The sequence below is a fragment of the Plesiocystis pacifica SIR-1 genome, assembly GCF_000170895.1.
Classification (GTDB): Bacteria; Myxococcota_A; Polyangia; order Nannocystales; family Nannocystaceae; genus Plesiocystis; species Plesiocystis pacifica.
Genome location: NZ_ABCS01000048.1, coordinates 1 through 57,671, shown reverse-complemented (window position 1 = coordinate 57,671; position 57,671 = coordinate 1). Strand labels below are relative to the sequence as shown.

General features: G+C 70.6%; 44 protein-coding genes and 1 pseudogene (1 of these 45 running past the window's edge). 24 read left to right on the top strand and 21 right to left on the bottom strand.

Annotated elements, in window-relative coordinates; genetic code table 11:
• The 6 genes in view from PPSIR1_RS22935 to PPSIR1_RS22910 are tightly spaced (at most 28 nt apart) and all read left to right on the top strand, a layout consistent with a single transcriptional unit that may run on beyond the window.
• Positions 1–79, top strand: the 3' portion of a protein-coding gene (locus PPSIR1_RS22935) for a type VI secretion system Vgr family protein (RefSeq protein WP_006973546.1). The gene continues 2,216 nt to the left of window position 1, outside the view; only the last 79 of its 2,295 coding nucleotides appear in the window; its start codon lies beyond the left edge, outside the window; it ends in the stop codon at positions 77–79.
• A 20-nt stretch (positions 80–99) separates the two neighbouring features.
• On the top strand, positions 100–672 hold the full coding sequence (locus tag PPSIR1_RS22930; RefSeq protein WP_157595865.1) for a DUF3592 domain-containing protein: 573 nt from the start codon (positions 100–102) through the stop codon (positions 670–672).
• Positions 669–3,350 carry a DUF2169 family type VI secretion system accessory protein gene (locus PPSIR1_RS22925; RefSeq protein ID WP_006973544.1) on the top strand — a complete coding sequence of 894 codons (2,682 nt, stop codon included), beginning with the start codon at positions 669–671 and terminating at the stop codon, positions 3,348–3,350. The genes PPSIR1_RS22930 and PPSIR1_RS22925 overlap by 4 nt, the downstream gene beginning before the upstream one ends.
• The gene (locus PPSIR1_RS22920; protein ID WP_006973543.1) at positions 3,347–4,432 is read left to right on the top strand and encodes a pentapeptide repeat-containing protein; all 1,086 of its coding nucleotides are present in this window, start codon (positions 3,347–3,349) and stop codon (positions 4,430–4,432) included. Before PPSIR1_RS22925 ends, PPSIR1_RS22920 begins: the two co-directional genes overlap by 4 nt.
• 3 nt (positions 4,433–4,435) lie before the next feature.
• Positions 4,436–5,143: a DUF3540 domain-containing protein gene (locus PPSIR1_RS22915; RefSeq protein ID WP_006973542.1), complete on the top strand. Its 708-nt coding sequence runs from the start codon at positions 4,436–4,438 to the stop codon at positions 5,141–5,143.
• A gap of 28 nt (positions 5,144–5,171) precedes the next feature.
• Entirely contained in the window at positions 5,172–5,567 is a 396-nt protein-coding gene (locus tag PPSIR1_RS22910; protein ID WP_006973541.1) for a DUF4150 domain-containing protein, read from the top strand.
• Between the two features lie 40 nt (positions 5,568–5,607).
• On the opposite strand, the gene PPSIR1_RS22905 is transcribed toward PPSIR1_RS22910, so the two are convergent.
• Positions 5,608–6,759: an alpha/beta hydrolase family protein gene (locus PPSIR1_RS22905; protein WP_157595864.1), complete on the bottom strand. Its 1,152-nt coding sequence runs from the start codon at positions 6,757–6,759 to the stop codon at positions 5,608–5,610.
• An 82-nt stretch (positions 6,760–6,841) separates the two neighbouring features.
• Here PPSIR1_RS22905 and PPSIR1_RS22900 point away from each other — a divergent pair, with 82 nt between their 5' ends.
• The 3 genes from PPSIR1_RS22900 to PPSIR1_RS22890 are packed head-to-tail and all read left to right on the top strand — an operon-like array spanning position 6,842 to position 9,638.
• Positions 6,842–7,828, top strand: a complete 987-nt coding sequence (locus PPSIR1_RS22900; protein WP_157595863.1) for an ABC transporter substrate-binding protein — start codon at positions 6,842–6,844, stop codon at positions 7,826–7,828.
• Positions 7,825–8,859, top strand: coding sequence for a FecCD family ABC transporter permease (locus tag PPSIR1_RS22895; protein WP_006973538.1), 1,035 nt, complete (start codon positions 7,825–7,827; stop codon positions 8,857–8,859). The genes PPSIR1_RS22900 and PPSIR1_RS22895 overlap by 4 nt, the downstream gene beginning before the upstream one ends.
• Complete coding sequence (locus PPSIR1_RS22890; protein WP_006973537.1) at positions 8,856–9,638, top strand: ABC transporter ATP-binding protein; 783 nt, start codon at positions 8,856–8,858, stop codon at positions 9,636–9,638. Before PPSIR1_RS22895 ends, PPSIR1_RS22890 begins: the two co-directional genes overlap by 4 nt.
• A gap of 193 nt (positions 9,639–9,831) precedes the next feature.
• On the opposite strand, the gene PPSIR1_RS22885 is transcribed toward PPSIR1_RS22890, so the two are convergent.
• The 10 genes from PPSIR1_RS22885 to PPSIR1_RS43560 form a co-directional block, all read right to left on the bottom strand.
• Positions 9,832–10,515 (bottom strand): hypothetical protein, encoded by a 684-nt coding sequence (locus PPSIR1_RS22885; RefSeq protein WP_157595862.1) that lies wholly within the window; start codon positions 10,513–10,515, stop codon positions 9,832–9,834.
• A gap of 443 nt (positions 10,516–10,958) precedes the next feature.
• On the bottom strand, positions 10,959–14,081 hold the full coding sequence (locus PPSIR1_RS22880) for an LGFP repeat-containing protein (RefSeq protein WP_006973535.1): 3,123 nt from the start codon (positions 14,079–14,081) through the stop codon (positions 10,959–10,961).
• 214 nt (positions 14,082–14,295) lie between these two features.
• Positions 14,296–16,170: a hypothetical protein gene (locus tag PPSIR1_RS22875; protein ID WP_157595861.1), complete on the bottom strand. Its 1,875-nt coding sequence runs from the start codon at positions 16,168–16,170 to the stop codon at positions 14,296–14,298.
• 58 nt (positions 16,171–16,228) lie between these two features.
• The gene (locus PPSIR1_RS48175; protein WP_006973533.1) at positions 16,229–19,519 is read right to left on the bottom strand and encodes a hypothetical protein; all 3,291 of its coding nucleotides are present in this window, start codon (positions 19,517–19,519) and stop codon (positions 16,229–16,231) included.
• A 117-nt stretch (positions 19,520–19,636) separates the two neighbouring features.
• Positions 19,637–19,780, bottom strand: coding sequence for a hypothetical protein (locus tag PPSIR1_RS48170; RefSeq protein WP_006973532.1), 144 nt, complete (start codon positions 19,778–19,780; stop codon positions 19,637–19,639).
• A 39-nt stretch (positions 19,781–19,819) separates the two neighbouring features.
• Positions 19,820–20,911 carry an L-tyrosine/L-tryptophan isonitrile synthase family protein gene (locus PPSIR1_RS22865; RefSeq protein WP_006973531.1) on the bottom strand — a complete coding sequence of 364 codons (1,092 nt, stop codon included), beginning with the start codon at positions 20,909–20,911 and terminating at the stop codon, positions 19,820–19,822.
• Positions 20,912–20,914: 3 nt separating this feature from the next.
• Positions 20,915–21,910 carry a methyltransferase gene (locus tag PPSIR1_RS22860; RefSeq protein WP_045116579.1) on the bottom strand — a complete coding sequence of 332 codons (996 nt, stop codon included), beginning with the start codon at positions 21,908–21,910 and terminating at the stop codon, positions 20,915–20,917.
• 11 nt (positions 21,911–21,921) lie between these two features.
• On the bottom strand, positions 21,922–22,581 hold the full coding sequence (locus PPSIR1_RS22855) for a DUF924 family protein (RefSeq protein ID WP_006973529.1): 660 nt from the start codon (positions 22,579–22,581) through the stop codon (positions 21,922–21,924).
• On the bottom strand, positions 22,571–24,607 hold the full coding sequence (locus PPSIR1_RS46465) for an L-tyrosine/L-tryptophan isonitrile synthase family protein (protein ID WP_006973528.1): 2,037 nt from the start codon (positions 24,605–24,607) through the stop codon (positions 22,571–22,573). Before PPSIR1_RS46465 ends, PPSIR1_RS22855 begins: the two co-directional genes overlap by 11 nt.
• 34 nt (positions 24,608–24,641) lie before the next feature.
• Entirely contained in the window at positions 24,642–26,642 is a 2,001-nt protein-coding gene (locus PPSIR1_RS43560; RefSeq protein WP_006973527.1) for a cytochrome P450, read from the bottom strand.
• Between the two features lie 481 nt (positions 26,643–27,123).
• Between PPSIR1_RS43560 and argH the strand changes: the two genes are divergently transcribed.
• Complete coding sequence (argH, locus tag PPSIR1_RS22835; RefSeq protein ID WP_006973526.1) at positions 27,124–28,449, top strand: argininosuccinate lyase; 1,326 nt, start codon at positions 27,124–27,126, stop codon at positions 28,447–28,449.
• Positions 28,450–28,707: 258 nt separating this feature from the next.
• On the opposite strand, the gene PPSIR1_RS22830 is transcribed toward argH, so the two are convergent.
• A complete protein-coding gene (locus tag PPSIR1_RS22830) occupies positions 28,708–29,439 on the bottom strand; it encodes a response regulator transcription factor (protein WP_006973525.1) in 732 nt (243 codons plus the stop codon).
• A gap of 61 nt (positions 29,440–29,500) precedes the next feature.
• Between PPSIR1_RS22830 and PPSIR1_RS22825 the strand changes: the two genes are divergently transcribed.
• The 3 genes from PPSIR1_RS22825 to PPSIR1_RS43555 all read left to right on the top strand — a co-directional run bounded on the left by PPSIR1_RS22825 (position 29,501) and on the right by PPSIR1_RS43555 (position 32,809).
• Complete coding sequence (locus tag PPSIR1_RS22825; RefSeq protein WP_006973524.1) at positions 29,501–29,842, top strand: DUF5684 domain-containing protein; 342 nt, start codon at positions 29,501–29,503, stop codon at positions 29,840–29,842.
• A gap of 56 nt (positions 29,843–29,898) precedes the next feature.
• On the top strand, positions 29,899–31,551 hold the full coding sequence (locus PPSIR1_RS22820; RefSeq protein ID WP_006973523.1) for a DUF2330 domain-containing protein: 1,653 nt from the start codon (positions 29,899–29,901) through the stop codon (positions 31,549–31,551).
• A 70-nt stretch (positions 31,552–31,621) separates the two neighbouring features.
• Positions 31,622–32,809 (top strand): trypsin-like serine protease, encoded by a 1,188-nt coding sequence (locus PPSIR1_RS43555; RefSeq protein WP_157595860.1) that lies wholly within the window; start codon positions 31,622–31,624, stop codon positions 32,807–32,809.
• On the opposite strand, the gene PPSIR1_RS22810 is transcribed toward PPSIR1_RS43555, so the two are convergent.
• Positions 32,781–33,329, bottom strand: a complete 549-nt coding sequence (locus PPSIR1_RS22810) for a DUF1697 domain-containing protein (protein ID WP_006973521.1) — start codon at positions 33,327–33,329, stop codon at positions 32,781–32,783. The two genes, PPSIR1_RS43555 and PPSIR1_RS22810, sit on opposite strands and share 29 nt — an antisense overlap.
• A gap of 627 nt (positions 33,330–33,956) precedes the next feature.
• Here PPSIR1_RS22810 and PPSIR1_RS22805 point away from each other — a divergent pair.
• Positions 33,957–34,886 carry a hypothetical protein gene (locus PPSIR1_RS22805; RefSeq protein ID WP_006973520.1) on the top strand — a complete coding sequence of 310 codons (930 nt, stop codon included), beginning with the start codon at positions 33,957–33,959 and terminating at the stop codon, positions 34,884–34,886.
• A 159-nt stretch (positions 34,887–35,045) separates the two neighbouring features.
• Complete coding sequence (locus PPSIR1_RS22800; RefSeq protein WP_006973519.1) at positions 35,046–35,354, top strand: hypothetical protein; 309 nt, start codon at positions 35,046–35,048, stop codon at positions 35,352–35,354.
• Here the strand turns inward: PPSIR1_RS22800 and PPSIR1_RS22795 are convergent.
• Positions 35,349–38,216 carry a serine/threonine-protein kinase gene (locus PPSIR1_RS22795; RefSeq protein WP_006973518.1) on the bottom strand — a complete coding sequence of 956 codons (2,868 nt, stop codon included), beginning with the start codon at positions 38,214–38,216 and terminating at the stop codon, positions 35,349–35,351. The two genes, PPSIR1_RS22800 and PPSIR1_RS22795, sit on opposite strands and share 6 nt — an antisense overlap.
• Positions 38,217–38,236: 20 nt before the next feature.
• Entirely contained in the window at positions 38,237–40,408 is a 2,172-nt protein-coding gene (locus PPSIR1_RS22790) for a molybdopterin-containing oxidoreductase family protein (RefSeq protein ID WP_006973517.1), read from the bottom strand.
• Positions 40,409–40,548: 140 nt separating this feature from the next.
• On the opposite strand from PPSIR1_RS22790, the gene PPSIR1_RS22785 reads away from it, so the two are divergent.
• The 4 genes from PPSIR1_RS22785 to PPSIR1_RS22770 all read left to right on the top strand — a co-directional run bounded on the left by PPSIR1_RS22785 (position 40,549) and on the right by PPSIR1_RS22770 (position 44,819).
• The gene (locus PPSIR1_RS22785; protein WP_006973516.1) at positions 40,549–41,664 is read left to right on the top strand and encodes a hypothetical protein; all 1,116 of its coding nucleotides are present in this window, start codon (positions 40,549–40,551) and stop codon (positions 41,662–41,664) included.
• A 160-nt stretch (positions 41,665–41,824) separates the two neighbouring features.
• Positions 41,825–43,936, top strand: a complete 2,112-nt coding sequence (locus tag PPSIR1_RS22780) for a S9 family peptidase (RefSeq protein WP_006973515.1) — start codon at positions 41,825–41,827, stop codon at positions 43,934–43,936.
• Positions 43,937–43,986: 50 nt separating this feature from the next.
• Positions 43,987–44,502 (top strand): AAA family ATPase, encoded by a 516-nt coding sequence (locus tag PPSIR1_RS22775; protein ID WP_157595859.1) that lies wholly within the window; start codon positions 43,987–43,989, stop codon positions 44,500–44,502.
• Complete coding sequence (locus tag PPSIR1_RS22770) at positions 44,502–44,819, top strand: hypothetical protein (protein WP_006973513.1); 318 nt, start codon at positions 44,502–44,504, stop codon at positions 44,817–44,819. The genes PPSIR1_RS22775 and PPSIR1_RS22770 overlap by 1 nt, the downstream gene beginning before the upstream one ends.
• Here the strand turns inward: PPSIR1_RS22770 and PPSIR1_RS22765 are convergent.
• Together PPSIR1_RS22765 and PPSIR1_RS43550 are read right to left on the bottom strand one after the other, a co-directional pair.
• Complete coding sequence (locus PPSIR1_RS22765) at positions 44,816–45,841, bottom strand: alpha/beta hydrolase (RefSeq protein ID WP_006973512.1); 1,026 nt, start codon at positions 45,839–45,841, stop codon at positions 44,816–44,818. The genes PPSIR1_RS22770 and PPSIR1_RS22765 overlap by 4 nt on opposite strands.
• An 86-nt stretch (positions 45,842–45,927) precedes the next feature.
• Positions 45,928–46,614: a hypothetical protein gene (locus tag PPSIR1_RS43550; RefSeq protein ID WP_006973511.1), complete on the bottom strand. Its 687-nt coding sequence runs from the start codon at positions 46,612–46,614 to the stop codon at positions 45,928–45,930.
• Between the two features lie 57 nt (positions 46,615–46,671).
• Between PPSIR1_RS43550 and PPSIR1_RS22755 the strand changes: the two genes are divergently transcribed.
• Positions 46,672–47,436 carry a MotA/TolQ/ExbB proton channel family protein gene (locus tag PPSIR1_RS22755; protein WP_157595858.1) on the top strand — a complete coding sequence of 255 codons (765 nt, stop codon included), beginning with the start codon at positions 46,672–46,674 and terminating at the stop codon, positions 47,434–47,436.
• Positions 47,433–47,858 carry an ExbD/TolR family protein gene (locus tag PPSIR1_RS22750; protein WP_006973509.1) on the top strand — a complete coding sequence of 142 codons (426 nt, stop codon included), beginning with the start codon at positions 47,433–47,435 and terminating at the stop codon, positions 47,856–47,858. Before PPSIR1_RS22755 ends, PPSIR1_RS22750 begins: the two co-directional genes overlap by 4 nt.
• Before the next feature lie 51 nt (positions 47,859–47,909).
• Here the strand turns inward: PPSIR1_RS22750 and PPSIR1_RS22745 are convergent, their stop codons facing one another.
• The gene (locus PPSIR1_RS22745; RefSeq protein WP_006973508.1) at positions 47,910–48,923 is read right to left on the bottom strand and encodes a M66 family metalloprotease; all 1,014 of its coding nucleotides are present in this window, start codon (positions 48,921–48,923) and stop codon (positions 47,910–47,912) included.
• A 348-nt stretch (positions 48,924–49,271) separates the two neighbouring features.
• On the opposite strand from PPSIR1_RS22745, the gene PPSIR1_RS22740 reads away from it, so the two are divergent.
• Positions 49,272–50,183, top strand: a complete 912-nt coding sequence (locus tag PPSIR1_RS22740; RefSeq protein WP_045116570.1) for a LysR substrate-binding domain-containing protein — start codon at positions 49,272–49,274, stop codon at positions 50,181–50,183.
• Between the two features lie 249 nt (positions 50,184–50,432).
• On the opposite strand, the gene PPSIR1_RS22735 is transcribed toward PPSIR1_RS22740, so the two are convergent.
• Positions 50,433–52,088, bottom strand: coding sequence for a hypothetical protein (locus PPSIR1_RS22735; RefSeq protein ID WP_198154590.1), 1,656 nt, complete (start codon positions 52,086–52,088; stop codon positions 50,433–50,435).
• Between the two features lie 297 nt (positions 52,089–52,385).
• Here PPSIR1_RS22735 and PPSIR1_RS51305 point away from each other — a divergent pair.
• Both PPSIR1_RS51305 and PPSIR1_RS51300 read left to right on the top strand, forming a co-directional pair.
• Positions 52,386–53,501, top strand: a pseudogene (locus PPSIR1_RS51305) (alkaline phosphatase PhoX); the annotation flags it as partial.
• A 57-nt stretch (positions 53,502–53,558) separates the two neighbouring features.
• Entirely contained in the window at positions 53,559–54,335 is a 777-nt protein-coding gene (locus PPSIR1_RS51300) for an RICIN domain-containing protein (protein WP_420813373.1), read from the top strand.
• Positions 54,336–54,633: 298 nt separating this feature from the next.
• Here the strand turns inward: PPSIR1_RS51300 and PPSIR1_RS22725 are convergent, their stop codons facing one another.
• Entirely contained in the window at positions 54,634–56,232 is a 1,599-nt protein-coding gene (locus PPSIR1_RS22725) for an oligosaccharide flippase family protein (RefSeq protein WP_006973504.1), read from the bottom strand.
• 9 nt (positions 56,233–56,241) lie between these two features.
• Entirely contained in the window at positions 56,242–57,621 is a 1,380-nt protein-coding gene (locus tag PPSIR1_RS22720; protein ID WP_006973503.1) for a glycosyltransferase, read from the bottom strand.
• Positions 57,622–57,671: the final 50 nt, after the last annotated feature.

Here is a 57,671-nt window from a genome sequence, read left to right as displayed (position 1 = left end):
GGGCATCGAGGACCTGCCGATGAAGTACAAGGTCGGGGCCATCGCCGCGTACATGTACGCGCAGTCCCTGTTCATCTAGTCTCGCCCGAGCTCCGCCCGATGACCACTCCACCTTCCTCTGGACAGCCAGGGCAGCCCGAGATCCCCGAGGCGCCTCCGGGGCTCAAGCGGGTCGCTCGCTTTTTGCTCTTCGCCTTCGTGTTCGGCATGTTCGCGCTGATCGGCGGGCCCTTCATCCTCGAGGGTTGGCGCGAGCATCAGCTGCTGCAAAACGGGGAGCAGGCCATCGCCACGGTGATCGTGCTCGAGGACACGGGCGACCGCGCGAACGAGAACCCGATCGTCCAGATGACCGTCGAGGTCGCGCCCGAGGGGCGCTCGCCCTACCGCGCCCAGCTCCGCACGCCGATCTCCGTGGTCGCGCTGCAAAACTACAGGGCGGGGGGCAAGGTCTACGTGCGCTACGACCCCGAAGACCCCAAGCAGGTCGCGCTGGTCGGTCCGGTGCTCGAGCCGCCGGCGCCCGCGGCCCCTCCGGCCGCAGCTCCGGCTCCGGGGGGGAGCGCGGAGGCGAGCGCGGCGGCTCCAGGCGCGCCCGCTGCTGCCCCGGCAGCGCCCGCGGAGGCGAGCGCGGCGGCTCCTCCCGCCGCCGCTGGAGACCAGGCGCCTTGAAGGTCCTCAAGCCCAGCAAGCTCAGCGTGCTGACCCGGTGCTTCGAGAACCGGCGGCGCTATTACATGGGCGTCTCGGTGCTCGCCTTCGTCCCGCTCGGGGACGAGGCCCACCTGCTGCCCGAGGCCGCGCTGTGGACCTTCGCGGCCGAGCGCCTCGGGTCCGAGGGGGTCCTCGACGTGGGCATCCCCAAGGCTCGGGCCGAGTTCCTGGTCCACGGCAGCGCCTACGCCCCCAAGGGCGTCGCGGTGCCCCAGGTGGTCGTCGCGGCCCGGGTGGGCACGCTCGAAAAGAAGCTGCGGGTCTCGGGCGACCGCTACTGGCTCGGCCGGGCCCGGGCGACGGATCCCCACCCGTTTACGGAGATGTCGCTGGGCTGGGACCGGGCCTACGGCGGCGAGGACTACCCGCGCAACCCCCTGGGCCGGGGCCGCGCCGAGGTCGAGGTCATGGGCCAGCGGGTCATCCCCCTGCCCAACATCGAGGACGCCCACGGAATGGTCTCGAGCCTCGGCCAGGCCGTCGAGCCCGCGAGCTTCGGGCCCATCGACATCAGCTGGCCGCAGCGCAACAGCCTCGCCGGCACCCACGACCAGCGCTGGCTCGAGGAGCTGTTCCCGGGCTTCGCCGCCGACGTCGACTGGGGCGTGCACAACATGAGCGCGCGGGACCAGCAGCGCGACGGCTGGTGGCAAGGCGGCGAGGCCTACGAGCTGTGGAACATGCACCCCGACAAAGAGCGCGTCGCCGGGGTGCTCCCGCGCTGGCACGGCCGCGCGTTCATCACCCGGCGCATCGGGGACCCGCGCAAGGCCACGGAGGACAACCCGACCCGCGAGGTGTTCGAGGAGGTCCCGCTGCGCCTGCAGACCCTGTGGTTCTTCCCCGACGCCGAGCACGGGGTGTTGATCTGGCAGGGCTCCGTCGAGATCGCGACCGACGACGGCAGCGACCTGGTCCACCTGCTGCTCGGGGCCGACGGCCTCGACGATCTGCGCCCGGCCAGCCACTACGCCGAGGTCCTCGCCCGGCGCCTCGACGAAAAAGAGGGCGTGTTCGCGGCCCTCGACGACGCGCCCTTGCTCCCGCCCGGCGAGGCCGAGGCCGTCGAGCCCACGGTCGCCGAGGCCATGGAGGGGCGCGAGGGCCTTTTGCAAGACAACTTGCACAAGTGGAAGGTCAAGCAGTTCGAGGAGGCCCGGGCCTTCGTCGCCGCCCAGGGCCTCGACCCGGACATCCACGGCCCGTCCATGCCGCCGCCCCCGTCGCCCCCGCCCAAGCCCTCGGACCTGCCCAAGCTCATCGAGCAGGCCAAGGCCGAGGCCGAGGCGATGAAGGCCGAGCAGGCCGAGCGCCAGGCCCAGGTCGAGGCCGAGCTCGACGCCAACCCCGTCGACGGCTTCGACGCCCAGGCCCTGCGCGACGAGCAGGCCACGCCCTCGGGGCCGCCGCAGTTCTCCGCCGAGACCCAGCGCGGGGCGCTGGTCGTGATCGCCCAGGAGTGCCGGGCCCAGGGCTGGATCAACGACGAGATCGAGGGGATGATCGCCGACGAGGCCCTCTACGCCTCGTGGAAGGAGGCCGAGCAGAACCTGCGCGCGGCCTACCGCATCAGCGCCCACACCCAGCCTCCGGCGCCGCCCATGGCCGAGGAGGACCTCGAGGACGCGCGGACGGTGCTGCGCAAGTCCCTCGAAGCCGGGCGCCCGGTGAGCGCGCTGAACCTGACCGGCGGGGACTTTCGCGGCCTGGACCTGCGCGGGGCCGACCTGTCCGACTGCTGGTTCGAGGCGGCGCGCTTCGACGACGCCGACCTGCGCGGGGCCAAGCTCGACCAGACCGTGCTCGCCCACGCCTCGCTGCGCGGGGCCAAGCTCGACGGCGCGAGCTTGACGGAGGCGAACCTCGGCAAGGCCGACCTGGGCGGGGCGAGCCTGCGCCAGTGCGACCTGAGCAAGGCGATCTTCGTGGGCACCAAGCTCGCGCGCACGGTGATCGCCGGCTCGACCCTGACCGGGGCCAACTTCAACGAGGCGAGCTTCGAGGGCGTCGACGCCAGCGAGGTCCAGGCCGAGGGCTTCATCCTGTCCGACGCCAAGTTCGTCGGGGGGAGCTTCCGCGGGGCCCGCTTCGAGCGCGTGCTGTTCGCCCAGGTCGACCTCGAGGGGGCGGATCTCTCGGGCATCGGCATCCACCGCGGGGCCTTCATCAACTGTCCCGCCAAGGGGGCGAAGTTCGAGGGCGCGAGCCTCGACAGCGTGGCCTTCGTCCAGGACTGCCCCCTCGACGGGGCCAGCTTCGTCCACGCCAAGGCGGCCCGCTGCAACTTCCGCGAGATGTCCCTGGACGGGGCCGACTTCAGCCACGCGACCCTGGACGGGGCGGACTTCTCGAAGGCCTCGCTGGTCGGGGCCAAGTTCTACCGCGCGGTCGCCAAGGAGGCGCGCTTTGACCGGGCCGACCTGCGCGAGGCCTCGCTGCTCGCCGCCAACTTGATGCAGGCCTCCTTCGCCCACGCGCTGATCTTCGGCGTGGACCTGCGCGGGGCCAACCTCTACGGGGCCGACATGGCGCGGGTCCAGAGCGACGAGCGGGTCCGCCTCGACGACGCGCTGCTGACCAAGGTCCGCATCAACCCTCGCTACCACGAGCCCGTGGTGGAGCGTGACCAGCAATGAGCGAGACCAAAGTCGACCTCCCGCGAGAGATCCTCGACGCCGAGCAGCTCCAGGCTCGGGTCGCCAACGGCCAGATGGTCGGGGGGGTCCGCGTCGCGGGCCTGGACCTGCGCGAGGCCAAGCTGTGCGGCGGGCAGTTTCAGCGCGTGGACTTCTCCGGCTGCAAGCTCGACGGCGCCGACCTGCGCGAGTCTTTGTTCGCCGAGTGCGAGTTCGACGGGGCCTCGATGGTCGGCGTGGACCTGCGCCACGGCCTGCTCGGCTCGTGCCAGCTCGCCGACGTGGACATGCGCGAGGCGAAGCTGTGCTCGCTGATCATGGACAGCGCCAAGGCGCCGCGGCTGAACCTGCGCGGGGCCGACCTGCGCCGCTCGACGGTGTCCCGCGGCGCCCTCGAGGGCCTGGTGCTGTCGGGGGCCAAGCTCGAGGCCTTCTCGCTCCTCGACTGCGAGGTCGCGGGCCTGGACCTGCGCGAGACGGCCCTGGTCGGCAGCCTGCTCATGGGCGCGGACATGCGCGCGGCCAAGCTCGAGGGCGCCCGCTTCGAGCGGGTGGTGTTCTCCAACGCCGACTTCTCCGAGGCCGCGTTCCCCAAGCTCGACGCCAAGGTCTGCCAGTTCACGGGCGCCAAGCTCGACGGGGCCTCCTTCGTGGGCGCCAACTTCGAGCGCGCGAACTTCCAGGGCGCGTCGCTGGTCCGCGCCGACCTGTCCGAGATCCACGGGGTCGGGGCGATGTTCGCCGAGGCCGACCTGAGCGGGGCGAGCCTGCGCTCGGCCAGGCTCTACCAGGCCCTGTTCCTCGACGCCGTGCTCGAGGGCAGCGACTGCTCCGGGGCCGACATGCGCCAGTGCATCTTCCACCGCGCGCGCTGCCACCAGGCGCGCTTTCTCGGCGCGCGCCTGGCCGAGGCGGACCTGTCCGAGGCGGACATCCGCGAGGTCGACATGAGCGGCGCCCAGATGTTTCGGGCCCGGCTCCACAACGTCCAGGACCAGGGCGCGCACATCCCCAACCGCGCCGTCACGCTGGGCACGGACCCCGAGCTCGCGGCGGCGCAGAACTGGCAACCGAAGTACTGAGCCATGACCCAGCCCAGCCCCAGCTCCAGCTCCAGCTCCAGCTCCCTCGACGCGCCCGCCCGCCCCGCGGCCGCGGAGTTCGGCGGCGCCCTGGCCCAGCGGGCTGCCCGCGTCCGCGCCGTCGCCGAGGGCGAGGTCTTCGTCGACGACGGCGGCCAGTCGCGCCTGGTCCGGGTCGCGGCGAGCTGCCTGCTCGAGCCCCTGGTCGACGACCTCGTGCTCATCGTCGCGCCCGCGGACGATCCCGGCGGCTACATCCTGGCCGTGCTCGAGCGCCGCGCCGACGCGCCCGCGACCCTGGCGGCCCCCGGCACGGACCTGACGATCCGCGCGGACGAGGGGCGCGTGCGCGTGACCGGGCAGACCGGCGTCGAGCTGGCGACCCCCGGGACCCTCGAGCTGCGCGCCGACGAGACCCGGATGCAGTCGCGCTCGGTCAAGCTGTTCATCGACGAGTGCGCCGCGATCGTCCGCTCGGCCTTCGCCTCGCTGACCAAGCTCACCCACGTCGGCGAGGCCGTCGAGCTGCTCGTCTCGCGCTTCGTCCAGCGCAGCGAGCACAGCACGCGGGTCGTCGCCGGGGTCGACTACACCGAGGCCCAAGAGGTCGACCTGCGCGCAGAGAACAACGTCCACGTCCGCTCGGAGCGGACCGTGGTCAACGGCCGCGAGGTCGTCAAGCTCGACGGCGGGCAGATTCACCTCGGCTGACGCCACCTGATAAACTGGAGCCTCCACGATGTACGGCAACTCGCAGATGATGGGCCTCGACACCGGCTTCCCGGACGTGTGCCTCACCCCCAGCCCCGCCGGGCCCGTGCCCATCCCTTACCCGAACATCGCCACCGGGCCCATGGGCGTCCCCCCGGCGGCCACGGTGATGTGGATGTGCACCCCGGCCCACAACATGGGCACGACCGTCCCGCTGACCAACGGGGACAACGCTGGCGTGGCCACGGGGGTGGCCTCGGGCATGGTCATGGGGCCCTCGCGGCACTTGACCGCCTCGTTCACGACCCTGGTGAGCTGCATGCCGGCGACGCGGCTGACGAGCATGTCGCTGCAAAACTCGACCAACTGCCCCGGGGCGCGGGTGGTGCCGAGCCAGGTCAAGGTGCTGATCCTCGCGCCTTGAGTGGGGTTGGGACCGCGCTTCGCGGACGCGGGCTTACCCGTCAGCGGATCACGCCGATCTCCGTCAAGAAGCGCCCGATCTCCCGGTGGTAGAGCTGCCGCCGCAGCTGCCACGCGTGCCCGCCGGGAAAGCGAAAGCTCCGCGGCCGATCCCAGTGCTCCCACAGCTCGCGGGTGTGGTCGGCGGTGACCAGCGTGTCGCCGAGGCCCGTGACGATCAGCCGGCGGTTCCAGGGCACCTTGGGCGCGTAGCTCAGCGGCGAGTGCAGGGCCCACGCCTCGTGGAATCGAGCCCGGCTCATGCCGGCGGCGATGGCCAGCTCGCGCAGCTCGAGGCCGTCGCCGTGGTCCCATAAAAGGTGCGCGAAGGAGGCCGGCGGGAGCACGGGGATGACGAAGTCGAGGCGCTCGTCGACGGAGGCGAGCAGGGCCGAGGTGTAGCCGCCCAGGGACGAGCCCATCATGCCCACGGGCGCGCCGGGGTTGCGCTCGAGGATCAGCGAGAGCACGCCGCGCAGCTCCTGGATGGTCTGGATGAAGGCCTCGTTGGTGCGGACGAGATCCGGGGAGGGGTGGAGCTCGCCGCCGGCCCGGGCCTGGCTGGGGACGCGGCGGCCGTGGAAGGGGGCCTGGTAGAAGTAGACGTCGAGGCCGAGGCGGTGGAAGAGGAAGGGGACGTCGTACTCGTGGCGGTGCAGCACCCACGGGCCGACGCCCCAGCCGTGGGTCAGCAGCAAGGTCGCCGGGGCGGGCTCGCGGTGGCGCCAGGCGTAGAGGTGGACGGTGTCGAGGGCCGCGTAGCTGGCGTACTCCTCGTCGTAGTCCCGGGCGAAGGGGCGGTAGGGCGTGGGGTAGCGCTGGTACTCGTCGACGCCGACTTCTACGCGACCACGACCTTGGTTGCGGGGGGCGTAGAGCGGTCGACGACGCACGCGGCTCGGTCGCGGCGGGGCCTCGGGCAGGAGGAACAGGCGCTCGGGATCGTCGATCAGCGCCGGGTCGATGTAGGGCTCGAGGCGGGCGAGGATCGCGTCGGCGTTGTCGAGGTCGATGAACTGGGCCGTGCTCAGGAACAGGCGCTTGAGCCCCATGAGCAGCAGGCGGTCGGCGCCCCGGGTCATCGCGGCCAGGAGGCGATCGGGCGTCGCGGGCGGGGGGTACATGCTCGCTACCGGGAGCTGAGACGCCATCATCACGAGGATAGCAGCCGCGCGTCGGCGTGCCGGGGCGGGCGCCTCGCTTGACGCGACCTGGCAGCCCAGCTAGCAGTGCTCGGTGTCCTCTCGCGCGCACCGGCGACACTCGACCTCCGTCCTCGGCTGGGGCGTCGCGGCGCCTTCATTGAGCGCGGCGCTCGTGGTCGCGATCGGCTGCGGTGGGGGCTCGAACTCCCCCTCGAAGGCCGAATCTGCCGGGGGAGGGAAGTCCTCGACGACGGTCGCGGCGAGCGAGCGCCGCGTGGCCTCGCGCGTGGTGTTGGCCGACGAGCTGCTGTGGGCCCTCGGCCCCGAGGTCCACGGGCGGGTCGTGGGCCTGAGCCCCATGGCCGACGACGCGCGCTACTCCGCGGTCGCCGAGCAGTGGCCCGAGGCCACGCCGCGCCTCGGCCGCAACCCCGAGGAGCTCCTCGCCATCGCCCCGGACCTGGTCATCGTCGCCAGCTTCAGCGACGCGGAGTACCGCGCGGCCATCGACGGCAAGGTCGAGGTCCTCGTGCTCGACGGCTTCGACGGCTTCGACGACTTTCGGGCCAACCTGCAGACGATCGGCGAGGCCGTGGGCGCCGTCGAGGCGGCCGGTGAGGTCCGCGAGGCCTTCGACGCGCGCGTCGCCAAGATCGAGGCGCGCCGGCCCTCGCTCGCCGAGGGAGAGGCCCGGCCGACCATCGCCAGCTGGCAGTCGGGGTACCTCGCCGGCCTCGACACCACCTTCGACGACGCGGCCGAGGCCGCCGGCTTTCGCAACGTCGCGACCAAGGCGGGGCACCTGCGCGTCGACGCCGAGCAGCTGCTCAGCTGGGCGCCCGAATGGCTGGTGATCGGCTGCGGCGAGCGGGCCTGCGACGAGGCCGTGGCCGCCCTCGACGAGGCGCCGGGGATCCGCACCCTCGAGGCCGTCCGCGAGGGCCGGGTGATCGCCATCGAGGCGCCCTACCTGGGCTCCGTGGGCGAGGGCATGCTCGAGCTCGCCGAGCGCCTGCAAGCGCCGCTGCGCGCGTCGGCGCAGCAGGGCGCGAAGGCGGACGAGGCGAGCCCGCGGTGAAGCCCGAGTCGCCCCTTCGCCGCCTGGCGATCGCGGGCGGCCTGGCGCTGGCCCTGCTCGTCGCGGCCGCCCTGGCGATGACCGTCGGCCCCGGCGAGTTCAGCCTGGGCGAGGTGTTGCGCACGCTGGCGACGGAGCTCGGGGGCGGCGAGGTCGATCGCCGCGCCCACGGGATCTTGTGGGAGCTCCGCCTGCCCCGGGTGCTCCTCGCCGTCCTCGTGGGCGCGAGCCTGGGCGCGGCCGGAGCCGTGACCCAGGGCCTGTTCCGCAACCCCCTCGCCAGCCCCGGCGTGCTCGGCATCTCCACCGGGGCGGCCGCGGCCGTCGTCGCCGGGTTCAGCTTTGGCCTCGACGAGCGCGCGCTGTGGGCCACGCCGGTGCTCGCGGCCCTGGGCGCCGTCGCCATGCTCGGGGCGCTCTTTGGCCTGACGGCCCGGCGCCAGGACCTGGCCTACCTGCTGCTCACCGGCGTCGCCCTCAACGCCCTCGCCGGCGCCCTCTCGACGGTGCTGCTGGCGATCTTCCTCGACCGCTACGACCTCGCCCAAAAGGCGATGGCGTGGATGATGGGCAGCTTCGACGGCCGGGGCTTTCGCCACCTGAGCTGGGCGAGCCTGCCCCTGCTCGCCGGCCTGGCGGGGGCGTGGAGCCTGCACCGACCCCTCGACGTGCTCGTGCTCGGGGAGGAGACCGCCGCGACCTTGGGGGTCGAGCGCGGGCGCCTGCGCTTGGGCGCGGCGGTGGTCGTGGGCCTGCTCGTGGGCACGAGCACGGCCATCGTCGGGGTCATCGGCTTCGTCGGGCTGATCGTCCCGCACCTGGCCCGGGCCGCGGCGACCCGCGCGGGCAGGGGCCTGGCCCACGCCCGCCTGATCCCGCTGAGCATGGTCGTGGGCGCGGCCTTGATGCTCGCCGTCGACACCCTCGGGCGGGCCATGAGCCCGACCTTTTTGGCCCCCGGCGCGCTGACCAGCCTGCTCGGCGGGTTGTTCTTCCTGTGGCTGCTGCGGCGAGAGACGGAGGTCGGGTGAGCGAGCTGCGGGGCGAGGGCCTGGGCCTGCGGGCGCCCAAGAGCGAGCGCTGGCTCGTGCGCGGCCTCGACCTGCGCATCGCCACCGGCGCGGTCACGGTGCTCGTCGGGCCCAACGGCAGCGGCAAGACCACGCTGATGCGCGCGCTCTTGGGCCTGACCGCGCCGGCGCAAGGGCGGGTGCTGCTCGACGGCGCACCCTTGACCGCGCACCCCCGGCGCCACCGCGCCAGGACCCTGGCCTGGCTGCCCCAGCGGACGGCGCTGCCCTGGGGCATGGCCGTCGAGTCCCTCGTGGCCCTGGGCCGCACGCCGCACCTGTCGGCGCTCTCGGGTCCGGGCGATGGCGATCGACGGGCCGTCGAGTCGGCCCTCGAGCGCGTCGGCGTGGCCCACCTGCGCCGCCGGGACGCGCGGACCCTCAGCGGCGGCGAGCTCCAGCGCGTGCTCCTGGCCCGGCTGCTGGCGACCGAGGCCCCCGTGCTGATCCTCGACGAGCCGACCACGGCCCTCGACGTCGGCCACGCCCTCGACCTGCTCGAGCTCGTCCGCAGCCTGGCCCACGAGTCGGGCCGCGCGGTGTTCATGTCGCTGCACGAGCTCGACTGGGCCCGACGCTACGGCGACCAGGCCGTGCTGTTGCGGGGGGACGCCGAGGGCGGACACGCGAGCGGGGCTGCGGACACCGTCCTCGACCCCGAGAGCCTCGCGCAGGTGTTCGACGTGGACGTCGAGCTGCGCGAGGACAGGCTGCGCTTTAGTCCGCGAGCGCGAAGTTAGCTCAGATTGGCCGTCACCGAAGTCGAGGCTTCGGTGACGGCTGTGGGGGGAGAGTAAGGAATCACGCCCCCGCGAGCGGGGGCGACCCCGAGCCTTCTCGAAGGCACGAACTTCATTGCCCACCAAGCCAAAGCGGAGGAGCGGAGCGACGAAGCGTCCCCGGTCCCAGACGGCTGTGGGGGCAAAGTAGCATTCAGTAGTCGGTGCAGACCTTGTTGGCCGCCTTGAACTCCTGGAGGCTCTCGTAGGTGTTGTTGTTGTCGACCACGCTCTTCTCGGGGCTCTTGCCCTTGACCTTGATGACCTTGTTGTCGTCGGTCAGCACGAAGGCGACGTAGGTGTTGTAGACCTTGCCCTTGGTCCCGTAGCAGGTGTTCATCAGGTAGTCGGCGACGTTGTTGGCCTGGAACACGGCGTGGGTGTTGTCCCAGGCCACGAACAGGCCGTTTTGCTGGGTCGACATCGCGGCGTTGACGATCGTGGTCTTGATCGTGTTGACCAGGGTGTAGCGCATCTTGCTGTAGGCCTTGGCGATGTCCGGGAGGATCATCTTCTTGGAGGCCTTGGGGCACTGGCCGTGGCCGGGGATCTCGGCGTTGTGCAGCACCCACAGATCGCCGCCCTTCATGAAGTAGACCATCGCGCTGTCGTTGGGGTGGCGGGAGATCTTGAACTCCTCGACGCCCGTGGTGATCTGGCAGGTGTGGACCCCGACCTTGCGGTAGAAGTCGCCGTCGTCCTCGAGCACGTACTCGCTGGCGACGTCGTTGGAGCGGGCCTGCTTGACGACGTCCTCAGCCTGGGCCGTGGACGAGAAGCCGGCGAAGACGGTGAGGGCGAGGGCAGCGGTGGCGAGGGCCTTGGTCAATTTGAACATCGAAATATCCTGTTGTCTCGGTGGTGATAGTCCGCCAAAGCTCGGCGGCGTGGTGCAGACGAAGTGGGCACTTCCGGATTCATGGGTGTGCACTTTAAATTGTGGTGAGTGCGCGCACTGCCACATGGCCTTGGAGCCATCCGAGGGGCGTAGATCCACCAAATTGTGTCCTTTTGACCAGCTCTGAGGTGTGCTCTGGGAGTGGGCAATGAATGAGTCTAGCGATGTTTGGTGAAAGTGTCGCCAAACCTTTGTGGCTAATGGTGCGATTGGGCTTGGCGTATTGGATGTCTCCAGGCTGATCTTTCGGCGAAAAGATGACACTCTGAGAAGCGTTTGAAGCACGGGAAATACGATCGAATCGAGGCCGGGGAGGGCCTCCAGCTCGACGTGAGCCTCGGCCGCTTCCCCGACTCGATGTCTGCGACGGGGCCGAGGTCAGGTCAGTCGTCGTAGACGACCTTCCAGCGGAAGCCGATGTCGTAGATGCCCCCGTGGCCCGAGAAGGTCAGCTCCTCGATCGGGGACATGTAGCCGTTGGCGCCGTCGAGCAGGCTGAAGGTGATCATCTGCGGCCTGAAGGCGTCGTCGTTGATGCCCTCGACGATGGCCTCGAAGATGGACCCGACGATGGACTCGAACAGCAGGTCGAGGCCCTCGTCGACGAGCCAGCGGACGATCGGGACGCCGCCGCTGACGGCCTCGGCGAAGCTGCCGAAGGCGTCGCCGAGGTAGTCGGTGAGGACCTCCTCGGCGGCGTCGAAGAGCTCCTGGCCGATGGCGTTGAGGCCCCCGTGGTCGCGCTCGACGGGGGCGACGAGGGCGGCGTAGGACTTGGGCCAGCCGACGCCGCGGTGCATCATGTAGGCGAACAGCAGGCGATCGGTGCCGTCGTACTCGTTGTGGCGGTAGCGGCCCAGATCGATCGAGTTCTTGCCCTTGTGGCCCCCGGCCCCGATCGCCGTGACGACCATGGCCATCTCGTCGCTCTTGCCCGGGTCCGAGGTGCGATCGCGGGCGTGGACGTTGGCGACGATGAGCTGGACCTTGGCCGTGAGCCCGAAGGTGAGCACCCTGCCGTCGGGGTAGTGGGCGATGCGGCCGCCCTGGAAGCGCTGGGTCCGGATCACGTCGGCCTCGCGGCGATCGAGGAGCGTGGCGTCCTCGGCCGGGAGGCCGAGCTTGTCGCGGCCGCCCTCGGCCTGCCAGCGCTCGTAGATGGTATCGGGCATGGCAAACACGCCGAACAGGCCGGGGATGATCCAGCCGTGCTGGCAGTGGACCCGGTCCGTGGTCCCGCCGCTCCCGCGCAGCTCGCCGAGGATGCCGTCGGCCTCGTCGGCGCGGCGGTAGCAGTCCTCGGCGGCGCCCCACAGCGCGTGGCTGGGGCCGCCCTGCCACGCGTAGACCGTGCCAGAGTAGCAGCGGAGCTTGCGGCCGACCTCGACGGAGTTGGCCGCGGGGGTGGGTCGGCGGCGCAGGTCGAGGGAGCTGCCGGTGATCGGCCCGAGCGGCCCCGAGATGCCGCCGTGGCGGATCCACTCGTCGAACAGCGCGCGCTCGACGAAGTGGATCTGCGTCGGCGTCAGCGGGTTTTGCCACAAGACCCCGTCGACGCAGGGCAGGTGCAGGCCGGGGGTCCAGCCGCCGGTGGCCTGGTAGGGGCTGTTGGCGACCGGCCCCGTCGGCAGGCCGAGCTCGTGGTCGTGGGCGCGCCAGGCAGCGAGCCACGGCCCCTCGAGCCAGACGAGGCCGTGGTCCGAGGACAGCAGGGCCTCGTCGTCGCCGAGGCGGACCTCGAGGGCGCGCTCGCCCTTGACCGTGAGCTCCCGGGCGAGCTTCGGCCAGGGGTGGTGCCCGCCGGCGGTCCACATCGCGTACATGGCCTGGGGCATCCACACCGCGTCCTGGTCCCGGCGCAGGATCACGCCGTGGGTGCAGCGGGCGATGGAGTAGCCCTCGGAGGGGTTTTGGACCTCGCTGTGGGTGGGGTGGCCGATCTCGTTTTGGAGCGAGCTGCCGACCAGATGCTGCCAGCGATCGAAGCTCCGCCGGTGCATGACCAGGGTCTGGTCGTCGCGGTGGAGCAGCGCGAGCTCCCAGGTCTTGGTGGTGTCCCAGCCGACGACGCGCTCGACGGGCGTGGGCGCGTACTTCATGGGGCCGACCGCGGGGCTCAGGTCGAGGTTCCGCCACGCCGCGTAGAGCGGGCCGTAGAGCGAGCGGAACTCTCGTCCGCCGACCCCGGTCACGAACACGGCCCCGGTCTCGAAGTGGGTCACCTGCCAGATGCGTAGGTGCATCCACTGCATGTCCGTGGTCGGGAAGCCGAACTTGGAGCGCTGGCGGATGTACTCCCGGGCGATGAGGTCCTCGACGATGTGGGTGCCGGTCTGCTCCGAGGTGAAGATGCGCCCGTGCTCGAACTTGGCGTAGTAGCCGGGGGTGCCGGCGGCGGTGGTCGTCTCGCGTACGGAGTAGCCGGGGAAGCCGAGGCGCCCGGCCTCGCGGCCCTCGGCGATCCACCGCCCGGCGATGTCCCAGTTGTCGAGGATCTTGGTGTCGCCCCGGGGCACGCGGCAAGCGATGCCGTTGTCGAAGGCGCAGATCTCCCCGTCGCCGACGGTGGTCGGCCTGACGCTGGCCCAGGGCAGCCCGAGGGGGCCCTCGTGGCCGCCGCCTTCCATGTAGGCCTTGGCCACGGAGCGGAGGTAGTCGTTGCCGACGGTGTAGAGGGCGGGGGTCCGGCGCGGGGCGTGGTGGTAGATGAGGCCGCGTGTGTAGCGTTGCAGGAACCAGCGCCCGCCCAGATTCTCGAGGCTGCCCTGGGGGTCGCCCATCATCTTCTGGTCGTTGCCGAGGGACTCGTACTTGGCCGCGATCGCGAGGGCGGCGCTTTGGTGCTCTTGCAGCACCTCCTGCACGTCCTCGAGCCACTGCTGCGAGGTGATCGGGGGCGGCAGGGGCTGGATCGAGCTGGACTCCAAGGTGGAGCTGGCGCTCGCGCTGGGGATCAGGGGCAGCAGGTGCGAGGCCGACTTTTTGAGCTGCGCGGCGGGGCGCACCCGGGGCGGGTTGCGGGGCGGCCTCGCGGCTCGGGGGTCGCGGGGCAGCTTCAGCTTGGGCGCGCGACCTTTGGGCTTGCCCTTCTCGAGCTCGTCGGCGCCGAGCTTGGCGAGGCGCTTTTGCTCGCCGGAGTCGAGCTTGGCGATGAGCTTGCGCAGCCGGGCCTCGAGCTTGGGGTGCTCGACATCGGCGAGCGGACGGGCCCGCGTCGCCGAGGCCAGGGTGCGCATCAGCGAGTCCCGGGTGTGGTCCGAGCCGGCGCGCAGGTGCGTGAGCAGGGCGGCCTCGCGGGGGCGGCTGCGGGCGCGGCCGAGCAGCTCTCGCCAGCGCCGATCGACCTCGCGCTCCTCGCGGGGTTCGTCCTTCGCGCTCGCCCGGGGGCCCTCGCGCAGTTCGTCCTCGGGATCTCGAGACAGCGGTCGGCGGGGGCGCTTTCGCAGCCCCAGCTTCGAGCGGCGGTGGTTCTCAGCGTGGTCTTTCGAGCTCGGTTTGCGTGTCATGGTGCGCCTTTTATCCAGTGCGCACTTTACACATCCGAGCTTGTCGGGACTGTGACGAGGAGGGGTGAAGGAGTCCCGAGAGCGTTAGCGAAGGGTTCGTCATCGGCGTCGAGCTCGACGATACGAAGCTCGATCCAGACCGCGGGCTGGGACGGACCCATGCTTGGAGTGGGAGGGACGGAGTGCCGCCCCGTGATGTCTGGGTGCTCGACCCTCAGCGCCGCTTGAGGCCCTTGAAGTCGAAGGACACCTCGAGGGTCTCGTCGAGGGCGAGGAGCTTCTCGAAGTAGACCGGCGTGCCCTGCAGCGGCAGGCTCACGGGCACCGGCACGGCGCCCTCACCCAGGCCGCCGGTGTCGCTCTGGACGTTGGCCTGCTGCTGGACCTCGGGGGTGACCGTCTCGATGTAGGCGACGGTCCCGTCGGGGATGGGGTTGGACAGCCAGTCGACGTGGGCGAGGCTGCCGTCGTAGCTCTTGCGCTTGATGCGGGTGCGGTCCGGGGTGTAGATGGTCCACGCGACGTAGGTGCTGGGCACGTCGGGGGTGGGCAAGGTGGCCGAGAAGGTGCCCTTGCCGCTGGCCGGGACGGGCTCGCCGTTTTCGACGTAGACCACCTCGACGTCGAAGGCCGCCAGGGCGCCGCCGGTGGACTGGCTGCGGACCAGGGGCACGAGCACGCGGCCGTCGGGGGCGCTGGCCGGCTGGACCGCGCGCCCGCCCACGGACGCGCTCCACAGCTCGGCGCCCTCGGGCAGGGTCAGGCGCAGGAACTGCTTGCGGTTGTTGCGGACCTGGTAGTTGACCGAGGTCAGGCGCCGGCCCTCGGGGGTCCACATGGTCTGGGCCTGGGTCTCGTCGAGGAGGGTGACGAGCACGTCGACGTCGGCGTGCTGTTGGATCTGCAGGGGCACGCTGGCCTGGTCGTTGAGGTACTTGTAGCCGAGCAGCACGGGCTGCTTGGTCAGGCCGAGGATGGCCCCGGGCAGGGAGCGGACGTCGACGGCGGTGGCCTGGACCACCTCGCCGCTGCGGATCTCGAGGTTGCCGCGGGACTCGACGCCCAGCCAGCCCTTGGCCCGCTCGACCCCGAGGGGCTTGACGATGGGCGCCGACAGGTCGCCACCCTTGGCGCCGACGGGGCGCTCGGAGGTCATGGTCAGGCTGTAGTTGCCCTCGGCGGCGTAGTTGAGCAGGACCTCGAGCACGCCGTCGTCGCGGTGCTTCCAGTCGCGCAGGCCCACGCCCTCGACGTCGACGAGGGTCATGCCCTCGGGGACCTGGAACTCGAGCTTGTCCTTGCCGGCGAACAAGATGGTGTGCTCGACGGTCGTGGTCGCGCGCATCAGGCCGTCGGAGATGCCGACGAGGGTGTAGACCTCGGCGTAGACCTGGGCCTGCTGCTGCACGGCGGCCTCGGGGATCTCGCGCTGCCAGCTGATCATCAAGGTGCCCGTGCTCGGGAGCGTGGCCTCGACCTTGCGGGTGCCGTTGGCGGTCTCGTCGGACTGCAGGTGGGCGTTGGCGACGGTGAAGTCGAGGTCCTCTTCGCTGGGCACGGACAGCGCGAGGGTGGTCGCGCCGGAGCCCGCGAGCTCGAAGGCGACCTGGCTCTGGCCGTTGGTGGTCGACACCGAGGCCCCGAAGTCGAGCTCGAGGTCGAAGGCGCCCTTTTGGTCGGTGATCAGGGTGTAGAAGCCGTTCTCGATCACGATCGAGGCCTCCTTGCCCTTGACCTTGGCCGAGTGCAGGGCGACGGTCGCCGGGAGCACGGGCACGCGGACCCAGCCCTCCTTGCGCAGCACCTCCACGCGCAAGGTCGCGTCGAAGCGGGCGAAGCGGGGCTCGCCGTCTTGGATCAGCACCTCGCCGGCGTAGGCCGCCGAGGACAGGGCGTAGTGGCGCGGGGGCTGCTCGGGCGTGTCCTTGGTGCCCTTGGCCTGCTCGTACATGTTGAGGAACTCGTCGAGGCCCATGACCACGCGCTCGGGCGGATCTTGAAGGTTGGCGCGGGACTCGGCCGGGAGCAGGGCGAAGGCGGTGAGCAGGGCGAGGGCGGGCAGGCCCACGCGGGCGGGGGTGCGGAGCATCGACGGGGTCATGGCGGGGTCCTTGGGGTGGTCGGTGGAGAGAGGCTTGGGCTCGGGCTCAGCGGGGCTTGCGGCTGCGCTTGGCCTCGAGGTGAACGGTCAGGGCTTCGCCCTCGCGCAAGAGCATGTGCTGGTAGAGCACGGTCTCGCCGATGGCGGGGATGTGGACGGCGACGGCCGAGGCCTCTGCGACGGGGCCTGCGAGGGCGGCGTTGGGGTCGGCCGGCGGTGGCGGTGGCGGCGGGGGCTCATCGACGGGGGCGTCGGCCCGGACGTTGCCGCTGAAGTCGTCGGCGCTCATGAAGTTGGCGCGCCGGTCCTCTGGAGGGCGGCGTTCTTGGCTTCGGCGCTTTCGTGACCGGCGCGCCCGTCGAGCGTCCCGCTGACGAGGTGGGGCCGGGGCTGCGTCGGCCATGGGCATCTCCATCTCCTCGGCGCCCGTGGTCCCGGCGAGGCTGATGCCCGCGGCGCCCTTGGCCGGGAGGGACTCGGCCTCCTCCATGGTGATGGTGACGGCCTCGCCGGAGGCGTCGCGGCTCGCGGTCGGGGCCACGTCCACGACCGCGGTGAAGTCACGGGAGATGTCCTCTGGGCCGCGCATGCCGTCGCCGATCAGGCTGGAGGACTTGGAGCGGGAGCGGGCCGAGATGTTGGCCCCCTCGGGGGTCAGGAGATCGCCGTCGAGGCTGTCGTCGAAGCCGTACTGGGCGTCGAGCTCCGTCGAGCTGGCAGGGGGCGTCTCGACGCGGCGCTCGAGCTCGGCTTGGGGCCTGGGCTCGGGGGCTGGCTCGGGGGCTGGCTCGGGGGCTGGTTCGGGTTTGGGCAGGGCGGGGCCGCCGGTCGAGAGGGCTCCGCCAGCGGGGGTCAGGACCTCGCCGGAGACGTCGTCGTCTTCGAAGTCGTAGACGGTGATGCCCTCACCCTCGCCGCCGAGGGCGATCATGTCGGGGTCGGGCTCGTCCTCGACGGGCGGCGCGGGCTCTTCGTCGACGACGTAGACGATCTCCCCGTTGACCCGCTTGGGCGCCTTGGCCTTGCCGCCCATGGGCGCCGCGTCTTTGCCCTCGTCGGCCTTGCCCTCTTTGGCCTTGGTTGCTTTCGCCGTGACCTCGACCTCGGCCAGCCGCTGCTTCTTCTTGACCTCGCGCTTGCGCTTTTTCTTGGCGGTCACGCGGGTCTGGATGGAGCTCAGCGAGCGGTTGTAGGCGACCTGCTCCTGGGACTCGACCTGCTCGAGCAGGGCGAGCTGCTGGCCGAGCTCCTGGGCCTCCTCGAGGGTCTTCTCGGCCTCCTCGTAGCGCCCCTCGGCCTCGAGCTTGTCGGCCTCGGCGGCCTTCTCGAGCAGCTCGATGCGATCGTCGGCGGCCCGAGTGTTCGCCTGGTCGCGGATCCGCCGGGCGACGAGGGCAGACTGGCCGCCCTGCTTGGCGTCCTCGGTGTAGGCGCCCGAGACAAGGTCGAGGTTGGCCTGCAGCCCGTCGATGTTGGCGTTGGAGGCCCCGAGGGCCTGGAGCTCGTCGAGGGAGGACTGGGCCTGGCGGAAGTCGTTGTCCATCCAGCCCTCGAGGGCCTCGCGGTAGAGCTCGTCCGCGCGCGCGACCTCCTCGGAGCCCGCGCCCACGCCCAGGCCGTAGGTGATGCCCGCGCCCTCGGAGAAGCCGTCGACGCGGTGGTGCTCGCCCACGTCGACGCGGTTTTGGTAGCGCGGGGGCAGGTAGACGCGCACGCGGTTGACGGCCACGGGGGCGTCGAGGGCCGGCAGGCGCAGCTCTCGGGACTCCTTGCGCTCCCAGTCCGCGTCGTCGTCGGCGATGAAGATGAGCTCCACGGGGAAGGACAGGGTGCCCTTGACGGACTCGAGGGAGCGCTCGAGGGGGATGCGCCAGGCCGAGGGCTGCCCGCCCTCTTTGTCCGGAGAGCCGTCGGCGGCCGGGGTGACCGCTTCGCCGCCGACCCGCACGCCGAGCAGCCGCGAGTTGGGCGGCAGGGCCACGCGCAGGTGCGAGGCTCGCTCGTTGCGGACGTCGTAGCGGGCCTGGACGAGGCTCCGGCCCTCGTCGGTGGTCGCGATCTCGTAGGCGGCGACGTCGACGACCACCGGCGGACCCGAGATGGGCACGAAGCGCAGCAGGTCGAAGCGGGCCTCGCCGGCGCCCTTGCCCTCGCGGCGGTAGCTCGCCGTCGCCGAGCCTTGAATGTAGCCGCCGGCCCAGTCGGGGAGCTCCGTGCTGGCCACGGCGGTCCAGCCCTCGAGCTCGGGGAGCACCTCGAACTCGCCGTCGCGGGCGACTTGGATGGTGCGCTCGGTCCGGTAGGCCTGGTCCGGGAGGATGCGCGGGGCGCTGAGGCTGGCCTCGGCCTCGTTGGGCAGGCCCTGGGTCCAGCGCAGCTCGACGTCGACGCGGGCGTCGGCGGGCTCGCGCAGCTTCACGTCGATGCGGTCGCCGCTGCGGGTCCACTCGAGCACGTTGGGGCCGGCGAGGGCCAGGTCGTTGCCGAGGCCTTCGACCCGCAGGCTGACCTGGTCGAGGGCGCCCCGGCGCAGCAGCCAGCTGACCCGGGCGTGGCCCCGCACTTCGCCGTCGCCGAAGGTCAGGCCCATGGCCGCCTGGGCGACGGCGAGGGGACCCTCGGCCACGGCGTCGTCTTGGGCCGGGGCGTCGACCCAGTCGAGGCGCAGCCCCTGCTCGCCCGCCCAAAACAGCCCGTCGAGGGTCCGGCGGGCGTTGCCGTCGGCGACCAGCTCGGGCACGCGGCCGTCGGGGGCGCTCGCCAGCCCGCCCGCGCCCTTGACCAGGACCTCGCCGCGGACGGCCGGGGCCATGTCCAGCGCGAGGCCACCGTCGACGCCGCCGGGGAGGGACTCGGCGGGGATGAAGGCGACGAGCTCGAGCTCGCCGCGGGTCTTGGCGCCGAGCTCGACGCTGGCCTCGACGCCCGCGCTCGTCTCGGTGACGCCGATGGCCTTGCCGCGCCAGGTGGCGGACTCGACCCGCATGCCGGCCAGGGGCCCGAGCAAGCGCCCGGTCCACCAGCCCGGCTCGACGCTCGCCAGGCTCCAGGTCCCGCGCACGCGCAGGCCCTCGCTCGAGCGCTCGATCACCACCTCGCGGTGCGTGGCCCAGGGCCCGGGCGGGGGCGTTGGCTTGGGCTTCGCGGCCTCGGCCATGGCGCGCAGGCTCTCCCAGCGCGCGCGCTCGATGGACACCTGGCGCGAGCGCGGCGTGTACTCGAGCTCCACCTCGACCGCGCCGGGATCATCGACGATCCCCACGGGGTCTTCCTCGTCTGGCCCCAGGGCCGCGGTCGCGGCGAGCAAGAGGGCGAGGCTGGTGGTCAGGGCAGGCATGCGGCGAGGCGGGGGGCCCAACGGGCGGGGCGTCGCGATGGTCTCCCATCTCGGCGCTGGCCCGGCAACCGCGCTCGCGGAGTTTTGCTTACAGGGCGATGACGAGTGGCAAAAGGATCAGTCGAGCGACGCTCCGCTTGTTGGATCCGTCGGGCTCTCGTCCGCGGCTGGGGTCGGGTCGGCCGAGCCCGCCCCGTGGAGCAGGCCGACCAGCGAGGCCAGGGGGACGAGCAGGTCAATGCCGCGCCGCCGACCGACCATTTGGGCAGACCGAGGCTGGCGAGGGTCAGGCGCGTCGGCTCAGGGCCAGCTTTGGACGGGCCGCTCGCCGTCCTTCGCGGGTCGTAGGCACCACGGGTGTCCCTCGACCGTGCGCTCGACGACGCAAGCCTTTGCGGCCAGGGCTTCGTCCACACGCACCGTGCGAGGGACCCCTCCGTCGACGCCGAGCAGCACGGCGCCGTGGTAGGGCAGGGGGCCGGCGATCCGTTCTCCAGAAGATGTTGGAGGCCAGAGGTGCACGGAGAGCTTGGCCCCGGTGTTGCTGCCCGCGTGCACGCTCAGGCGCAGGTGCTCGGGGTAGCGCTCTTCGAGCAAGCGGGTGAACCCGGCGTGGCGGACCATCATCCGGGTCGCGGCGACGCGGCAGCGAGTCGCCCGGGCAGCGGGGCGCTCGTCGGCGCCGGCGGGGCCCCTGGAGTCCTCCATGCACAGGCGGGTGAAGCGGGCGTGGACCCGGGCCAGGTCGGGCTCGCGCCCGAGCCGACGCTCGAGGCGGCCGAAGGCCTCGGGGTCGTCCCAGCCCCCGTCGAGCTCGAGCTCGACCTCGACCTCGGCTTCGATTCCAGATTCGGGGTCGTCCCTGGCGAGGGCGCTCAGATCGGCGAACTCGACGAAGGGCGCGAGCTCGGGGATGGCCCGGAGCCCGCGGGCGTAGGCTCGCTGGACCTCGGGGTCGACCCCGAGCAGGTCCCCCCAGACTCGGCCCTCGGCGAACACGGTCAGCTGGCACCAGGGCAGCGTCGGCGTGGCCGCGCCGCGCAGTCGCATGCCGGAGCTGGCCTCGCGGTAGGCCGTCGAGATCGCGGCGCAGCGGCGGGCGAGGTGCTGCAGGGACAGCTGCTCGGCGAGGTCGGGCAGGTCGCCGAGGGTCTTGGCCCGGTTGGGGTTCTTGAACGCGAAGCCGGGCAGCAGCAGGGGCAGGCGCTCCCCGGCCTCGACCCGCCGGGCGAGGGCCTGGATCAGCAGGCTGCGCCCCGATCGCCAATAGCCAGCGCCGACGCCCTCGGTGTTCACCAGGGCGTCGAGGTGCGGCAGCATGGCCGCGACGACCCGGCGGGTGTCCGCTCGGAGCGAGTCGAGGGTGGCGGCGCTGGCTTGGCTGGGGTGCACGGCTCAGCTCCGGGGCGCGGCGACGATCTGGTAGTGCGCGCCGGCGATGGCCTCGACGGCCTCGACCTCGAAGCCGGCGGCGTTCAGCAGGACGCGGAACTCGGCCTCGCTGCGCTCCATGGCCCCGAAGGTCGAGAGCATCAGCATGTCGGACAGGTAGCTCCACGGCGAGGGGTCCCCGCCGCGCACGAGCTCGATGACCATCAGCTTGGCCCCCGGGGATTTCGTCATGGCCTCGCGGACCCGCTCGAGGATCCGCAGGCACTCTGGATCGGCCCAGTCGTGGAGCACGAACTTGAGCACGTAGAGCGCGGCGCCCTCGGGCACGGCCATGAAGAAGTCCCCGGCGGTGAAGCGCACGTGGTCGAGGCCCTCCTGGGCGAGGTAGGCCTGGGCCGCGTCGGTGACCGAGGGCTGGTCGAGGACCACGCAGGGCGGGCGCACCCCGGCCGCGGCGAGGGGCCGAAACAGCTGGCCCTTGCCCCCGCCCACGTCGACGATCTCGGCGTACTGGCCGAAGTCGTGATCGGTCGCGAGCTTGCGCAGCAGGGCCTCGGACTGGCGCTCCATGGCCCGGGCGAACAGCGCGGCCCGGTCGGGGTTGGCCTCGAGGTGGTCCCAAAAGGGCGCGCCCCAGGCCTCGGGGAACACCGCCTCGCCCGTGCGCACGGCCTCGGGCAGGTGGGCGAAGGTCTGGTAGGACTCGCGGGCGCAAAACAGCAGCAGGTCCGCGAGGCTGTTGGGGTGGGCCGAGGACAGGCAGCGGCTGTCCTCGTTGTGGGCGTAGCGGCCGTCCTCGTCCCGGCAAAACAGGCCCAGGCGGACGAGCACGTCGAGGGCGCGGGCGAGGGTGTCGGGCCGGGCTCTGACGCGCTCGGCCAGGACGCCGGCGCTCGCCGGGCCCGCGTCGAGGATGTCGGGCACGCCGAGTTTGACGACGGCGTGGAGGGTCTGGGTCTGGATGTATCCAAACATCACGCGCTTGGCTGTGGCGGACATGGTGGACTCCTTCAAAAGTGGTTGCGGGGATCTTCGAGGAAGCGAAGCTCGGCGGCGGCGCTGGTCCGGCCGAGGATCACGTTGCGGTGGGGGAAGCGACCGAAGCGCTCGATGGCCTGCTCGTGGCGCTGGGCCATGTCGACGGCGACGCCGAAGAAGCGCTGGTGGCCGGCGGGGGCGCGGGCGGCCAGGGCCTCGATGGCGGCCCGTTGGCGGCGCTGGTGGCCGAGCTCCTCGCGGTGTTGGAAGGGCAGCTCGGCGAAGAAGCGCTCGATGGGCGCGAGCGCGTCGGCGTGGCCCTCGGCGAACAGGCGCTCGGCGATCTGCAGGCCGAGGCCGTCGTAGGCGAAGGCCTGAGCCTGGCCGCGGAAGGCGTTGCGCGGGACCTGGTCAAAGAGCAGGACCAGGCTCAGCAGCGCCCGGGGGCCCTCGAACCAGCTCGGCAGCAGGGCCTCGAGGGTGTCGAGCTCGCCCGCGCTCGCGGCGGCCTCGAGCCAGGGCAGGAAGCGGGCGCGGATCGTCGCGTCGGCCTGGGCGTCGGCGAAGAACCAGATCGGCAGGCGCCCGTCCATGTAGGCCTGGGAGTCCTCGATGGACCCAAACCAGTAGCCGTGGAGCTCGCGCCAGTCGGGCTCGGGGTGCAGCTGGAGCTGCTGGGACTCAGCCTGCATCGCGCACCTCGTAGTGGCTGGGCCGGCCGCGGCGCTCGACCATGACGGCGCCCATGGCCTCGGCCTCGCTGCGCTTCATCAGGTGGTAGCCGTCGCGGTCGAGGACGGCGACGCCGTGCCAGGGAGTGATCCACGCGTCCGTGGCCGTCCCGAGCAGGATGCCGATCTTGGCCGAGTGCGGGGGCTGGGGGTGGATCGACAGGCGCAGCGCGTCCGGGAAGCACTCGGCGATCAGCCGGCTGAAGGCGTTGCTGCGCTGGATCACGCCGTAGGCCCGGGTCGAGCACTCCTTACGGATCTTCGAGCGGCTCTTGCCCGTCTCGACCTTGACCGTGTCCTCGAACAGGAAGCGGTGGATGCCGTTGTACATCGAGCGCATGTGCGGGTGCATGCGGCTGCGGTCGCGCAGGGCCTCGATGGCTTCGCCGTAGTGGACCGCGAGGTGGTCGCGCATGCCGTCGTAGCTGCTGACTTCGAACAATTCCTCGATCGCGAACACGTCGATGGAGCGCAGGCGCAGGCGCTCGATCATCGCCTCGATCTCGACGCCGTAGGCCGTGACCTGCTCGTCGGTGACCAGGACGAGGTCGGAGAACACCCGCCCGTCCGAGCACAGGGTGATCTGCGCCCCGCCCTCGTAGACCGAGGCGACGTCGTCGCAGACCCGCTGGAGGTAGAGCAGCGACTGCTCCTCGGCCATGTCGGGCAGCTCGCCGAGGACCTTGGTCACCGCGTTGGGCGACTTGGCCGGGTAGGCGGGCAGGATCATGTGCACGGGCCGGCCCTCGACCACGCAGCGCTCGAGCTTGGCGCGGTGCAGGCCGAAGCACTCGTCGCAGTGGTGCAGGGCGCAGGCGCCCGCGTCGGGCAGCAGGCGTCGGTGCGGCGCGAGCTTGTCCATGATCGCGTCGACGGTCTCGCGCACGGACTCGCGCTCGTCGCTGGTCAAGACCTGGAAGGTCGGGCGCCGCACCCCGGCGCGCCCTGGGGCCTTGGCCAGCTTGGCCGCCCGGCGCTGCTCGAGCTCGATCTGGTTGCGGTTGCGGTCCTCGAGCTCCGCCCGGGCCGCGGCCAGCAGGGCCTCCCGCCACGCCCGGCCGATCTCGCCGCCGAGGCCCTCGTGGGCCTCCGGGCTCAGGTGCAGCAGCCAGCAGGGGCCGTCGGCGACCACGGTCTCGGGGCGCTCGAGCTCGAGCAAGGTCGCGGGCAGCCCGAAGGGGCGCCCGCGCTGGATCGGCGCGACGGGCATGGCCGCCTCCGTGCCGATGTCGAGGGCCGCGCGCACGCGGCCGTTGGCCAGCAAGAAGATGCCGTGGGAGCGCTCGCCCTGGCGGAAGATGACCTCGCCGTCGTCGAACACGTGGGAGCCGAAGCGCTCGGCGAGGCGCTCGATCAACGCCGCGTCGAGCTCCTCGAGCACCGGCATGGTCCGCAGGGCGATCTGCTTGGCGTGGTGCTCCCCGGGGAAGCCCCCGCCCTCGCGGAAGATGTTGACCGGCTCGTCCTGGGCGCGGGGCTCGGTGCCCTCGCCCAGCCGAGCCAGGCGCAGGCTGACCCCGCGGACCCGGCCCACGAGGGCGCGCAGGGCCTCGTCGAGGATGCAGTCGTAGATCTCGGGGTTCTTGGCGCGCAGCGAGCTCAGCTGGGTGCGGGAGATGATCCACACCTCGACGTCGCCGAGGGCCCGGAGCGTGGCCGAGCGGGTCTGCAGCGCGCCGAACACCGAGACCTCGCCGATGAGCTCGCTGGGGCCCACGGCGTTGACGCGGCGCCCGTTGATCTGCACCTCGAGGGTGCCCGCGGCGATCCACGCGAGCTCGTGGGCCTCGTCGGATTGGTACCAGAGCACCTCGCCGGAGGGCAGGAAGCGCCTGCGCCCCTCGGCCATGATCAGCTCGCTCAGCTCGAGCAGCTCGGCGCGCTCGCTCAGCTCACTCAGCTCGCTGATCTCGCTCAGCTCGGTCCACTCGCTGTGCGCGGGGGGAGCCTGTCGGGCCTCGCCTGCTGGGATGATGTCGACGTCCATGTTCGTCCTTTCGATCCGTGGTCGGCAGGTCGGCTCAGCGGCTGAGCTCGATGGAGGTGAAGCCCGAGAAGGCCAGGGAGTAGTGGTCGCGCACGGGGGTCGTGCCCGGGGTGAAGCGCAGCTTGGGGAAGCGCCGGACCATGGCCCGGAACAGCAGGTCCATCTGCACCCGGCCCAGGCGCGCGCCGATGCAGTAGTGCGGGCCGAAGCCGTAGGCGAAGTGCTTGACGCCCTCGCGGTCGATGCGGATCACGTCGGGGTCCTCGACCTCGTCCGGGTCGCGGTTGAGCACGTGGGCCGACATGAACACCGTGTCGCCGGCGTCGATGCGCTGGCCGTTGATGATCTGCCGCTCCTTGGCCACGCGGAACAGGAAGTTGACCGCCGGATCCCAGCGCTTGAACTCCTCTTGGGCCCCGGGGATCCGCTCGGGGTCGGCGACCAGGCGCGCGTAGACCCCGGGGGTGTCGAGCATCAGGAACAGGTTGTTGCAGATCTGGTCGGTGCTCGTGACCTGGCCGGCGACCAGCATCATCGCCGCCTGCGAGATGACCTCGTCGTCGCGCAGGTTGTACTTTTGCTGGGCCTCGAGCATCCCCGTCATGAAGTCGTTTTGGGGGTTGCGGCGCCGGTCCTCGAGCAGGCCGCGGAAGTACTCGCGGATCGCGATGGTCGCCTCGTTGCACTCCACGGCGACCTCGTTGGTGTACTCGACGGAGCCGCCGAAGAAGCCGGTCATCGTGTTCGCGCACTTGCGGAAGAACTCGCGGTCGGCCTCGGGGATCATGAACATGTCGGCGAGCACCGTGCTCGGCAGCACCCGGGCGAGGGCGGTCACGAACTCCATGCTGCCGTCGCGCTCGAGGGGGTCGAGGAGGGCGTCGACGGTCTGGGCGATGCGCGGGGTGAAGGAGTCGATGAGCTCGGGGGTGATGCCGAACAGCGCGCTCTTGCGGCGCATGCCGTGGACCTTGGCGTCGCTCATGACCATCATCCGCGAGACCACGCCGAAGAAGTCGCCGATCAGGTCGAGGTCGACGTTGGGCATCTTGGCCACGAAGAAGGTCGCGCGGTTGGCCGTGAAGTGCTTGCTGCGCAGGATCTGGCGGGCGTCGGCGGCCCGGGTGACCACGTGGAAGCCGCCCGCGGGCCAGTGGTAGGTCTCGCCGTGGCTGCGGATGTAGTCGCTGAAGTCCTGGGGGAAGCCCGACACGTCGGCGCCGCGCTTGAAGTCGAGCAGGCCCTGGCCGTGCTTGACGATCTTGGAGTGCAGCGACGGCGCCTTGACGCCCTGGATCGAGGCCGCGCCCTCGGGCGGGATCCACCGGCCCTGCTCGTCGAAGTCCGCGGTCATCACGTTGACCCGGCGGATGCGACGGTTGGAGTTGTTGAGGGCGTAGCGGCCGTGGAGCAGGGCGTGGTTGTCGGCGAGCACGATGTCTCCCTCGACCCAGCGGTGCGCGTAGAGCACGCTGGGGTCGTAGAGGCGCTCTTTCATGGTCTCGATGAAGCCCGAGTGCTCGTCGACGGGCATGCCGTGGATGAACACCTTGACCGGGTTGAGCAGCTCGACGGGCTCGGCGTAGCGCAGGGTCCGCTCCTTGGTGACCGGGTGCTCGCCGATGATCGAGGCCATGAAGTCGCCGCCGTAGTGGACGACCTTCTTGGTCAGGTAGGTGACCGTGTATTCGTCCCAGGCCGCGAGCTCCTCCTCGGAGATCCCCTTCATCAGCTCGACGGTGTTGACGAAGGTGGTCTCGCCGCCGCAGCCCGGCCCGGCCTCGTCGCACTGGAACACGATGTAGTGCGGCGGCGTGTGCAGGAAGGCGCCGTCCCAGTGCACGGGCACCGGGCCCTCGGTGTAGAGGTAGTTCTTCTTCTTGGGGTTGACCTCGAGGGTGTTGACCGTGCCGAACTCCCAATCGAGCAGCTCGCCCATGCCGGTGCACCAGGTCGGGAATGCGTCGTCCACGAGCGGCTCGAATCCGCGCAGGATGAGGAGACGGTGCTCGCGCATCCACTCGTGAATCAGCATGGTCGGCAGCTCCGCGACGCTGCGAGGCGTCTCACTCTCAACGAGCAGGCCGAAGGGTTCCTGCTTTTGAAGCTTCAGGCCGGTGAGTTTGGCCGGGGCGGAGGGGCTCGAGAATGCGGATAGAGCGTGGATGAGGGGTGCAGTCATTGGCCCGGGAGTCTCGACAGACACGATGTTCATTCACCGCCACTCGATCTTTTTGGATTCAGCATTGAACACACGCGTAATAGCGACGGAATCGCGCATGGGACCGAGTGAAACGGCGGCAATCACGTATTCGCCACGGGTAGCGGTTTCTCCGTGTGCCAGCCGGTGGGTCGCCGACTCCGAGTTCCGTTCCCAACTAAATCTCGGGGGATGCAATCAATACAGGTGGTGGGAGCATGAGCGTTTTCGGTCGTCCCACTCGTCGCCGTGTTGTCAATCTCACGTCCTTGGTGGGCCTGGAAGGCCGGGGCGTGGCCTGATAGCGTCCGCGGCCATGAGCTCCATCGCCCGCACAGACGCCACCGGAGGCGCCCTCGACCCAAAATTCCTCGAGTGGCAGACCTCTCTCCCCGTCGACCGCCGCCTGCTCGAGGTCGACGTGGCCGGGAGCGTCGCGCACGTCGAGGGCCTGGTCGCGGGCGGCCTGGTCACGCGTGAGGAAGGCGACACGCTCCAGGCGGCGCTGCGCAGCTTGCCCGGCAAGGTCGCCCGCGGGGAGGTCGAGCTGCCCCTCGAAGAAGACGTGCACATGGCCGTGGAGGTGTGGCTGCGCGCGACCGTGGGCGAGGTCGCGGACAAGCTGCACACCGGCCGGAGCCGCAATGACCAGGTCGCCACCGACCTCAAGCTGTGGGTGCGCTCCGCGGTCAATCGCCTGCTCGCCGGGCTCGAGGGCCTCGAGGCGGCGATCGAGGCGTGGAACGAGGCCCAGGGAGACACGCCCATGCCGGCCTATACCCACCGCCAGGTGGCGATCCCGGTGCTCGCGCGCTTGTGGATCGGCGCGGCCCTGGGCGAGCCGCTGGCGCGGGACCGCCGCTTGCTCGCGGTGGTCGAGGACGAGATCGCGGATTCGCCCCTGGGCGCGGGGGCGATCGGCGGCAACACCTTGCCCATCGATCCCTGGGTCCCGGCCCGCGAGCTGCGCTTTTCGAGCCCGCCGCGCAACCCCATGGACGCCGTCGGCTCCCGGGACCACGGCCTGACCCTGGCCTTCGCCTGCGCGCGCATCAGCCAGCACCTCGCCCGCTTCTGTGCCGACGTCGTCGAGCTGAGCTCCGACGGCCTGGTGACGCTCAGCGGCGCCGTGGCCTGCGGCTCGTCGATGATGCCGCACAAGCGCAACCCCGACCTGTTCGAGCTCGTGCGCGGGCAGGCGGCGCTGCGCCAGGGCGAGCTGGTCGCCCTGATGACCACCTTCCAGGGCCTCGGCACGGGCTACCACCGCGATCTTCAGCAGGACAAGCAGGTGCTGTTCGCCTGCGTCGACGGGACCGTGGCCTGCCTCGAGATGATCGCCCTGGGCATTCGCAACCTCGAGCTCATGCCCGAGCGCTGCGTGACCGCCCTCGAGCGCGGCGACGCCATCGCGACCGACCTGACCGAGGCGCTGGTCGCCGGCGGCACGGCCTTTCGCCAGGCCTACCGGCAGATCGGGGCGCTGGTCGCCACGCAGCGGGCCGCGGGCAAGCGCCTCGTCGACCTGAGGGCGGAGGAGCTCGAGGCCGCAGGCTTGCCCGCGAGCTTGCTCGATCACCTCGACGTGAAGGCCAGCGCGCGCAAGCGGGCGGCTCGCTACGTCCGCAGCTCCGAGTCCTGATTCAGGGACTGTGAAGTTTTCACAGTCCTGTCCACTTTGGCCGTCGCGGACGACGCCACGCCCTCCCTGCCCCACGTCCGCGACTCAGGGACTGTGAATGAATTCACAGTCCCTTTCTATTTTAGCCGTCGTGGACGACGCCACGCCCTCCCTGCCCCACGTCCACGACTCAGGGACTGTGAATGAATTCACAGTCCCTTTCTATTTTAGCCGTCGCGGACGACGCCACGCCCTCCCTGCCCCACGTCCACGACTCAGTCAGGCCTCTTCAGACTCGGCCGAGAGCGCGTAGCCGAAGCCGCGGATCGAGCGGATCGAGGGGGGCGGGGCCGAGGCCGCGCCTGCGGCCGCCGCCTCGCCGAGCTTGGTGCGGATGCGCGAGACGTGGACGTCGACGGAGCGCGGGGAGATGTCCACGCCCAGGGCGAGCTCCTCGCGGTGCACGGCCGCCCCGGCGCGCACGGCCAGGGACCACAGCACGTGGAACTCGGCGGCGGTCAGGCGCGCGGGCGCTTCGCCCACGAACACCTCGGCCCGGGCTCGGTGCAGGCGCAACCCGCCGATCTCGACCCGGCCCTCGTTGGCGCCGAGCTGCCCCCGGCGTCGGCGGATGCGGGCCCGAATGCGGGCGAGCAGCTCGGCCGGGGGCACGGGCTTGGCCACGAAGTCGTCGGCTCCGGCCTCGAGGGCGGCGACGGAATGCCAGGGATCGGCCTGGGCTCGGGTGGCGATGATCGGCACGGACGAGCGGGCGCGGAGCCGACGGCACAGCTCGAGGCCGTCGCCGTCGGGGAGCGCCAGGTCGAGGACGACCATCTCGAATTCGCCAGAGCCCTCTCGGGAGTGGACGAGCTGGAGCGCGCCGTCGAGGGAGTCGGCGCAGTCCAGGTGACAGCCGCGCGCGCCGAGGTAGCTGCGCAAGAGCTCGGCGTGGTGCGGGTCGGCGTCGACGAGCAGCACGCCGATGACCGCGTCCGTGGACGTGGACATGGCTGTGAGTCTACATGGCGCGCTGCGGCGCGGGGGCCTTTGCTCCTATAGTGTCGGCGTCATGGAGAACATCGCTCAGGTCATCCCCCTCATCGTCATGATCGTCGCCCTCGCGGGCCTCTGGAAGGTCTTCGCCAAGGCGGGCGAGCCCGGCTGGGCGTGCATCGTGCCGATCTACAACATGATCGTGCTGCTCAACGTCGCGGGCCGCCCGGTGTGGTGGTTCATCTTGATGTTCGTGCCGATCGTCAACTTCATCGTCCTCCTGGTCGTGTGGATCGACATCGCCAAGCGCTTTGGCAAGGGCACCGGCTTTGGCCTGGGCCTGGTCTTCCTCGGCCCGATCTTCATCCCGATCCTCGGCTTCGGCGACGCCCAGTACATCGGTGGCGACAGCGTCTGAGGCCATGGCCGGCGGGGCCTGTTAGCGAAGCTGGGCTCGGACGTAGAGTGCCCAGCATGCCCCCCCGCGCCCTTCGTCTTCGCCGCGCGCTCGTCCCCGCGCTCGCGGCCGCCCTCACCCTGAGCGCACCACTGGCCGCTCGCGCCTTTTGCGGCTTCTACGTCGCGGGCAGCGGCGAGGGGCTGACCAACGACGCGACCATGGTCGTGCTCATGCGCGACGGGCAGCGGACCGTGCTCTCGATGCAAAACAGCTATCAGGGGCCGCCGGAGGACTTCGCCATGGTCGTCCCCGTGCCCACGGTGCTGCGCGAGGGCGACGTCAAGACCCTGCCGGACGACATCTTCGAGGGCATCGACCGCCTCGCCGCGCCGCGCCTGGTCGAGTACTGGGAGCAAGATCCTTGCGGGCAGTCGGGTCGGGACTTCACGGCCGTCGTGGAGCTGTCTCCGACCGCGAACCGAGACGCCGGCGGGATCTCGCTGGCGGGCAGCAGCCGGCGCCACGGCGTGACGATCGAGGCGCAGTTCGACGTCGGCGAGTACGAGATCGCGATCTTGTCGGCCAAGCACTCCACGGGCCTCGAGGCCTGGCTGCGCCAAAACGACTACCAGCTGCCCCAGGGCGCCGCGGCGCTGCTGCGCCCCTACGTGGCTCAGGGGCAGAAGTTCTTCGTCGCCAAGGTCAACGTCGACGAGGTCAAGTTCGTCGACGGCCGGGCCAAGCTCTCGCCGCTGCGCGTGCACTACGACAGCGAGACCTTCTCCCTGCCCGTGCGCCTGGGGATGATCAACTCGAGCGGCCACCAGGATCTGGTCGTCCACATCCTGTCCCGGGAGGTGCGCTACGAGGTCGCCAACTACGACAACGTCGCCATCCCCACCAACCTCGACGTCGTCGACGGGACCCGGGAGCGCTTCGGGGCCTTTTACGCCTCGCTCTTCGACCACACCCTGGCGGCCAACCCAAACGCCGTGGTCACGGAGTACGCGTGGGGCTCGGGCTCTTGCGACCCCTGCCCGGTGCCGCCCCTGGAGGCGAAGGACCTCGCCTCCCTCGGCGCCGACGTGATCCCCAGCTATGCGCAGGTGTTCGCCGAGGCCCGCACGGCGGACGGCGTCGACCCGAACCTGCTCGCTAGCGTGGGGCGAGACTTCGTGCTCACCCGGCTGCACGCGCGCTACTCCCCCGACAGCCTCGGCGAGGACCTGGTGTTCCAGGCCGCGCCGGCGCTGACCGGCGGTCGCGAGCGCTGGGGGGCGGACAACGAGCCCGAGACTGGGGCTCAGATCACGCCCGGGGGCGTCAACAACTTCCAGGCGCGCTACGCCATCCGCCACGAGTGGCAAGGACCCATCGAGTGCGAGAGCCCGCAGCGCGGCTCCTGGGGCGGGCCGTGGCCCGAGCTCTCTCAGTCCTCCGAGCTCGCGGTGGCGCGCGACACCGCCTTCGCCGATCGCGGGGCGCCCCTGAGCGACTTCGTGGCCGACGCGGCCGAGGAGCAGCTGGGCTCGAAGCCGCTGTCGCGCCACGACTGGGCTGCGCCCGAGCCCCTGGCTCGGCCCAAGTCCCGGCCCCAGCCCCTGGGCGAGGCGGGGGGCTGCGCGAGCTGCCGGATCGACGCGGGCTCGGGTCGCCGGGGCCACGGAGCCCTCGCGGTGTTCTTGGGCTTGTGCGGCTTACTGGCTTTGCAGCGGCGCCGTCGTTGACCTCGCGTGTCAGCGCGGCGCTACAAGCTTCGCAACAAAACTCGGGGATGGGGTCCCTAGAGTGGCGAGCATGTCCGCCGCGCTGCTCCTCGTCCTGCCCGCCCTGTTCACCTGCTTCGGCCCTGGCGCTGGGGTCGAGCCCGAGCTCGCCAAGCCCACGGGCATCGTCAACGGCGACACCACGCAGACCTGCGGCTGGCCCACGGTGGTCGCCCTCAACGGCTGCTCCGGGACGCTGATCCACCCCCGGGCCATCTCCACGGCGCAGCACTGCGGCCAGCCCAGCAGCGTCCACTTCGGGCCCACGGCCAACGGCCAGGGGCAGGACGTGGGCGTGGTCGCGTGCGTGGGCACGGGCAGCCAGGACGCGATGATCTGCGAGCTCGCCACCGAGGTGACCGATCTTCCGGTCACGCCGGTGCTCTACGGCTGCGAGCTCGACGATCTGATGACCGTGGGCGCGGACGTGATCGTCGCGGGCTTCGGCGACACCTCTTACGGCGCGGGGCAGTTCGGGACCAAGCGCTGGATCCCCCAGACGATCACCACCGTCGAGCCCGCCCGGGTGATCATCGGCAACCCCGGCGATCCCCAGTCGCCCTGCGCCGGAGACTCGGGCGGCCCGGTGTTCGTGCAGGCGGCCGACGGCGGCTGGCGGACCATCGGGACCCTGCTCGGGGGGACCACGGGGATCCCGTGCAACTCGGCCGCCCAGTACATGCGCCTGGACCTGGTCGTGCCCCACTTCGAGTCGGAGCGGGGCATCGACATCACGCCCTGCTTCGACGCCGAGACCGGGGACTGGGAGCCCGGGGAGGGCTGCGGGGGCTTCTTCTCCGGCGACCACACCCACGAGGGCAGCTGGGCCAGCTGGTGCAGCGACGTGCCCGTGTCGGGCCCGAGCGAGACCTGCGGAAGCAACGGGGGCGGCGGCGAAGAGTCGGGCGAAGAGTCGGGGAGTGAGGAGTCGGGCGGCGAGGAGTCGGGCGGCGAGGAGTCGGGCAGCGAGGAGTCGGGCGGCGAAGAGTCGGGCGGCGAGTCGGGCGAAGACAGCGGAGGAGACGAGCTCGGCGACGACGGCGACGACGAGCTCGGCGGCGACGAGTCCGGCGGCACGGGAGAGGGCGGCGCCGACCTCGACGAGGGCAGCTGCGCGTGCGCGGCCGCAGACGATCGCCGCGCTCGCGGATCGAGCGGCCTGCTCGCGCTGGTCGTCGTGGGCCTTGGCTTCAGCCGACGCGCTCGACGAGGGCGTTGACGGTCCGCCAGTTCCGCACGGTGGAGACCGCATCCAGCGTGCGGTCCAGGTAAGTCGTCGTCAGCTTGCTCCTGCCTGCGCCGGTGGCGTAGCGCAGGTAGACCTCGGACCCGCGGACCTCGAAGCTGTCGGGGGCGCAGCGCTCGGGGTCGAGGGCGCGGACCCCCGCGACCTTGGGCTTGCGCGACAAGAAGGCGACCATCAACAGCTTGTCGAGGTCGCCCGCCTTGGCCAAGGGGTGGGCGGCCGCGACCTCGCGCATGCGCTTGGCGCTGCGCACGATCATGGGGCTGTCCACGCCCAGCTCGGCCTCGAGGGCGGCGCGGGCTCGCTCGGCAAGGGCAGTGGCCGCGCGCGTTCCGGCCGCGGTGAACAGGACATTGCCGCTTTGGATGTAGGTCGACACCTCGGTGGCGCCAGCGCCCTCGAACAGCTCGCGGAGGATCTGCATGGGCACCTTGTTGCGCCCACCGACGTTGATGCCGCGGAGCAGGGCGAGAAAGCGCGCCGGAGAGGCCATCGCGGCCGAGCCTACCAGGGCTGGGAGGCGCTGCGGATCGCGCGGTTGGCCCAAATGTGGGCCTAAAACGATGTTCTGGATGGCTATGGGGCGAAATCGCGCAGCTGGGCAAAAATCTGAGTGTCCCCATGAACAAAATCTGAGCGAGCCGTGACTCCCACATTGAAGGCCGAGGTGAGTCCCCCATCGACTCGGCACTCACTCCTGAGACGAAAGCAAACGAGCCAATCCGAAGAAGGCGATCATTCGATCGCCTTCTTTTTTTGTGCGCTCGAATCGCATGAGTCGAATCAAATAAATGTTCACAGTGGATGCGATGCAAAATGCCATGGTCGGTGTGATAGCGAGTGTGGCTAGTATTGTTTGCGATCTCCACTGATTCGCCCTGAGACCTCGAATTCGCCGGTTGGTGGCGGCTAGGAAAGCTTCTGTTGCCATCCGTATGTGCGCGATGACACGGATGTCGTGCGCCCAGAGCACAAAAAAAGTGAGCGATAGGTGAGCCAAATGTGAATGCAAATGGGGGCCTCCGATACTCCCCAATCGAGCCCCGGGAACCACGGTGGCCAGGATGGACCAACGATGAACTACAAGAACGTTGCTCGTGGAATCAAGACTGTCTCCTTCATGGCTGCGATCGCCTGCCTGGCGGCCTGCAGCGACCAGGGCGGCGATATCGAGGGTTTCGGGCCCGAGGAGTTCCGCTCGTCGACCTCCGATACGGCCCAGTTCTGCGCCGATCACGGTGGTAAGAAGATTGCGCTTTCGAATGACTATAGTAGCGACCTGATCGCGGTCGACGGCTCCCGCGACATCGTCCCCGGCCTCGACGCGGACGACGTGCTGCTGACGGTCAACTGCACCACGGTCGCCGGCGACGACTACCTCTACCTGTCGATCGGCGACGGCGGCTCGATGAGCAACCAGTCGGCGAGCGGCGGCGGCCACATGCCCATCATCGTCACCGACGGCCCCCCGGACATGGGCGGCGAGCTGTGGCAGGTCACCGACATGGGCGTGGGCAGCTACACCTTCTCCCAGCCCGACGGCCGCGTCCTCGCCATCAACAACGGCGACGTGACCACGGGCCCCGCGACCAGCGCGGCCGCGACCTGGACCGTGGCCGACGTCGTGACCGAGACCACGGCGAGCTTCTGCACGAGCTACGACGGCCAGATCCTCGCCTTCACCAGCCAGGAAAACCGCGGCCTCGCCGGCATGCCCAGCATCGGCGGCTACCACGTCGAGAGCATCCTGGGCCTCAGCGGCTCGGCCGGGGACTGGGTCCTCGATTGCGCGGCGGACTCGAGCTACGCCCGGATGTGGAACATGCAGAGCGACGGCGCGCTGGCCGTGACCAGCGCGGGGGTGTTCGCCGACCCCAACGCCGACGCCGAGCTGGTCGACGCGCGCTTCACCGTCCAGACCCACGTCGACGGCACCGTGTCCCTGGCCAACGCGGCCGGCGCGGGCACCCTCGACATCTCGGGCGTCTTGGTGGTCGCCGGGACCGCGAACATCGCCACCTCGCAGCGCTGGTACGTCGCGGCGCAGTGAGCCGGCGCGCGGGCCTGGCGAGGGCCCTGACGACCCCGCCAGACCTCGAGGTCGAAGGCCCGGAGGGGTTCCAAGTGTCAGGTGACACGCACGCAACGCGATCAAAAATTTCGCGCTCGGTTTCTCGCCCCCACCGCCAAACCATGTCATTGGAGGGCCATGAACGCCGTACTGCTCCGGACTCTGGTCCTCGCCGCGCTGCAGCTCCCGAGCGCCGACGCGGCCGATGCACCGGCCGTCGAGGCCCCCGCGGGCGCGGGCGTGTTCCTGCCCGCGCGCCCCGAGCTCGAGCGCGTGTTCATGCCGGCGCAGACCGCCGCGAAGGCGCGCATGGACGAGGCCTTCATGTCGGTGCGCGAGACTCACGGCGCAGCCGAGCTGATGCCGAGCCAAGAGCGCGGCGGGGTGGACTGGCTGCCGGCCCGGACCGAGGGCACGGACGCGTCGCCCTTCATGCCCGCGTCATGAGGGCTCGCTGAGCTCGAGCAGCAGCAGCTCGAGGGTCTTGCGCAGCGCCCCCCCGGAGCTGGTGTAGCGCTCGAGGCCTTCGCGCAGCGTCGCGGTGGCCTCGTCTTTGCGATCGAGGGCGACGAGGATCTTGGCGCGCAGCAGGCACAGGCGTGCGCTCTCCCGGCTCTTCGGATCCTGCTCGGTGACCGCGGGGGCGAGGGCGTCGACGCGGGCGAGGGCGTCGAGGTGCTCGCCGCGGCTCAGCGCGAGATCGACGAGGTCGAGGTGGACGCGGACGCGGACGCCGTTGGCCGGGGGGAGATCCTCGACGTGGCGCAGCGCCTCGTCGTAGCGGGCCTGGGCCTCGTCGTAGCGGCCGAGCAGGCGGAGGCTGTCGGCGACGTCGCACAGGGTCAAGATGGTGTCCGGGTGCGCGGCGCCGTAGACCTCGGCCTTGAGGGCGTGGGCCTTGGTGAACAGCTCGAGGGCCTCCGAGTAGGCGCCCTCGGTGCTGGCCACGCTGGCGAGGTTGACGTAGGCCTTCGACAGCCGCGCGTCGGCGCCGCTCGCCTTCCAGATCTCGATGGCCCGCTCGGCGTGCATGCGCGCCTCCTCGGTCTCGCCGCGCTCGTCGAGCACCGCGGTGAGGTTGGTGTGGATCTGCGCGACCTCGGGGTGCTCGGGGCCCATGAGCTGGGTGTAGACCTCGAGGGCGCGGCGCAAGCCCTGCTCGCCCTTGTCGAGGTTGCCCAGGCGCAGGTGCATGGTCGCGATGTTGAAGCGCAGATCCGCCGCGCGCAGGTGCTGGGCGCCGTAGTGGGACTCGGCGAAGGCCAGCGCGGCCTGGAACTGCTCGAGCGCGCCGGTGATGTCTCCGGAGGAGTACTGCAGCGCGGCCCGGTCGGTCATCACGCGCAGGGTCTCGCGGCGCGGCTGGCCGAGGGCGCCGAGCTCCGCGCTGGCCTGGTCGAGGAGCCACAGCCCGAACTCATGGTTGCCGCGCCCGGCCCCCTCGATCCACGCGATCAGGCTCTGGGCCCGGACCGCGCCCCGGCGGTGGCGCGAGCGGGTCGCCTCGGCCATGGACCGGCGGGCGATGGGCAGGGCCTCGTGGGGGCTGACGTAGAGGTCGGTGAGCTGGGCCTGGCGCAGCAGGGCCTCGGCGAGCACGGGCCCGTAGCCGAGGGCCTCGGCGTCTCGGACCAGGTCGGCGGCCACGGTCATCGACTCGTTGGTGCCCATGCGGCGGTGGCGGACCTCGAGGTCGGACAGGCGCCAGCGCAGCAGCTCGACCTCCGAGCGGCGCTCGGCCGGGGGCGGCTCACCCTCGGCCTCGAGCAAGGTCAGGTCGGCGCAGCCGTCGATGGAGCCGACGGTCGCGAGGAGCTGGTCGACGGACTCGAGCAGGGCGCGGGAGGCCTCGGTCTGATCGGCGCCGTAGTCCTCGCGCAGGGCCGAGCTGACCGCCGCGATCTCGCCGCGGCGCTGGGACAGGCAGGTCATCCGCCGATCGAGCATCTCCGAGGACTGCTCGCCGTAGACCCGGGTCGCCTCGCAGGCCTCGGTGTGCCCGATGATCCACTCCTCGCGCAGGCCGTCGAGGCGGGCGATGGCGCGGTCGAGGCTGGCGCGGGCGAAGCCCTGGGCGCTGGCGTGGCGGTCCTCGACGACCGCGCGCACGTCCGGGTCCCACACGTCGTGCATGCGCAGCTCGGCCGCGCTGCACAGCGAGGGGCGGTCGACGCTGATGCCCTCGCCGAGCATGGAGCCGTAGCCCACGGCGCCGGCGAAGGTCGCGGTGGCGAGCAGGCCGACGATGATCCCGGCCCAGCGCCGCGCGGGCGAGGGCGGCTTGACCAGGCCCGCCTCGAGGGCGCCGAGCAGCTCGCGCATGCTCGCGAAGCGGTCGCCCGGGGCGGGGGACAGGCCGCGCTCGAGGGCGGCGCGGATCGGCGCGGGCACGGGGCTGTCCCGGGGGAAGGGCTCGTGGTCCCCAGACAGCACCTTGGACGCGAGGATGTTGGGGTTGCGCCCGGAGAAGGGCCGCTCGCCCGCGAGGGCCTCCCACAGCGCCACGCAAAACGCGAACTGATCGGCCCGCCCGTCGACCTCGGCGCGCAGGTGCTGCTCCGGGGCCATGTAGGCCGGCGTCCCGAGCAGCGCGCCGGTATGCGTGAGGTTTTGGTCCGTGCTCGAGTCGCTCAGGGTCTCGCGCAGGCGCTCGAGGCCGTCGGCGAGGGCGTCGCGGTCGGAGAGCAGGCGCGGCCCGCTGTGCTCGTTGAGCCGCGCCAGGCCAAAGTCGCCCACGCCGACCCGGCCGTCGCCGTGGACCAGGGCGTTGTCGGGCTTGAAGTCGCGGTGGACGATGCCCCGGGCGTGGGCGGCCGAGAGGCCCTCGCCGGCCTGGATGTAGGTCCGCACGATCGTCTGCCAGCTGCGCGGCTTGATCGGCGCGGCCAGCCACTGGCGCAGGGAGCCGCCCTCGACGAACTCCATGGCGATGAACACCGCGTCGCCGAAGGAGCCGACGTCGTGGATGGCGATGACGTTGGGGTGGGCGAGGCTGGCCATGGCCTTGGCCTCGCGAAGCATGCGCACCCGCGAGGACTCGAGCCGCCGAGGATCGCCGGACACCCGCAGCAGCTTGAGGGCGACCTTGCGATCGAGCTCGGGGTCGTAGGCCGCGAGCACCACGCCCATGGACCCGCGCCCGACCTCTTCGAGGACCAGGTAGCGCCCGATCAGCTCGCCGCGCTCGAAGGCGCCCCGAAGCCCCGCCCCGTCGAGGTCGTGCCCCGGCGAGAGCAGCGTCTCGGCGTCGCGTTCGGCGTCGCTGAGCTGCGGCGGGTGGGGGTGGTCCGTGGCGTCGGCGCTACTCATGGCTGCCAGCGACCACCCTACTATTGTTTTGTGGACGCTTTGCCAAGGTGCACCGCGACATCGAAAAACCGCGCTCCGGCGCCCATGTCGGCCTCGTCTGGCGGGCTGAGCGTGTTGATGTTGCGGCCTTCGGGGCTCAGCTTGTTCCACCAGATGCTGGCCGCCACGACGGTTCCGCGCACGACGTCGGGGCTGACCCTGGCACGAAGACGCACTGATCCGCGCCCGTTGCCGAGCTCGACGAGCTCGCCCTCGGCGATCCCGCGGTGTTCGGCGTCGTCGGGGTGAATGGCGACCGAGGGCCCGCGCTCGCGCTTGGCGAACTTCTCGATGTTGACGAAGGTGCTGTTGAGGAAGCTGTGCGCCGGCGGGGAGATCAGCTGGAGCAGCTCGGGATCCGCAGCGACGTGGCCGGCGGACTCGGGCGCGGTGTAGCTGGGCAGGGGGTCGTAGCCGTGGGCCGCCATGGTCTCGCTGTGGAGCTCGCAGCGGCCGCTCGGCGTGGGGAAGTCGCCGTCGGCGAAGGGCAGGTAGGGCTCGGGCAGGTCGAGGCGGCAAAAGCCTTCTTCCAGCAAGCGCTGCCAGGTGATCGTGGCGAGGCTCGGGTGGCTCTGGGCTTCGACGAGGGCCTCGAGGATGGCCGCGTCGGTCTGTGCGAAGCAGGGCTCGTCGAAGCCGAGGGCCCGGGCCAGGCGGCGGAAGATCTCGGCGTTGGGCAGGCACGCGCCGACCGGCGCGATCGCGGGTCGGTTGAGGCTCAGGTAGAGGTGCCCGTAGGACTTGTGCAGGTCCCAGTGCTCGAGCTGGGTCGTGGCCGGGAGCACGACGTCGGCGTAGTCGACGGTGTCCGTGGCGAAGTGCTCGAGCACCACGGTGAACAGCTCGTCGCGGGCCAGCCCGGCGAGCACGGCCTGCTGATCCGGGGCGACGGCGGCGGGGTTGCAGTTGTAGACGACCAGCGCGGTCACGGGCGGGCCGGGCTCGTCCGGGGCCGCGTCGATCGGCCGCGCGCGCAGGTGGGCCTGGCGAAGCTGCTCGGGGTCGCCCGAGAGCGCCTGGCCCAGGCGGTTCATGTTCAAGGTCCGCGGCGTGGGCTGGCCGGCGGGGTGCAGGTCCGGGCGCTCGAGGCCGCGAAGGTCGAGCTCGAAGCTGCCCGAGGTCGAGAGCAGCACGCCGCCGCCGCGCTGCTTCCAGGCGCCGACCAGGGCCGGCAGGCAGGCGATGGTCCGCACCGTCATGCCGCCGCCGCGGTTGCGCTGGACCCCATAGTTCACGCGGATCATCGCCGGCTTGGCGCGGCCGTAGTCCCGGGCCAGCTCGACGATGCGCGCCGCCGGGACGCCGGTGATGGCCTCGGCCCGCGCCGGGGTCCAGCGCTCGCGGACCCGCTCGGCGAGGGCCTCGTAGCCGACGGTTCCGCGGGCGATGTAGTCGGCGTCGACGAGCTCCTCGGTGACCAGGACGTGCATCAGGGCCAGGGCCAGGGCGGCGTCCGTACCGGGGCGAATGGGAACCCAGTCGTCAGCCGCCCGGGCCGTCCGCGTGCGCACGGGATCGATGACCACGACCTTGGCCCCGGCCTTGCGCGCCTGCTGGATGACTGGCCAAAGGTGCATGTTGCTCGTGAGGGTGTTGCTGCCCCAGAGCAAGATCAGCTTGCTATGTTTGAAATCGAGTGGGTCTGGACCACGGGCGCGACCGAGGGTGTAGACCAGCCCCTCGAAGCCCGCGGTGGCGCAGATGCTCCGGGCGAGCCGGCTCGCGCCGAGGCGGTTGAAGAAGCGGGCGGCCATGCCCTCGCCCTGGAGCAGGCCGAGGGTGCCCGAGTAGCTGTAGGGCAGCACGGTGGTCGGCCCGTGTTGGTCCACCCGGCTGCGTATCTGCTCGGCCACGGTGGCGATCGCTTGGTCCCAGGAGATGGGCTCGAAGCGGGCCCCAGGTCCCTTGGGGCCGACTCGACGCAGGGGCTGCCGGAGCCGCTGGGCGTGGTGGGTCCGCAGCAGGTAGTTGTCGACCTTGCCGCACAGCTTGCCGTCGGTGAGGGGCTGATCCGGGTGCCCCCAGATGTCCGCCGCCTCGCCGGTCTCGCGCTCGACCGCGACCTGCCACGCGCAGGTATCCGGGCAATCGTGGGGACATGCGCCCGTGATGATTTCAAAGCGAGGATCGCTACGTAGTTGAGCCCGGCTCACCTGCCGATCCTACCGGCAACCTGGTCGATGGGACAGGTCGATGGGCGGTGTTTGGCCTGTCGAGGGTGCCGTGATCTTTGCCCCACGTTCGCGCTTGCCAAGGCGTGTCGTCTGCGCACGGAAAGACCTAGGATGGGGACATGACCATCCAGACTGAGCTTCTTCGTTCCACCGGTCGACGCGGCGTCGCGGGCCTCGGAGTCTACCTGTGCCTGAGCCTCGGGCTGCTGGCGGGTTGCCCCAGCGACCCCGACGATGGGGAGGACGATGTCGGCGACACCGACACCGACACCGACACCACCGAAGAAAGCACGAGCGAGGACACGACGGAGACCACGACGGAGACCACGGAGGAGACCGAGAGCACCGAGACCGGTCCGGTCTGTGGCGACGGCGTGGCCGAGGGCGACGAGCAGTGCGACGGCGAGGACCTCGCCGGCCAGACCTGCGAGGGCCTGCGCTACTTCGGCGGCGACCTGGCCTGCAACGAGGACTGCACCTTCGACGAGTCGGCCTGCCAGGCCGAGCCCGAGTGCGGCAACGGTGTGCTCGAGGGCGACGAGGCCTGCGACGGCATGGACTTCGGCGAGGCGACCTGCATGGACTTCGGCGAGTTCGTCGGCGGCGAGCTCGCCTGCACCGAGGACTGCACCACGATCAACTCCAACGCCTGCCTGAGCGAGGGCGAGGGCGAGGACTGTGAGTTCGACGCGGACTGCCCCGAGGCCGCGCCTTTTTGCGTCAACAACCTGTGTTGGAACGGCGACGAGGGCGATCCTTGCGACTTCAACTCGGACTGCTTCCCCGACCAAGACGGCGGCGGCTGCTACGAGAACGTGTGCTACGACGGCAGCCAGGGCGACCCCTGCGGCGGCGACGGCAGCTGCTCGCCCGAGTCGCCCTACTGCGTGTTCGACATGTGCGAGACCGGTGAGTACGGCTCGCCCTGCGAGTTCGACAACGACTGCGGCGAGGACTCTCCCTTCTGCGTCGGGCTGATGTGCTACGCGGGCAACGAGGGCGACGCCTGCGAGTTCGACAGCGACTGCGCCATGGGCTCGCCCTACTGCGTCGACGATGCTTGCTACGACGGCAGCGTCGACGACCCCTGCAACGCCGACGCCGACTGTGGCGACGAGGCGCCCTACTGCTCGAACGCCACCGACAGCTGCCAGACCGGCGAGGCCGGCTCGCCCTGCTCGGTCAACAACGACTGCATCAACCAGTGCGACCAGGTGAACATGGTCTGCGAGTGATCCTCTGACGGTCGAACGAGGATCGGACGACGATCGAATTTCGACCACCGAGCCGCCCGTCTAGGTTTCGACCCGGGCGCGGCGGCTCGAGTCATTTAACGCACACGAATTTTTCGAGGCGAGCTGAGACAAAAGCGCGAGACAGCGACACGGAAGGGCCATGAAGGCCCAGTCGACCCTGTCCCTCGCCCTGATCCTCGCGGCCGCCTCGGCCTGTTCACCCACTGCCAGCCTGGACGCCACCGAGCCCGGCGGGGGGGGCAAGGCCAACGCCCAGATGCTCGCCAAGGGCACGGCGAACCCCGATCTGATCCCTCGGGAGCTGCTCTTTGGCAACCCGGACCGCGCCGCGCCGCGCCTGAGCCCCGACGGCAAGCGGATCATGTGGCTGGCCCCGGACGAGGGCGTGCTCAACGTCTGGGTCGCGCCCGCGGGCAAGCTCGACGCGGGCAAGGTGGTCACCAAGGACCGGCTCCGGGGCATCCGCAACGCCGGCTGGACGGCCGACGGCCGCTACATCATCTACGCCCAGGACCAGGCCGGGAACGAGAACTGGCACCTGCACCGCATCGACCCCGAGGTCGGCGCGAGCTCGGACACGGACCTGACCCCCAACCCCGAGGTGCGCGCGCAGATGGTCGGCGGGAGCCGGGAGCAGCCCAAGTTCATCCTCGTCGGGATCAACGACCGCAACCCCGCCCATCACGACGTCTACCGCATGAACATCGAGACCGGCGAGCGCACCCTCGTCGAGCAAAACGACGCGGGCTACGCCGGCTACGTCTCCGACGAGAACCTCGAGCTGCGCTACGCCTACGCCCCGCGCCCCGACGGCGGGATTGAGATCCTCGCCCCCGGCGGCGACAAGGCCGGGCGCGGCCACGGCAAGAAGGACTGGGCGCCCATCGAGGCGATCGAGCAGATCGACTCGATGTCCACGCAGGACGCCGGCTTCGACGCCTCCGGCCGCTACCGCTACATGATCGACAGCCGCGGCCGGGACACCGGCGCGCTGATCGAGATCGACACCGAGACCGACGAGCGCAAGGTCCTGTACCAGGACCCCAAGGCCGAGCTGGGCGGGGTCATGCGCGACGCCAAGACCCGCAAGCCCGTGGCCGTCACCGTCAACTGGGACAAGCCGCGCTGGGAGGTCCTCGACCCGAGCTACGCCGACGACTTCGCGGCCCTCGAGCAGGTCAAGCCCGGCAACAACTTTGCGATCACCGACCAGACCCGCGAGGGCGACCAGTGGATCGTCGCGTACTACAGTGACAAGGGTTCGGTCTCCTACTACCAGTACGACCGCGCGACCAAGGACTCGACCTTCCTGTTCTTCATCAACGAGGCCCTCGAGGGCCTCGAGCTCGCGTCCATGCACCCGCGGGTGATCGAGTCCCGCGACGGCCTCGAGCTGGTCAGCTACCTGTCCCTGCCCCCGAGCTCGGACCCCGACGACGACGGCGTGCCCGACGAGCCCGTGCCCATGGTCCTGCTCGTCCACGGCGGGCCGTGGGCCCGGGACAACTGGGGCTACAACCCCATGGCCCAGTGGCTGACCAACCGCGGCTACGCGGTGCTGTCCGTCAACTTCCGCGGCTCGACGGGCTTCGGCAAGGCCTTCACCGCCGCCGGCGACAAGGAGTGGGCCGCCAAGATGCACGACGACCTGCTCGACGCCGTCGACTGGGCCGTGGACACCAAGGTCACCTCGAAGGACTCCGTGGCGATCATGGGCGGCAGCTACGGCGGCTACGCGACCTTGGTCGGGCTGACCTTCACCCCCGAGGTGTTCGCCTGCGGCGTCGACATCGTCGGCCCCTCCAACCTCGTGACCCTGCTCGAGACCATCCCGCCTTACTGGGCCCCGATGGTCGCCCAGTTCACCACCCGCGTCGGGGACCACCGCACCGAGGAGGGCCGCGCCCTGCTCGAGTCCCGCTCGCCCCTCAACCGCGTCGACGCCATCGTCAAGCCCCTGCTCATTGGCCAGGGCGCCAACGACCCGCGGGTCAAGCAGGCCGAGGCCGACCAGATCGTCGCGGCCATGACCGAGCGCGAGATCCCCGTGACCTACGCCCTGTTCCCCGACGAGGGCCACGGCTTCGCCCGCCCGTCGAACTCGCAGGCCTTCAACGCCGTGGCGGAGACCTTCCTGGCTGGGTGCCTGGGCGGGGAGTACCTACCGATCAGCGACATCGGTGACTCGACGCTGCAGGTGCCGGCGGGGCGGGAGTTGATCCCCGGGCTGAGCGAGCAGCTCGACGACTGACAGAGGCTCGGCCTGCGCAAACGAGCAACTGGGGCCCCAGGCGAGCGTTCGTGCGAGCGAGCGAGACCCTCGAGCTCCTTCAGCTCGGCATCGGCCCGCACTTGCGCGATGTGTCGCTGATCGCCGCCGCCGGAGGGCATTTGAGTCTTGCCCTCGAACTCGACGGAGTGGGCCATGTTTCGGCCTATCAGCTCTCCGATGGCCAGCTGACCTATCTCGCCTTCGTCGCGCTCGTGCAGCTCGACGAAGGCCGGACCTTGCTGTGCTTCGACGAGCCGGAGCAGCACCTGCACCCCGAGCTCCTCGGGCGGGTCGTCCAGCTCTTGGTCGCGGCGAGCGAGCGCTACCCCGTCGTGTTGGCGACCCACTCCGATCACATCCTCGATCTCCTGCCTGACCCAGTCTCGTCGGTGCGCGTGTGCGAGCTCGACGACAACCACCAAACGGTCTTGCGCAAGCTCGACGCCGAGCAGCTCGAAAAGTGGCTCGAGCGCTACCGCGGCCTGGGCGAGATCCGAGCCGCCGGCCAGCTGCGCTCCGTCCTCGCCGAGCGAGAGTCCGCCTGATGAGCCGCCCCATCCCGATCTTCTACGAGGATGACTGGGGCGCCGTGAAAGAGTTCGGCCTCCATGAGCTGCTCGTCTCGAGCATCGCTGACGCAAAGAAGGTGGACTACTGGACGCTCCGCCCTCGCTTCGAGGCGATCCCAAACAACGCGGCAGCCGACTGCCTCAAGGAGTCGCGGCCGGCCAAGAACAAGCTCCTCCGAGATCGCTTGTTGTTGAAGGTCGCACGGCTCCCATCGCCAGACGGCCGAGACTGCGTCCGCCGCAAGGTCCCGTCCTTCGACGAGTGCGTCAACGCGATCGCCTCCGCGACTTAAATGCCGGCCACGAAGTTCGCCAGGCACTCCGCGAGCGCCGGCGAGCCGAGCACCTCGGAGTGCCTTCCCGTCCCGCAGTCGCCGTTGGTCACCACGCTGACGGCGACGCCGGGCTCGGCCACGCCCTCGAGCGCGGCGCCGAGCTTGTGCGCCTCCGCGTCGTCGACCCAGTTGTCCTGCGGCGAGTGGATCAGCAGCGCGTCGGCGTCGACCGGCGGCAGCCCGACGTCGACGGGGTTGAGGGCGAGGAAGGTCGGGGAGCCGACGCGCCAGCAGGGCAGGCCGAGCTCGGCGTCGGTGCAGGTCATGGGCTCGCCGGGGGCGGAGCCGAAGGCCCTCCGGGTGGCGCAGCTGAACTGGCCGTTCCAAAAGTCGTCGTCGTAGAGGTCCCAGGCCTCGACGTCGTAGATGCCCTCGAAGCCGGCGAGGCCCGCGGGCGGGTGGGCGAGCTGGGGGCCGAAGGTTGGCGTGCGCAGGTAGAGCAGGGCGGCGAGGTGGGCCCCGGCGCTGTGGCCCCCGACGACCATGGCGGCGGGGTCGAGGCCGTGCTCGTCGGCGCCCTGCTGGAGCTCGGCGACGGCCGCGGCGAAGTCCTCGACCTGCTCGCGGTAGACGTCGGGGCCGCCCTGGCACTGGCCCCCGAGGGCGCCCGAGAGCCGGTAGTCGAGGCTCGCGCACGCGACGGCGCCCTGGCTGGCGAGCACGACCTGCTCGCAGGTCACCGCGAGCTCGCCCTTGCTGCCGCCCTGCCACAGGCCGCCGTGGGCGAGGACGAGGGTCGGCAGGGGGCCCAAGCGGGCGGGCTCGGGGGTGTAGAGGTCGAGGGACTCGCCGTGCTCGCCGTAGTCGAGCTCGGTGACGACGACGCTGAGCTCGACGGGCTCGGTCTCGCCGGTGTCGGTCTCGGCGTCGCTCGAGCCCGCGGAGGTCGAGCTCGTCGAGGTGGTCTCGCCGCTGGAGTCCGCCTCCCCCGAGCTGTCACTGGAGGACTCGGCGCTCGTCGACCCGGCCTCGTCGCCCAAGTTGGTGTCCGTCTCGGTAGGCCCGCGCGTTCCCTCGCCAGCCGAGCTGGTCCCGCAGGCCGCGAGCGTCAGGCCGAGGGCGGCGCTCAGACACAGTTGCCGAAGACGCAGATGCTGCCGTTGCAGTGGCCCTGGAACTCGTCGCAGGGGTCGCCGCTGCTGCCGTCCCAACATTGATCGTCCTTGCAGTAGTCCTGACAATTGTCGTCACCCGCGCAGGGGTCCCCTTCGGCGCCCGCGTAGCACGTCGAGAGGTCAAATTCGCAGCTTTCGTTGCAGGCCAGGTTACCGTTTAGAAAGCCGAGGCTGTAGCAGTCCTCGGCGTTGAGATCCAGACCGTCGCAGTCTTCGCCGGGGTCGAGGATGTCGTTGCCGCACTCGGCCATCATGCCGTCGTCGGTCGTCTCGGTGGTGTCCGTGCCGCCGTCGGTGGTGGTATCGGTTCCACCGTCGGTGGTGTCCGTGCCGCCGTCGGTGGTCGTCGTGTCGCCCTCGTCGGTGGTCGACTCGCCCTCGTCGGTGGTCGTCGTGTCGCCCTCGTCGGTGGTGGTCGACTCGCCCTCGTCGGTGGTCGTCGTGTCGTCCGCGCTCTCGGTCGAGCTGCCGTCGGCCGACTCGCTCGAGCCGTCGGTGTCGGAGCCGACCTCGTCGTCGGTGGTCTCGGTCGCGGCCGTGCCCGCGGCCTCGTCCCCGCTGCCCTCACCCAGACCGGTCGTGGTGGGGGAGCAGGCTGCGAGGAGGACGCAAGCGAAAGCGAGCGCAGATCCCGACATTGAAGGAGAAGCCATGCTCCATGGAAACCCATGTCAGCCACAAAATCCAGTTAGGTGGTGTTTACCTTGCCCTCCCGCGGTCTGGGGCGCATCCTGTGCTGCGCCCGTGACGGGCCTGCAACCCGCCAGACCATGGATCTCGGCTACTTCTTCGAAAAAGGCGGCCCACTCATGTGGGCCATCCTCGGCGCGGCGGTCGTCGGGCTGTTCGTGTTCTTCGAGCGCATGTACTCGCTGCAGCGTTCCAAGGTCGTGCCCCGTGCATTTGTCGACCGCATCCGCGCAATGGTCGCAAAGGGCAAGACCTCCGAGGCCCAGCTGCTGTGCGAGGAGAACCGCTCGAGCATCGCGCGGATGATCGTGGCGAGCTTGCAAGCCTACGCCGACGGCAAGACCCGCGCCGAGATCAAGGAGGCCGTGGAGGAGGTCGGGGGTCGGGAGGTCGCGCACCTCGACAAGAACGTCGAGATCATCGGCACCGTCGCCTCGATCACCCCGCTGCTCGGCCTGCTCGGCACGGTGGTCGGCATGATCCAGGTCTTCCAGCGCTTCGTCGACGCCTACGCCAACGGCCAGGCCACGCCCGACGTGTTCGCCGAGGGCATCTGGACCGCGCTGATCACCACGGCCTACGGCCTGATGGTCGCCATCCCCATGCTCGTGCTCTACAAGTTCGTGCAGGGCCGCAACGACCGGCTGATCGTCGAGATGGAGGAGGACGCCATGGGCATCGTCGACCTCCTCGACGAGGCCAAGCGGCGCGCCGCGCAAAAGGCCGCGGCTGAAGCAAAGGCCGAGCAGGACGAGGGGGACGAAGGGTGAGCCTGCTGGCTCGGGACGGCGCCGCGACCCGGCACCGTCGCCGCCGCAACCAGGGCGCCGTCGTCGAGCTGACCCCGCTCATCGACATCGTCTTCCAGCTGCTGATCTTCTTCCTGCTGACCGCGACCTTCCAGGAGAACTCGTCCATCGACGTGGATCTCGCGCGGGCCAAGAACCAGCAAAAGTCGCCGACCAGCGAGGCCGTGGTCGTGTCCATCGACTCCAGCGGGACCATCGAGGTCGACGAGGTGATCGTCGACCCGGGCGCCCTCGAGAGCTACCTGTGCTCGGAGTCCAAGGGCGGGCGCACGACCCTGCACGTGCGCGCCGACAAGGACAGCCGCCACGAGGACCTGGTCCAGGCCATGGACGTGGCCAAGACCTGCGGCTTCGAGAAGCTCGGCATCCTGCACCAAAACTGAGAGGGTCGGCCAGAATGAGGCGCGCCGCCTCGGCTCTGAGCTCCAGCGCGCTCAGGGGTTCCAGGTGACCAGCCAATCCATCAGCGCGCGGTAGGTGTAGTCGCTGACCCAGCGCGGCTGGCAGTAGCCCATGACGTCGGGAGTGTCCGGGGGGAAGAACTCGCCGGTCCGGTAGTCGTAGCCCTCGACGCCGATGCTCCCGTCGGGGTAGGGGTAGCTCGGGTCGAGCTGGTTTGGGTCGCCGCAAGGGGCGTGAGAGCGCCCGTGCATGTGGCCGAGTTCGTGGACCAGGGTGCTCTCCGAGAGAGCGTCGGCGAATGCGGCCCCCACGGCGAAGCCCACGTGGAGCTGGCCGGCCGACTCGGAGGTGCCGGTGGGACAGGTGGGGCAGAATTCTTCGCGGGTCTCGGCCCCCGAGATGAGGCCGTAGTAGTAGACGTCGGCGGGGGGCTGCTCCTCGTCGCGGAGCTGCCCGAGGCGCACGAGGTGCTGGCCCATGTCGACCGTCGGGCCGTCGTCGAGGACCTCCCCGACGGTGAGGATGACCTCCGTGGTCGGGTAGATCGCCCGGACCGCGTCGGCGAAGCCGTCGAGGATCTCGGGGGTCGTCTCGGGCACGAAGCCGGCGACGAGGAATGGGACGATGTGGATCTCGATCGGCCCGGTGCGTCGCGCCCCGAGCTCGGCCCTTCCGGCGCTCGGGAAGCGAGCTGCGTTCGGGTCGTCGCCGCCTGGGACCTGATCGCACTCCACAACAGAGACGGCGTACCGAGCCTGCTCGACGACTGTGTCCGCGGGGAGCTCGACCAGAAAGCTCGTCGTCGGATCGCCCGGGGTGCTCGGTGCTGCGACCACGCGCTTGTCGAAGAACAGCTCGGGCGTTGCATCCTCGACCTCGACCTCGACGCGGGCGGACAAGGTCCGCGCCGACCAGTCCGCGGGGAGCTCGAAGTCCACGCGCACGACGAGCTCGCGCCCGGCGACGACGTCGGCGATACGGGCCGTGGGCTCGACCTCGACGGCGGACTGGGCCATCGGAATGCCGATGACCTGGTAGGCGGTCACGTCCGAGATCGAGAGCCCGCTAGCGAGGGCGTCTCCGCAGGCGTCGGGGCCAGCACCGGCGCCGGTGCCTTCGTCGGCGTTGCTCGTCTCGTCGCCTGTGGTGTCTCCGAGTGTTTCCCCATCTGCGCCGGTATCTCGTCGCTCGGGCGCACTTGCCGGGCACCCGAGCGACAGCGCGGCGAGAGCGAGAAGAGGGGACAAGGGGCGTATGCGTGGAGGCAATGCTGGGCTCGCTTTCATGGCTACTACTGGAGCGAGGTCGACTTCAGCTAGGCTAGGAGCTGCACCGGCGACGCAGCAAGGCAGAAAAACTGACTCGCGCGAGAGCCTGGCTGCAGAGCACGGCTCATGCCTCAGCGTCCAACCACTCCCCCTCTCAACGCGCTCCGAGCCTTTGAAGCGACCGCGCGGCTAGGCTCGATGAAGCAGGCGGGCCGGGAGCTGTGCGTCACGCCTGGGGCGGTCAGTCAGCAGGTCGCGAACCTCGAGTCGATCTTGGGCATCGGGTTGTTCGAGCGCCGGGGCGGGCGGCTGATCCTGACGCCTGCGGGTCGACGCTACTTGCCGCCGCTGACCCGAGCGCTCGACGAGCTCGAGGCGGCCACGGTGGATCTGGTCACGCACGGCGGCGACGCACGGCGCCTGGTGATCGGCTCCCTGCACACCTTCTCGATCAACTGGCTCATCCCCCGCTTGTCGGGCTTTGGCGCCGCGCACCCGGACATTCGCCCGGTCGTCGAGACCCTCGAGCTGAACTTCGCCACACCCAGCCGCGCCCCGGACGTGTCGGCGCGGTGCATCGACGTGGGCTTTTACTATGGCGACGGGGAGTGGCCCGGGATGATCTCCCATGAGCTGTTCGCCGAGTCCCAGGTCGTCGTCGCCAGGAAAGGCTTCGTGCCGCCCGGACTCGCGGGAGATCTCGAGCGGCTCGTGTCCAGCTATCCCCGGCTCGTACACACGACGCGCCCGCGGGCGTGGGACGAGTGGTCGGCGAGCACGGGCATCACACTCGCGGGCCCCCCCGGGCCGGGTTTCGAGCACTTGTTCATGGTCATGGAGGCGGCCCGCAACGACATGGGGCTCGCGCTACTTCCCCTCCAGCTCCTTGGCCGCGCGTTGGTGATGGGGGAGCTCGAGGTGCTCTCGCCCGAAGCTTCGCCCAGCCGCGGCTCCTACTACCTGTTTTACTCAGCGCTGCGTGCCGCGGAGCCGAGCATCTGCGCGTTCCGGGATTGGGTGCTCGGGCTGTGCCCGTGAGTCGGGCGTGCGCTGTGCTAGAACCCGCGGCGATGGGTTCATGGACAGCGCTCTACGTCCACGAAAGATCGGTCGATGCGGTCGCGTCGTGCTGCCAGGCCTGGCTCCACGCGAACCGAGGCTGGCGTCAGCGGCTGTTGTCCCGGGAGGTCGTCGTCGCGCAGCGCGAGTACGCGGACTGCTCGCTCGGGTGGGGCCTGCGTGGGCCCCGCCGGACGCCGGAGCGTCCGTGACCCTCGTCAGCGCTCGCTAGTCGCCGAGCCAGCGCAGCGTGCCGGGCAGGGGAGCCTCGAAGGTGCTGCCGTCGGTGAGGTCCTCGATGGTCCACGGCTGGGCGGGGTCGCTCGACAGCGGCCGGGCCGAGCAGCGCCCCTCGGCGGCGAGGGCGGGGTAGCTGCCGTAGTCGTCGGTGATCAAGACGTCGTCGACGGCCCGCGAGATCTGGAGGGCGCTGCCGAGCAGGGCCTCCGGCGGCGGCGGGCCCCAGTCGCCGGGGTTGAAGCAGTACTTCTCGCCGGGCGCGAAGCTCCGCAGCCAGTAGCTCCCGCCGCTCCCGCCCAGGGTCGAGCCGATGTTCTCGGCGATGGGCCCGAGCCCCGGCAGCAGCTCCCAGTCGCCCTCGGGCGAGGGCAGCCGCCACACGCTCGCGCTGTTCATGTCGCGCCAGGTCGCCACGAGGCTGCCGTCGCTCTCGACGCGGAAGCGGCTGTGGGTGCACTCGGGCACGGAGTGGCCTGGCGGCGGGAACAGCTCGAAGTCCTCGCTGACGTCGCCGTCGAGCAGGCGGACCAGCCGCTCGGCGCTGCCGTCGGTCACGATCACCCAGCGGCTGATCGGACTCGCGCGGCTGATCCACCACCCGTTGAACAGGTAGGTGTCGAGCTCGGGCCAGGGCACGGACTCGATCTCGTTCACGCGCTGGTTGATGAGCACCATCGTGTCGTCGACCTCGGCGAGGTAGGCGAGGGTGCTGTCGGCGAGCCAACTCGAGATGTAGCCGTCCCAGATCTGGTGCGCGGGCCACAGGTCCTCCTGGGTGCTGACGTTGTGCCAGCGCGGGTAGGACTCGCCGACCTCGTTGGCGAGCCAGTCGTCCTCGCCCACGGACCGGGCGATGGCCCCCTCGAACACGTCGACGATGCCGTCCTCGTCGAGGACCATGGAGTAGCTGATGTCCGTGTTGTTGAAGGCCGAGTAGAGGAACAGGCCCACGCGGCCGTCCGCGGCCAGCTTGGGGCTGCGGCCCTCGGGCTCCCACATCGCCTCGGCGTGCTCCCACACGACGGCGCCGGTGTCGCGATCGTAGACGCGGTAGTAGGCCGCGTTGTGGGAGCCGCCCGCGAGGTCGTCGTAGACCGAGGCGAAGATGTAGTCGCCGTTGGCGCCCGTGACCAGGGCCGGCTCGGCGTCGGCCGGGGCGTTGGGGAAGCTGGTGTCGAGGGCGAAGGTCTCGCCGCTGGCGCGCATGAGGTGGACGGTGGCGTCGGCCTCGTTGGTGATCATCGCAACGACGTGCTCGGGGTCCCAGCCGCCCCCGGGGCAGGACTCGCCCACGGGGCCCCCGCCGGTCTCGGACTCGGACTCGGACTCGGACTCAGACTCGGTCTCGGTCTCGGTCTCGGACTCGGTCTCGGACTCGGATTCGGTTTCGGTCTCGGTCTCGGTCTCCGTCGTCGTCTCGGACTCGGTCTCCGTGGTGGTCGACTCGGACTCGGACTCGGACTCGGACTCGGACTCGGACTCGGTCGTGGTGTCGCCCGGGCCGTCGGTGCTCGTATCGACGTCGTCGCCTGCCTCCGTCGCGGTCTCGTCGGCGACCTCGTCGTTGCCTCCATCGTCGCCGACGCAGGCGAGGCAGGCAGCGAAGGCGAGGGTGGCGGCAATTCTGGTTGGTTCAGTGGTCACGGTCATAGCGTATCTCGCATGTTGCGCGGGTGTCTGCCGGCTCGTCAGCCTGGTACGGTGCCAACCTGCTCCGTCCATGCCTCCCCCATGGCCGCTCGAGGCGTCGCCGTCACTGGAGCTTCGAGCTCGAAGGGCGGCACGCAAAAGCCAGCGCAATGCGTGAAATCTTGCTCAGGTGTCACTGCGTGGTGACAGGACCCCGTTGAGCGGACAGAGCATCGCCTCATAGCGTCGCGGCGCCAAGAGGCTCCGATGAAGCTAAAGCAAAATGTCCCCCCTCCCTCCCTTCCGACCGGCCTGAGCCGACGCGGGTTCTTGTACTCGGCGCTCGCCGGAACCGCCGTCACCGCGCTGCCCTCCCTCGCCATGGGCGCGAGCGCAGGCCCGAGCCCCTACGGCTCCATCGCCCCCCGCGACGCGACGGGCATCCTGCTGCCCCAGGGCTTCACGGCGCGGATCATCGCAGTGTCGGGCCAGTACGTGCCGGGCACGAACTTCGAGTGGCGCGACGACCCCGACGGCGCGGCGACCTTCCCCGACGGCAGCGGCGGTTGGTACCACGCCGTCAACCACGAGCGGAGCAGCAACGGCGGCGTGTCGGTGATTCACTTCGACGCGAACGGCGACATCCTCGGGGCCTACTCGGTGCTCAGCGGGACCCGGCGCAACTGCGCGGGCGGTCCGACCCCGTGGGGGACCTGGCTCTCGTGCGAGGAGTACTCGGACGGCATGGTCTGGGAGTGCACGGTCACCGGCGCGGGGCAGGGCGTCGCTCGACCGGCGATGGGGCGCTTCAACCATGAGGCCGCCGCGGTCGATCCCGTCCGCCAGCAGGTGTTCTTGACCGAGGACCGCTCGGACGGCCTGTTCTACCGCTTCACCCCGAGCAGCTACCCCTCGCTCGGCGCGGGGACCCTCGAGGCGGCCCGCCTGGACGCCGCCGGCTACGTGTCGTGGGTGACGATCCCCGACCCGGGCGCGAGCAACGAAGACACCCGCTACCAGCTGTCCTCGAGCCAGATCACCCGCTTCAACGGCGGCGAGGGCATCTGGTACCAGGACGACAAGGTGTGGTTCACCACCAAGGGCGACAACGGGGTGTGGGAGTTCGACCTGCTCACCAACCGCATCACCAAGATCTGGAACGGCGGCTCGCCCCTGACCGGCGTCGACAACATCACGGTCGAGCAGGGCAGCCAGGACCTGTTCGTCGCCGAAGACGGCGGCAACATGGAGATCGTCATCATCGACAACCAGGGCAACGTGGCGCCCTTCTTGCGCGTGCCGAACCAGGGCGGCTCCGAGCTCACCGGGCCGTGCTTTAGCCCCGACGGCACGCGCATGTACTTCAGCTCGCAGCGCGGGACCAACGGCAACGGCATCACCTACGAGGTCACGGGGCCGTTCCGCGGCACGGGCGCGACGCCGCCTCCGCCCCCGCCGCCCCCGGTGCCGACCGGGCACATCGTCATGCTCGAGAACGTCGAGTTTGGCGGCAACTTGACCGAGATCGCGACCAACGACATCGCGCTCACCAGCGACACCGGGGCGAGCGCGCAGTGGGAGCTCGTCGACATCGGCGGCGGCCGCTACCACCTGATCAACCAGGCCACCGGCCGCTACCTCGACGGCGACGGGACGGCCACGCTGGTCGGCACGAGCAGCTCGGCGGCGAGCGACGACGAGTGGCAGCTCGACGACTTCGGCGACGAGGTGTTCACCCTCTACAACGGCTCGCACTCGGGCTACCTCGACGCGAACTCGAACAACCGCGTCTACCTCTACGGCGACCAAAACGCCGACGCCCAGTGGCGCTTCATCACGGTCAGCGGCGGCCAGAACCCTCCGCCAGTGGCCATTCCGGAGGACACCAAGAGCTACGCCCTCGAGAACCTCCGCTACGGCGGCTTCCTGACCGAGATCGGCTCCAACGACGTGGCCCTCACCGGCGACCTGACCAGCGCCAAGGCGCACTGGCGCTTCGAGCGGATCAGCGGCGACCAGTATCACCTCGTCAACCTGAACACCGGCCGCTGGCTCGACGGCGACGGGGCGGGCAACCGCGTCGGGACCAGCAGCTCCCCGGCGGCGGACGACGTCTGGGAGCTCAACGACTTCGCCAGCGACGTCTTCTCCCTGCGCAACCTGTCCGCGAACCGCTGGCTCGACGCCGACACCGACGACTACGTCCGGCTGTGGAACGACGAGCAGGACGACGCCCAGTGGCGCCTCATCGGCGTGGACTGACGCGTCGCGCCGCGGCGGCGTTCGGGCGCTTGCCCGGGCGTCGCTGCTCCGTTCCATGAACGGACAGAGACTGTGAAGTTTTCACAGTCCCTGTCTGTTTTAGCCGTCGTGGACGACGCCGCGACCTCCCTGCTCCGCGTCCACGACTCCGAGACTGTCAACGAATCCACGCCCCCGCGAGCGGGGGCGACCACGAGCCTTCTCGAAGGCACGAACTCCATTGCCCAGCAAGCCAAAGCGGAGGAGCGGAGCGACGAAGCGCCCCCGGTCCCAGGCGCCCGTGGGGGCAAAGTAGAGCTCAGGCGTCGTCCTTGAGGACCTTGAGCCGGACCCAGCCCCACGCGAACTGCCAGTCCTCGCGCTCGATCAGCCCGGTGACCGTCGCCAGCGCGGCGTAGCCGAACAGCACGATCGCCGTGGACACCGCGAACTCCGCGATCGCCGGCCATTCGAGGAACTCTTTGAGGAACCAGGCGCCCGCGGCCGGCACGGCAGCGGCGGCGACGATCTTGAGGTAGCCGAGCAGCGGCAGGGTCTCGGTGAACTTCACGCCCCAGGCCTTGGCGATGAAGTAGCAGTAGAAGGCGACGGTCGGCACGAAGGCGATGGCCGTACCCATGGCGGGGCCGATGAAGCCGAGGGTCAGGGCCAGGGGCACGCTGATGACGATGTTGCCGGCGAGGGTCAGCATGGCCGAGCGCATGACGTACTCGGGCTTGCCGGCGGCGATCATGAAGCTGCCGAAGGCGGAGATCCGGCCCATCATCAGCAAGGTGTAGAAGCTGAACACCTCGGCCGAGCGGGCGTAGTCGTCGGTGAACGCGGCGGTGATGAACTCGTGGGCGCCGACCAGGAAGACCACGGACGCGGGCACGACGATCAGCGAGACCTTGAGGATCGAGCCGCGCCAGATCTGCACGGCCTCGCGCCGGCTGGCCTCCGTGCCCTCGTTGAACAGGCGGGCGAAGCGGGGCAGGTAGACCGTGCCCAGGGAGTAGGCGACGGTGGTGATGATCGGGATCTGGAACGCGCCGGTGCGGTAGAGGGCGACCATCTCCGCGGGGAAGAGCGCGACGATCAGCCACATGTCGACGTTGGCGTTGAGGATGTTGACGACGTCGGTGACCCCCAGCGGGAGGGCGTAGCGCAGCAGCTCGCGGACCGGGGTCACGTCGCCCTCGGGCTCGCCGGCGTCGCCGTAGAGCCGTCGCAGGTGGCGGAGGAACACCCAAAAGGGCACGGCGCCGCCGACCGCCATGGTCGCGATGATGCCGAGCACGCCAAAGCCCAGGCTGGCCGGGAGCACGATGGCGACGGTCGCGACCAGCGAGCGCACCACGCCGAAGCCGGCGGCGGACTTGGGCTCCTTCTCTGCCACGAGGACGTTGGGGAGGATCCGCGTGGGCAGGTCGATGAGCGCGTAGACGCCGAGGATGGGCAAAAAGCGCAGGGACTGGGTGAGCTCGTCGTCCTCGCGCCCGCCCTCGTCGCCCGCGACCAGGTCGCCGATGAGGTGGAGGATGTCCTGGCCCAGCCAGCCGCCGATGGCCATGAACACGGCCATGATCACGCTCAGCCCGAACATGATCCGCAGCAGCTTACCGACGATGGCCTTGCGCGTGCCGGTGTCCTTGTCGGCCAGGAAGTAGAGCGTGGCCCGGGGGAAGCCGGCGGTGATGACCGTGCTCAAGGTGGTGTAGATGAGCAGCAGGCCCGCGACCGCACCGACCTCGCCCTTGCCGAGGATGCGCACGATGATCAGCGGCGCGAGGACCTCGGACAGCGAGGCGGTGATCTTGCCCCACACGAGCACGCCGGCCTGGGCGGCCTCGCTCTGGCCCTTCTTTTCGGGCTCGGGCGCCGGCTCGGGCTTGGACTGTGGCTCGCTGTCGCTCACGGGGCGCCGCTACTTACCACGGGGTTTGCCACGGGGTTTGCCACGCGGTTGGCCGCGGGTGACCTGGTCCAAGAGCGCCGCGAGCTCGGCGCTGGCGCTGCGCGAGTCGACCCCGGGGGGCAGGGTGCGCTCGACTCGACGCCCCCGCCCGAGCTGGTAGGCGGCGCGCAGGGACTCGGCGATGCCGGCTGCGTCGCCGAGCTCGCGGGACTGCGCGCCCCCAGCTGCGTCCATGAGCCGGCGCAGCTCGGGGTTGTCGGCGACCACGAGCATCGGCCGCTCGCTCATCAGGTAGTCGTAGACCTTGGCCGGGATGCGCTGCGCCGTCGAGTGTGAGAAAGACAGCAACAAATCGGCCCGGTCCATGAGCGCGCCGATGTCGAGGTAGGGGGTGAAGGGGCCGCGGCGCAGCATGCCCTCGACGCCGAGGGCGCTGGCCTCGGCCCGCATCTCGTCGGGCAGGCTGCCGGTGACCACGAGCTGGAGGGCATCCTCGCCGATGCCCTGGGCGCGCAGCTGGGCGAGGGCCTCGAGCACGGCTCGGCCCTCGACGAAGCGGCGGAAATTGCCCATGAACAGCACGCTGAAGCGATCGAAGACCGCGTCGAGCTGGGCGGGCGGGGAGGCCGTGGCCGAGTCCGCGTCGCCGGCGATGAGCTCGGCGTCGCCATGGTTGCGCAGGTAGCCAAAGCGCTCGGCGGGCAGGTCCGCGTAGTGCCGGCGGTAGTCGTCGCGGGCGGTCTCGGTGTTGAGCAGCACCAGCGACGCGGCCTCGACCGCGCGGCGCTCGAACAGGTCGACGAGGCGGCGCTGGGGCGGCGGCCGGAGCTTGCGGCGCAGCTCGCAGCACGACCACGGATCGCGCAGATCCTGGATCAGCGGCAGCCCGGTCTCGTTCGCCAGCCGTGCGCCGACGAGCATGGCCGCGTAGGGGTCGGCGTTGACCATGATCGCGGCGCAGTCCGGGTGCGCGCGCAGGACCGCTCGAGCGGCGCGCAGGCTGTGTCCAACACTGAACAGGTGGGCGCCGAAGGGGTTGATGTCCTCGGCCCGGAGGGGGAGCCTGCGCTTGTTCTTGGCCGGCGCCTTGCCCATGCGCGGGGTGTGGGGCCGGGCCTTGGCCGACACCCGCCGCTGCTGGTCCCGGCGCGCGCTCGCGTTGGCCTCCGCCGCCTGGGCGGCCCGGCTGTAGTTGCGGATCACCACCGTGGTCTCGGGAATTGCCCGCTCCAGCCGGGGATCGGCGTCGTCCTGGGGACGCAGATCACACAGGACCACGGGGGCCCAGTCGCTGACCTGGGGCAGGTGGCGGGCGAACTTGAGCGGTCGCAGGGCCCCGACCCGCGTCATCGGCGGGAAGAAGGGGCTGATGTAGAGGAAGCGGCGCACGCGGCCCGTCTTTTTATGCCCCGACCCGGGATCTGCCAAGGGTCTAGGAG

Excerpts from the sequence above, each read along its gene's own strand:
- PPSIR1_RS22930 (WP_157595865.1), top strand. The coding sequence starts at position 100 with ATGACCACTCCACCTTCCTCTGGACAGCCAGGGCAGCCCGAGATCCCC.
- PPSIR1_RS22920 (WP_006973543.1), top strand. The coding sequence starts at position 3,347 with ATGAGCGAGACCAAAGTCGACCTCCCGCGAGAGATCCTCGACGCCGAG.
- PPSIR1_RS22915 (WP_006973542.1), top strand. The coding sequence starts at position 4,436 with ATGACCCAGCCCAGCCCCAGCTCCAGCTCCAGCTCCAGCTCCCTCGAC.
- PPSIR1_RS22910 (WP_006973541.1), top strand. The coding sequence starts at position 5,172 with ATGTACGGCAACTCGCAGATGATGGGCCTCGACACCGGCTTCCCGGAC.
- PPSIR1_RS22905 (WP_157595864.1), bottom strand. The coding sequence starts at position 6,759 with ATGATGGCGTCTCAGCTCCCGGTAGCGAGCATGTACCCCCCGCCCGCG.
- PPSIR1_RS22885 (WP_157595862.1), bottom strand. The coding sequence starts at position 10,515 with ATGTTCAAATTGACCAAGGCCCTCGCCACCGCTGCCCTCGCCCTCACC.
- PPSIR1_RS22880 (WP_006973535.1), bottom strand. The coding sequence starts at position 14,081 with ATGACACGCAAACCGAGCTCGAAAGACCACGCTGAGAACCACCGCCGC.
- PPSIR1_RS22875 (WP_157595861.1), bottom strand. The coding sequence starts at position 16,170 with ATGCTCCGCACCCCCGCCCGCGTGGGCCTGCCCGCCCTCGCCCTGCTC.
- PPSIR1_RS48175 (WP_006973533.1), bottom strand. The coding sequence starts at position 19,519 with ATGCCTGCCCTGACCACCAGCCTCGCCCTCTTGCTCGCCGCGACCGCG.
- PPSIR1_RS48170 (WP_006973532.1), bottom strand. The coding sequence starts at position 19,780 with ATGGTCGGTCGGCGGCGCGGCATTGACCTGCTCGTCCCCCTGGCCTCG.
- PPSIR1_RS22860 (WP_045116579.1), bottom strand. The coding sequence starts at position 21,910 with ATGTCCGCCACAGCCAAGCGCGTGATGTTTGGATACATCCAGACCCAG.
- PPSIR1_RS22855 (WP_006973529.1), bottom strand. The coding sequence starts at position 22,581 with ATGCAGGCTGAGTCCCAGCAGCTCCAGCTGCACCCCGAGCCCGACTGG.
- PPSIR1_RS46465 (WP_006973528.1), bottom strand. The coding sequence starts at position 24,607 with ATGGACGTCGACATCATCCCAGCAGGCGAGGCCCGACAGGCTCCCCCC.
- PPSIR1_RS43560 (WP_006973527.1), bottom strand. The coding sequence starts at position 26,642 with ATGCTGATTCACGAGTGGATGCGCGAGCACCGTCTCCTCATCCTGCGC.
- argH (WP_006973526.1), top strand. The coding sequence starts at position 27,124 with ATGAGCTCCATCGCCCGCACAGACGCCACCGGAGGCGCCCTCGACCCA.
- PPSIR1_RS22830 (WP_006973525.1), bottom strand. The coding sequence starts at position 29,439 with ATGTCCACGTCCACGGACGCGGTCATCGGCGTGCTGCTCGTCGACGCC.
- PPSIR1_RS22825 (WP_006973524.1), top strand. The coding sequence starts at position 29,501 with ATGGAGAACATCGCTCAGGTCATCCCCCTCATCGTCATGATCGTCGCC.
- PPSIR1_RS22820 (WP_006973523.1), top strand. The coding sequence starts at position 29,899 with ATGCCCCCCCGCGCCCTTCGTCTTCGCCGCGCGCTCGTCCCCGCGCTC.
- PPSIR1_RS43555 (WP_157595860.1), top strand. The coding sequence starts at position 31,622 with ATGTCCGCCGCGCTGCTCCTCGTCCTGCCCGCCCTGTTCACCTGCTTC.
- PPSIR1_RS22810 (WP_006973521.1), bottom strand. The coding sequence starts at position 33,329 with ATGGCCTCTCCGGCGCGCTTTCTCGCCCTGCTCCGCGGCATCAACGTC.
- PPSIR1_RS22805 (WP_006973520.1), top strand. The coding sequence starts at position 33,957 with ATGGCTGCGATCGCCTGCCTGGCGGCCTGCAGCGACCAGGGCGGCGAT.
- PPSIR1_RS22800 (WP_006973519.1), top strand. The coding sequence starts at position 35,046 with ATGAACGCCGTACTGCTCCGGACTCTGGTCCTCGCCGCGCTGCAGCTC.
- PPSIR1_RS22795 (WP_006973518.1), bottom strand. The coding sequence starts at position 38,216 with ATGAGTAGCGCCGACGCCACGGACCACCCCCACCCGCCGCAGCTCAGC.
- PPSIR1_RS22785 (WP_006973516.1), top strand. The coding sequence starts at position 40,549 with ATGACCATCCAGACTGAGCTTCTTCGTTCCACCGGTCGACGCGGCGTC.
- PPSIR1_RS22780 (WP_006973515.1), top strand. The coding sequence starts at position 41,825 with ATGAAGGCCCAGTCGACCCTGTCCCTCGCCCTGATCCTCGCGGCCGCC.
- PPSIR1_RS22770 (WP_006973513.1), top strand. The coding sequence starts at position 44,502 with ATGAGCCGCCCCATCCCGATCTTCTACGAGGATGACTGGGGCGCCGTG.
- PPSIR1_RS43550 (WP_006973511.1), bottom strand. The coding sequence starts at position 46,614 with ATGTCGGGATCTGCGCTCGCTTTCGCTTGCGTCCTCCTCGCAGCCTGC.
- PPSIR1_RS22740 (WP_045116570.1), top strand. The coding sequence starts at position 49,272 with ATGCCTCAGCGTCCAACCACTCCCCCTCTCAACGCGCTCCGAGCCTTT.
- PPSIR1_RS51300 (WP_420813373.1), top strand. The coding sequence starts at position 53,559 with ATGCTCGAGAACGTCGAGTTTGGCGGCAACTTGACCGAGATCGCGACC.